The sequence below is a fragment of the Allohoeflea poritis genome, assembly GCF_027889715.1.
Taxonomy (GTDB): Bacteria; Pseudomonadota; Alphaproteobacteria; order Rhizobiales; family Rhizobiaceae; genus Hoeflea_A; species Hoeflea_A poritis.
The window spans coordinates 1-56230 of sequence record NZ_JAPJZH010000021.1 but is presented as its reverse complement, the minus strand read 5'-3'; the positions used below and the strand labels follow the sequence as shown (position 1 = coordinate 56230).

The 56230-nt window shown below is 62.8% G+C and carries 51 protein-coding genes and 1 other RNA gene (1 of these 52 cut by a window edge); 18 read left to right on the top strand and 34 right to left on the bottom strand.

The genetic code is table 11. From position 1 onward, the window contains the following. The 4 genes in view from OOZ53_RS23395 to OOZ53_RS23380 are tightly spaced (at most 55 nt apart) and all read right to left on the bottom strand, a layout consistent with a single transcriptional unit that may run on beyond the window. Positions 1 to 1302, bottom strand: the 5' portion of a protein-coding gene (locus OOZ53_RS23395; protein WP_271092182.1) for an aldehyde dehydrogenase. Its footprint begins 183 nt before the window's first position; the window shows 1302 of its 1485 coding nt (coding positions 1-1302); its start codon is at positions 1300 to 1302; its stop codon lies beyond the left edge, outside the window. Then, complete coding sequence (locus OOZ53_RS23390; protein ID WP_271092181.1) at positions 1295 to 2785, bottom strand: tripartite tricarboxylate transporter permease; 1491 nt, start codon at positions 2783 to 2785, stop codon at positions 1295 to 1297. Before OOZ53_RS23390 ends, OOZ53_RS23395 begins: the two co-directional genes overlap by 8 nt. 9 nt (positions 2786 to 2794) lie before the next feature. Further along, a complete protein-coding gene (locus OOZ53_RS23385; protein ID WP_271092180.1) occupies positions 2795 to 3340 on the bottom strand; it encodes a tripartite tricarboxylate transporter TctB family protein in 546 nt (181 codons plus the stop codon). Between the two features lie 55 nt (positions 3341 to 3395). Beyond that, positions 3396 to 4331 (bottom strand): tripartite tricarboxylate transporter substrate binding protein, encoded by a 936-nt coding sequence (locus OOZ53_RS23380; protein WP_271092179.1) that lies wholly within the window; start codon positions 4329 to 4331, stop codon positions 3396 to 3398. A 140-nt stretch (positions 4332 to 4471) separates the two neighbouring features. On the opposite strand from OOZ53_RS23380, the gene OOZ53_RS23375 reads away from it, so the two are divergent. From OOZ53_RS23375 to OOZ53_RS23365, 3 genes are read left to right on the top strand one after another with little or no spacing between them, the layout of a single operon-like run. Continuing rightward, on the top strand, positions 4472 to 5251 hold the full coding sequence (locus tag OOZ53_RS23375; protein WP_271092178.1) for an IclR family transcriptional regulator: 780 nt from the start codon (positions 4472 to 4474) through the stop codon (positions 5249 to 5251). Then, positions 5248 to 5907: an HAD-IA family hydrolase gene (locus tag OOZ53_RS23370; RefSeq protein WP_271092177.1), complete on the top strand. Its 660-nt coding sequence runs from the start codon at positions 5248 to 5250 to the stop codon at positions 5905 to 5907. The genes OOZ53_RS23375 and OOZ53_RS23370 overlap by 4 nt, the downstream gene beginning before the upstream one ends. Beyond that, a complete protein-coding gene (locus tag OOZ53_RS23365; protein WP_271092176.1) occupies positions 5904 to 7259 on the top strand; it encodes an aminotransferase class III-fold pyridoxal phosphate-dependent enzyme in 1356 nt (451 codons plus the stop codon). Before OOZ53_RS23370 ends, OOZ53_RS23365 begins: the two co-directional genes overlap by 4 nt. Here OOZ53_RS23365 and OOZ53_RS23360 read toward each other — a convergent pair whose 3' ends face one another. The 5 genes from OOZ53_RS23360 to deoC form a co-directional block, all read right to left on the bottom strand. After that, positions 7260 to 8087, bottom strand: a complete 828-nt coding sequence (locus OOZ53_RS23360) for an aspartyl/asparaginyl beta-hydroxylase domain-containing protein (RefSeq protein ID WP_271092175.1) — start codon at positions 8085 to 8087, stop codon at positions 7260 to 7262. Positions 8088 to 8184: 97 nt separating this feature from the next. Then, entirely contained in the window at positions 8185 to 8739 is a 555-nt protein-coding gene (locus OOZ53_RS23355; protein ID WP_271092174.1) for a CAP domain-containing protein, read from the bottom strand. A 6-nt stretch (positions 8740 to 8745) separates the two neighbouring features. After that, positions 8746 to 9447 (bottom strand): GntR family transcriptional regulator, encoded by a 702-nt coding sequence (locus OOZ53_RS23350; RefSeq protein ID WP_271092172.1) that lies wholly within the window; start codon positions 9445 to 9447, stop codon positions 8746 to 8748. A gap of 1 nt (position 9448) precedes the next feature. Next, positions 9449 to 11833: an aldehyde dehydrogenase family protein gene (locus tag OOZ53_RS23345; RefSeq protein WP_271092171.1), complete on the bottom strand. Its 2385-nt coding sequence runs from the start codon at positions 11831 to 11833 to the stop codon at positions 9449 to 9451. Between the two features lie 15 nt (positions 11834 to 11848). Further along, positions 11849 to 12841, bottom strand: coding sequence for a deoxyribose-phosphate aldolase (gene deoC / locus OOZ53_RS23340; protein WP_271092210.1), 993 nt, complete (start codon positions 12839 to 12841; stop codon positions 11849 to 11851). A 238-nt stretch (positions 12842 to 13079) separates the two neighbouring features. On the opposite strand from deoC, the gene OOZ53_RS23335 reads away from it, so the two are divergent. Beyond that, the gene (locus OOZ53_RS23335) at positions 13080 to 14687 is read left to right on the top strand and encodes a SulP family inorganic anion transporter (RefSeq protein ID WP_425499225.1); all 1608 of its coding nucleotides are present in this window, start codon (positions 13080 to 13082) and stop codon (positions 14685 to 14687) included. Positions 14688 to 14776: 89 nt separating this feature from the next. On the opposite strand, the gene OOZ53_RS23330 is transcribed toward OOZ53_RS23335, so the two are convergent. Next, positions 14777 to 15526, bottom strand: coding sequence for an SDR family NAD(P)-dependent oxidoreductase (locus OOZ53_RS23330; RefSeq protein WP_271092170.1), 750 nt, complete (start codon positions 15524 to 15526; stop codon positions 14777 to 14779). Between the two features lie 126 nt (positions 15527 to 15652). On the opposite strand from OOZ53_RS23330, the gene hrpB reads away from it, so the two are divergent. The 3 genes from hrpB (at position 15653) to OOZ53_RS23315 (ending at position 20115) form a co-directional block, all read left to right on the top strand. Continuing rightward, complete coding sequence (hrpB, locus tag OOZ53_RS23325; protein ID WP_271092169.1) at positions 15653 to 18139, top strand: ATP-dependent helicase HrpB; 2487 nt, start codon at positions 15653 to 15655, stop codon at positions 18137 to 18139. 18 nt (positions 18140 to 18157) lie between these two features. Continuing rightward, a complete protein-coding gene (locus OOZ53_RS23320) occupies positions 18158 to 19471 on the top strand; it encodes an ActS/PrrB/RegB family redox-sensitive histidine kinase (protein WP_271092168.1) in 1314 nt (437 codons plus the stop codon). A gap of 74 nt (positions 19472 to 19545) precedes the next feature. After that, positions 19546 to 20115: an ActR/PrrA/RegA family redox response regulator transcription factor gene (locus OOZ53_RS23315; protein ID WP_271092167.1), complete on the top strand. Its 570-nt coding sequence runs from the start codon at positions 19546 to 19548 to the stop codon at positions 20113 to 20115. A gap of 21 nt (positions 20116 to 20136) precedes the next feature. Here the strand turns inward: OOZ53_RS23315 and OOZ53_RS23310 are convergent, their stop codons facing one another. Beyond that, the gene (locus OOZ53_RS23310; protein WP_271092166.1) at positions 20137 to 20631 is read right to left on the bottom strand and encodes an MmcB family DNA repair protein; all 495 of its coding nucleotides are present in this window, start codon (positions 20629 to 20631) and stop codon (positions 20137 to 20139) included. 238 nt (positions 20632 to 20869) lie between these two features. Between OOZ53_RS23310 and OOZ53_RS23305 the strand changes: the two genes are divergently transcribed. Next, a complete protein-coding gene (locus tag OOZ53_RS23305; protein ID WP_271092165.1) occupies positions 20870 to 21514 on the top strand; it encodes a L,D-transpeptidase in 645 nt (214 codons plus the stop codon). Between the two features lie 69 nt (positions 21515 to 21583). On the opposite strand, the gene OOZ53_RS23300 is transcribed toward OOZ53_RS23305, so the two are convergent. The 10 genes from OOZ53_RS23300 to OOZ53_RS23255 form a co-directional block, all read right to left on the bottom strand. Further along, positions 21584 to 22381, bottom strand: coding sequence for an FAD binding domain-containing protein (locus OOZ53_RS23300; RefSeq protein ID WP_271092164.1), 798 nt, complete (start codon positions 22379 to 22381; stop codon positions 21584 to 21586). Between the two features lie 24 nt (positions 22382 to 22405). After that, the gene (locus OOZ53_RS23295) at positions 22406 to 24748 is read right to left on the bottom strand and encodes a xanthine dehydrogenase family protein molybdopterin-binding subunit (RefSeq protein ID WP_271092163.1); all 2343 of its coding nucleotides are present in this window, start codon (positions 24746 to 24748) and stop codon (positions 22406 to 22408) included. 110 nt (positions 24749 to 24858) lie between these two features. Further along, positions 24859 to 25347, bottom strand: a complete 489-nt coding sequence (locus OOZ53_RS23290; protein ID WP_271092162.1) for a (2Fe-2S)-binding protein — start codon at positions 25345 to 25347, stop codon at positions 24859 to 24861. A 258-nt stretch (positions 25348 to 25605) separates the two neighbouring features. Further along, a complete protein-coding gene (locus tag OOZ53_RS23285; protein WP_271092160.1) occupies positions 25606 to 26352 on the bottom strand; it encodes an SDR family oxidoreductase in 747 nt (248 codons plus the stop codon). A gap of 31 nt (positions 26353 to 26383) precedes the next feature. Then, positions 26384 to 27847, bottom strand: a complete 1464-nt coding sequence (locus tag OOZ53_RS23280; RefSeq protein WP_271092159.1) for an aldehyde dehydrogenase family protein — start codon at positions 27845 to 27847, stop codon at positions 26384 to 26386. Next, a complete protein-coding gene (locus tag OOZ53_RS23275) occupies positions 27844 to 29490 on the bottom strand; it encodes an ABC transporter ATP-binding protein (protein ID WP_271092158.1) in 1647 nt (548 codons plus the stop codon). The genes OOZ53_RS23280 and OOZ53_RS23275 overlap by 4 nt, the downstream gene beginning before the upstream one ends. After that, positions 29490 to 30287, bottom strand: coding sequence for an ABC transporter permease (locus tag OOZ53_RS23270; RefSeq protein WP_425499227.1), 798 nt, complete (start codon positions 30285 to 30287; stop codon positions 29490 to 29492). The genes OOZ53_RS23275 and OOZ53_RS23270 overlap by 1 nt, the downstream gene beginning before the upstream one ends. A gap of 68 nt (positions 30288 to 30355) precedes the next feature. Then, on the bottom strand, positions 30356 to 31306 hold the full coding sequence (locus OOZ53_RS23265; protein ID WP_271092157.1) for an ABC transporter permease: 951 nt from the start codon (positions 31304 to 31306) through the stop codon (positions 30356 to 30358). Between the two features lie 60 nt (positions 31307 to 31366). Continuing rightward, the gene (locus OOZ53_RS23260) at positions 31367 to 32857 is read right to left on the bottom strand and encodes an ABC transporter substrate-binding protein (protein WP_271092156.1); all 1491 of its coding nucleotides are present in this window, start codon (positions 32855 to 32857) and stop codon (positions 31367 to 31369) included. Positions 32858 to 32922: 65 nt separating this feature from the next. Then, the gene (locus OOZ53_RS23255; RefSeq protein WP_271092155.1) at positions 32923 to 34212 is read right to left on the bottom strand and encodes an acetylornithine deacetylase/succinyl-diaminopimelate desuccinylase family protein; all 1290 of its coding nucleotides are present in this window, start codon (positions 34210 to 34212) and stop codon (positions 32923 to 32925) included. 94 nt (positions 34213 to 34306) lie between these two features. Between OOZ53_RS23255 and OOZ53_RS23250 the strand changes: the two genes are divergently transcribed. Then, on the top strand, positions 34307 to 34885 hold the full coding sequence (locus OOZ53_RS23250; protein ID WP_271092154.1) for a LuxR C-terminal-related transcriptional regulator: 579 nt from the start codon (positions 34307 to 34309) through the stop codon (positions 34883 to 34885). A gap of 6 nt (positions 34886 to 34891) precedes the next feature. On the opposite strand, the gene OOZ53_RS23245 is transcribed toward OOZ53_RS23250, so the two are convergent. The 4 genes from OOZ53_RS23245 to OOZ53_RS23230 all read right to left on the bottom strand — a co-directional run bounded on the left by OOZ53_RS23245 (position 34892) and on the right by OOZ53_RS23230 (position 38612). Beyond that, positions 34892 to 35794, bottom strand: coding sequence for an alpha/beta hydrolase family protein (locus tag OOZ53_RS23245; RefSeq protein WP_271092153.1), 903 nt, complete (start codon positions 35792 to 35794; stop codon positions 34892 to 34894). A gap of 82 nt (positions 35795 to 35876) precedes the next feature. Further along, on the bottom strand, positions 35877 to 36749 hold the full coding sequence (locus OOZ53_RS23240) for an SDR family NAD(P)-dependent oxidoreductase (protein ID WP_271092152.1): 873 nt from the start codon (positions 36747 to 36749) through the stop codon (positions 35877 to 35879). A gap of 12 nt (positions 36750 to 36761) precedes the next feature. Continuing rightward, entirely contained in the window at positions 36762 to 37916 is a 1155-nt protein-coding gene (gene queG / locus OOZ53_RS23235; RefSeq protein WP_271092151.1) for a tRNA epoxyqueuosine(34) reductase QueG, read from the bottom strand. Positions 37917 to 37919: 3 nt separating this feature from the next. Further along, entirely contained in the window at positions 37920 to 38612 is a 693-nt protein-coding gene (locus tag OOZ53_RS23230) for a glutathione S-transferase family protein (RefSeq protein ID WP_271092150.1), read from the bottom strand. Between the two features lie 182 nt (positions 38613 to 38794). Between OOZ53_RS23230 and OOZ53_RS23225 the strand changes: the two genes are divergently transcribed. Together OOZ53_RS23225 and OOZ53_RS23220 are read left to right on the top strand one after the other, a co-directional pair. Continuing rightward, complete coding sequence (locus OOZ53_RS23225) at positions 38795 to 39601, top strand: undecaprenyl-diphosphate phosphatase (RefSeq protein ID WP_271092149.1); 807 nt, start codon at positions 38795 to 38797, stop codon at positions 39599 to 39601. A gap of 9 nt (positions 39602 to 39610) precedes the next feature. After that, a complete protein-coding gene (locus OOZ53_RS23220) occupies positions 39611 to 41608 on the top strand; it encodes a hydantoinase/oxoprolinase family protein (RefSeq protein ID WP_271092148.1) in 1998 nt (665 codons plus the stop codon). Between the two features lie 12 nt (positions 41609 to 41620). Here OOZ53_RS23220 and OOZ53_RS23215 read toward each other — a convergent pair whose 3' ends face one another. Then, positions 41621 to 42193, bottom strand: coding sequence for a L,D-transpeptidase (locus tag OOZ53_RS23215; protein ID WP_425499224.1), 573 nt, complete (start codon positions 42191 to 42193; stop codon positions 41621 to 41623). Positions 42194 to 42258: 65 nt separating this feature from the next. Then, on the bottom strand, positions 42259 to 42510 hold the full coding sequence (locus OOZ53_RS23210; protein WP_271092147.1) for a hypothetical protein: 252 nt from the start codon (positions 42508 to 42510) through the stop codon (positions 42259 to 42261). Positions 42511 to 42852: 342 nt separating this feature from the next. On the opposite strand from OOZ53_RS23210, the gene OOZ53_RS23205 reads away from it, so the two are divergent. Both OOZ53_RS23205 and OOZ53_RS23200 read left to right on the top strand, forming a co-directional pair. After that, a complete protein-coding gene (locus tag OOZ53_RS23205; protein WP_271092146.1) occupies positions 42853 to 45021 on the top strand; it encodes a malate synthase G in 2169 nt (722 codons plus the stop codon). Positions 45022 to 45102: 81 nt separating this feature from the next. Further along, positions 45103 to 45582, top strand: coding sequence for a hypothetical protein (locus OOZ53_RS23200; RefSeq protein WP_271092145.1), 480 nt, complete (start codon positions 45103 to 45105; stop codon positions 45580 to 45582). A gap of 74 nt (positions 45583 to 45656) precedes the next feature. Here the strand turns inward: OOZ53_RS23200 and OOZ53_RS23195 are convergent, their stop codons facing one another. From OOZ53_RS23195 to OOZ53_RS23185, 3 genes are all read right to left on the bottom strand, one after another. Beyond that, positions 45657 to 46202, bottom strand: a complete 546-nt coding sequence (locus OOZ53_RS23195) for a DUF1697 domain-containing protein (protein ID WP_271092144.1) — start codon at positions 46200 to 46202, stop codon at positions 45657 to 45659. Between the two features lie 286 nt (positions 46203 to 46488). After that, a complete protein-coding gene (locus tag OOZ53_RS23190) occupies positions 46489 to 47211 on the bottom strand; it encodes an ABC transporter permease (RefSeq protein ID WP_271092143.1) in 723 nt (240 codons plus the stop codon). A gap of 99 nt (positions 47212 to 47310) precedes the next feature. After that, complete coding sequence (locus tag OOZ53_RS23185) at positions 47311 to 47589, bottom strand: metal-sensing transcriptional repressor (RefSeq protein ID WP_271092142.1); 279 nt, start codon at positions 47587 to 47589, stop codon at positions 47311 to 47313. 66 nt (positions 47590 to 47655) lie between these two features. Here OOZ53_RS23185 and OOZ53_RS23180 point away from each other — a divergent pair, with 66 nt between their 5' ends. Further along, complete coding sequence (locus tag OOZ53_RS23180) at positions 47656 to 48357, top strand: HupE/UreJ family protein (protein ID WP_271092141.1); 702 nt, start codon at positions 47656 to 47658, stop codon at positions 48355 to 48357. 10 nt (positions 48358 to 48367) lie between these two features. Then, the gene (locus OOZ53_RS23175; protein ID WP_271092140.1) at positions 48368 to 49153 is read left to right on the top strand and encodes a hypothetical protein; all 786 of its coding nucleotides are present in this window, start codon (positions 48368 to 48370) and stop codon (positions 49151 to 49153) included. A gap of 80 nt (positions 49154 to 49233) precedes the next feature. Here the strand turns inward: OOZ53_RS23175 and OOZ53_RS23170 are convergent, their stop codons facing one another. From OOZ53_RS23170 to ffs, 4 genes are all read right to left on the bottom strand, one after another. Then, positions 49234 to 51114, bottom strand: a complete 1881-nt coding sequence (locus tag OOZ53_RS23170) for an acyl-CoA synthetase (RefSeq protein ID WP_271092139.1) — start codon at positions 51112 to 51114, stop codon at positions 49234 to 49236. Positions 51115 to 51211: 97 nt separating this feature from the next. Beyond that, positions 51212 to 51535: a YbaB/EbfC family nucleoid-associated protein gene (locus OOZ53_RS23165; protein ID WP_271092138.1), complete on the bottom strand. Its 324-nt coding sequence runs from the start codon at positions 51533 to 51535 to the stop codon at positions 51212 to 51214. 42 nt (positions 51536 to 51577) lie between these two features. Then, positions 51578 to 53413, bottom strand: coding sequence for a DNA polymerase III subunit gamma/tau (locus OOZ53_RS23160; protein WP_271092137.1), 1836 nt, complete (start codon positions 53411 to 53413; stop codon positions 51578 to 51580). A gap of 83 nt (positions 53414 to 53496) precedes the next feature. Next, positions 53497 to 53594, bottom strand: an RNA gene (gene ffs / locus OOZ53_RS23155) — signal recognition particle sRNA small type. Positions 53595 to 53757: 163 nt separating this feature from the next. Between ffs and OOZ53_RS23150 the strand changes: the two genes are divergently transcribed. From OOZ53_RS23150 to nudC, 3 genes are all read left to right on the top strand, one after another. Further along, the gene (locus tag OOZ53_RS23150) at positions 53758 to 54648 is read left to right on the top strand and encodes an AEC family transporter (RefSeq protein ID WP_271092136.1); all 891 of its coding nucleotides are present in this window, start codon (positions 53758 to 53760) and stop codon (positions 54646 to 54648) included. A gap of 131 nt (positions 54649 to 54779) precedes the next feature. Then, positions 54780 to 55184, top strand: a complete 405-nt coding sequence (locus OOZ53_RS23145) for an HIT domain-containing protein (RefSeq protein WP_271092135.1) — start codon at positions 54780 to 54782, stop codon at positions 55182 to 55184. 12 nt (positions 55185 to 55196) lie between these two features. After that, positions 55197 to 56156, top strand: a complete 960-nt coding sequence (gene nudC, locus OOZ53_RS23140) for an NAD(+) diphosphatase (protein ID WP_271092134.1) — start codon at positions 55197 to 55199, stop codon at positions 56154 to 56156. The last annotated feature ends 74 nt before the right edge of the window (positions 56157 to 56230 follow it).

The window sequence follows — 56230 nt, the reverse complement described above, 5'->3', positions numbered from 1 at the left end:
GTCGGACGTCCAGACCGCGCCGGCAAGTCCGAAATTGCTGTCATTGGCGATGGCAATGGCTTCGTCCTCGCTGTCAAAGGGGATCACGGCCAGCACCGGGCCGAACACTTCCTCCTGGGCGACCGTATCGCGCGGGCCGACGCCCGTCAGCACGGTCGGCTGCATGTAATAGCCGCCTGTGTCCTCGAGGATCCTGTTGCCTCCGGTCACGCGCTCGGCGCCCTCCTTCTCAGCCGTGGCGACGAATGCGAGATCACCTTCGAGCTGGGCGAGGCTGTTGACGGCGCCGATATCGCTGCCAAGGTCGAGCGGATCGCCGACCCGGAAGGCCTCGGCGCGCTTTGCCAGCGCGGCAACGAAATCGTCATGGATCTCGCGCTGGACCAGCAGGCGCGAGCCGGCGACGCAGACCTGACCCGAATTGCGGAAGATGCCGGATGCCGAGACGCCGGCCGCCCGGTCGAGGTCCGGCGCATCTGCAAAGACGATGTTGGGGGACTTGCCGCCGAGCTCCAGATAGCAACGTTTCAGGTTGGAACGCGCCGCATATTCAAGCAGACGACGGCCCGTCGCTCCCGAACCGGTGAAAGCCAGCACGTCGACATCCATCGACAGGGCCAACGCCTCGCCGACGACCGAACCCTTGCCGGTGACGACATTGAAGACGCCGTCCGGCAGGCCGGCCTCCGATGCGAGTTCGGCCAGCCGCAGCAGCGACAATGACGCGGTTTCCGCGGGCTTCAGGACGATGCTGTTGCCGGCGGCCAGGGCCGGAGCGATCTTCCAGGCGCCGATCATCAGCGGGAAATTCCAGGGCACGATCGCGCCGACGACGCCGACCGGCTCCTTGTGAACCAGCGCCAGGATGTTTTCATCTGTCGGCGCGATCTCGCCATAGACCTTGTCGATGGCCTCGGCGTAGTAGCGGAATGTGCCGGCGGCCGAGCCGCTTTCGGCCTTGAAGGCCATGTTGATTTCCGTGCCGTTGTCGCGCACGCCGAGTACCGACAGGGCCAGCGCCTCGCGTTCGATCAGGTCGGCGAGCCGGTGCAGCACCTTCTTGCGGCCGGCCGGGGCAAGCCGCGACCAGCGGCCATCGTCGAAGGCGGTACGCGCTGAAGCGATCGCCCGCGTCATGTCATCGGCGGATGCGCGCTCGATGGTCGTCAGCACGGACCCGTCGATCGGGCTCAGCACCTCGAGCACGCCGCCGCTGCCGGATTGCCACTGACCGTCAATGAACAGTTTTCGCGCCGCTACGGGTTCGCTTCGCAGGGTATCGATACGCTGCTGGTCAAGCATTTTGGTTTGTCTCCGTTTTGCGGCTCTTCAGCTGTGTCCTGATGTGCATGACGATGATGATGACGATGGCGCAGAACAGGATGAAGGCGATCGGCCGGTCGATAAAGTCCAGCGGCGTCTTCACCCGCGCCATGGAGGCCCTGAGCTTCACCTCCATGATGCGCCCGAGCACCATGCCGAGGATGATCGGAACGATCGGCAGTTGCAGCCGCTTCAAGACAAAGCCGATAAAGCCGAAAACGGCGGCGATGGCGCAATCCCAGACGCTGTTACGCAGGGAGTAGACGCCGACAAAGGCAAGCGTCAGGATCATGACGCCAAGGAACCGGGTCGGAATGCGGATCACCTGCAACAGCGTGTTGGTGGAGAACAGCAGGAAGATCAACACCATCACATTGAGGATCAGCAGCGCCAGATAGAGCGCCATGACGAAGTCCATCTGGTTCTGGAAGAGCTGCGGGCCGGGCACGACATTGTGCACGTAGAACACCGACAGCATCATCGCGGTCAGCGCCTCGCCCGGCACGCCAAGCGCCAGCAGCGGGATCATCGCCGCGCCCGGCACCGCGTTGTTGGCGGCCTCGGACGCAATCAGACCCTCTGGCGCGCCGTCGCCGAATTTTTCCGGCGTCTTGGAGCGGCGCTGCGCGAAAGTATAGGACAGGAACTGCGCCATGAACTCGCCGACACCGGGGATCATGCCCATCACGACGCCGAAACCGGAGGACGCCGAGGCGGTCCCGGGAAATTTGAACAATTCGCCCAGTCCCTGGAAAAGCCCGCCGCTGACCGGCGCGGCCTTGGGGCTGTCGTCGCGCGCGACAAGCAGGACAAAGGCCTGGCTGAGCGCGAACAGCCCGAGGACAACGACAATGAGGTCGATGCCCGAGGCGAGGAAATTCAGCTCGAAGGTGAAGCGACGCGTGAGCGTCGCCGTATGCAGACCGATGGTGTTGATGAAGATGCCGAAGAACACCAGGAAGGCGGCGATGACCGTCTGTCCGCGGTGCACGACGACGGCAAGCACAAGACCCAGAAGCGCCGCCAGGAAGATCTCGCGCGAGCCGAAATGCGGCGCGATGGCAGCAAGCAGCGGCGACAGGACGATAAGGCACAGGACCGAGAATATGCCGCCGAAGAAGGATGCCGAATAGGCAAGGCTGAGAGCGCGCCGTCCCTCGCCGCGCCTGGTCATCGGATAGCCGTCATAGGTGGTGAGCGCGTTGACGGCCGTGCCGGGCGTGTTGATCAGGATCGCCGGTATCGAGCCGCCATACATGGACGAGCCATATATGCCGAGAAGAACCGTCAAGCCGACGATCGGATCGAAGGAGAAGGTGGCAGGAAGCAGGATGGCGATCGCCACCGCCGCGCCGACGCCGGGGATGGCGCCGATGATGACGCCGCCGACCGAGCCGATCAGCAGCGCTGCAACGACATCCCAGCGGGCCAAGATCGATAATCCGTCAAACAGAACGTCCATGGCCGCCGCTCACAGATAGAGGATCATGAAATTGCGCAGCCCGTCCGGCAGGGCTTCGTAGACCGCACCGCCCGGGACGCGGACCTGAAGCAACCCCTTGAAGAGCATGACGATGGCTGCGCCCATCAAGGCCGCCGACAACAGCGCGCGCGCCGAGCGGTAGCCCATGCGCCGCGCCAGCAGCGGACAGAAGATCACGGAAGTCGGCAGATAGCCGACGACCGGCACGATGAAGACATAGGCCATGAACCAGAGCGGATATTCGATGCAGCGGACCCACACCAGCAATTCACGCCGGTCCCATGCGGCAAAGCGGTGCGCGGAAAGGGACTGTACGAGATAGAGGGCGGCGCAGACCGTCATGCCGATCAGGCTCAAGCCCGGCCAGAACGCCGGCTCGTTGAGAAGGCCCTTGTTGCCCTTCCACTGGGTCTGATCGCCGATCAGGGCGAGCAGACCGGCCGACAGCACCAGTATCGCAAAGGCAAAATACCGGTCGCCGCCCAGCCGCTCGGAGGCGGCGATCTCGTCGACATCGGGCGTCCTGTCCGTCATGGCCATCGCTCCCCCGGCAGATGGCGGCCGCTGCCCGCGCAGCGACCACGCAAGCCTAGTTGGCAATCATCTTTTCGATGGCGGCCGTGGTGGCGATGTCCTTCTGGATCTGCGCGGCCGATTCATCGGCGCCGAGCCAGTAGATCTGCGCACCGGTGTTCCTGGCGACTTCCTGGGCGCGGTCCGACATCACGGTCTCGCTGGCGACGGCAATGATCTTGTCGCGCACGTCCTGCGGCGTGTCCTTGTGAACGAACAGGCCGTTCCACAGCGATATGGCAAGGCTCGGATCGAGTTCGCCGACGGTCGGCGTGTCGGGGGTCTTGGCGATGCGCTCGCCGGTGATCGAGGCGATCACATTGACATCCTCAAGGCACGGCAGGATGAGCTGCAGCGTGGTGTTGATCACGTCGACATCGCCCGATGCCAGCGTGTTGCAGTCGAGCGCGTCAAAGGCCGCCTCGGATCCCCACTCGAAACCCATCTGCTTTGCCATGGCAAAGGACACCTGCGTGGGAATGAGGAATGAGCCGAAATGGCCAAGCACCTTGTCGTCGGTTCCCTTCAGGTCTTCGACCGTGTCGATGCCGCTGTTCTTGGCCGATGCCATGACGAACGGATAGGTGACAAAAATGCCGAGCGGCTCGAACGGGTCCGGATTGAGCTCGGGAATGCCGACCTGCGGGCCGACAACGGGAATGCCCACGACAAAGGAGCCGATGGTGTATCCATCCGGCGGCGCGACGGCCACTTCGGCGGCGCCCGGGAACGGTCCGCCGTCGGACGGCTTGTTGATGACGGCTGCCGCGACACCGTATTTTGCCTGAAAATCCTCGGCAATCATCCGCGTGATGACGTCTTCAAGATCGCCCGGCGGGAACGGCACGACAAAGGAAACCGGTTTTTCCGGATATTCGGCCGTTGCCGCCGTCATTCCGAGGCTTGTGGCCGCCATTGCCGCAATCGCGGCGGTCGAAATCAGTCTGCGCATATCATCCTCCCTGGAAAAGCATCCTATTTTTCATCTATCGGTTTAATATTTGAACCGCTGGTTTATTTTTAGCTTGAATTGAATCCGCTTATCTGTCAAGAAAAAACACATGCACGACGAGGAGGAGCATTCGGTGAACGATGGGAACAGTCGATAAAGCGCTGTCTTTGCTGGACTTTTTCTCAGAGTCGCGACCCGAGATCGGGTTGAGCGAGCTGGCCCGCATGGCCGGCTACGACAAGGCAACCGTGCTCAGACTGATGACGGCATTGGCGGATCGCGGCTTTGTCGAGCAGAATGTGAAAACCCGCGATTTCCGCCTCGGACCCGCGCTGTTGAGGCTGGCCCATATCAGGGAAGCCAGCCTTCCGCAGCGCGCTTCGGCCCAGCCGATCCTCGAACGCATGTCAGCCGAAAGCGGCGAGACCGTGCATCTGCTGCTGCTTGGCAAAAATCACCTCGAGACCATCGACTTCATCGAGGCAAGCGCGCACGCCATGCGCGTTTACATGGATGCGGGCGAACGCATACCGCTGCATGCATCGGCCTCCGGGCTCGCCTGCCTCGCCCACATGCCGGTCGAGGAGGCCCGAACCGCGCTGTCCGGCGCGTTGCGCAGCTACACCGATCACACAATCACCGACGCCTCCAGGATTCTTTCGCACCTCGACAATGTCCGGAAAACCGGCATCGCGGAAATCGACCAAGCTTTCGAGGACGGCGTTTACGGTATGGCGGGGCCGATTTTCGCCTCGGATGGCAGCGTCACAGGCGCCGTCGGCATCGCAACGCCCTCCTCGCGCGTTACCGACGCGTTCCGCAGCAAAGCCCACAAGATCATCCGGAAAGCGGCAAGCGACATTACCAGAGCCTGGGGTGGTGTAGCGCCCGAAGCCGGAAACGAGGAGACGGCAGCATGAGAAAAGCGCTTGTGCTCGATTTCGGCGGCGTCGTCACACGCACCCTGTTCGAAACCCACGCGCTGACGGAAAAGGCGCTTGGCCTTGCCGCCGGGACGCTGACATGGCGCGGGCCGTTCGACCCGGACGGCGACCCGCTCTGGCAATCGATGCAGGCCGATGAGATCACCGAGCGGCAATACTGGCAGCAGCGCACGCGCGAAGTCGCGGAACTCGCCGGCAAAGACTGGACGGAAATGGCACAGTTCGTCATTGCCGCGCGCGGCGCCGATCCGATGCCGGTCATCCGCCCCGAAGCAATTTCCGCCATCGACCGCGCCCGTGATGCAGGCGTTGCGCTCGCCATCCTTTCGAACGAGCTCGATTTGTTCTATGGCGCCGAATTCCGGAACAAATTGCCGTTTCTGCGGACGTTCGACGTCATTCATGACGCGACCTACACGCATATCCTCAAACCCGACCGCAGAGCCTACGAGGCCTGCATCGACGCGCTGAACATCGCCGCGGCAGATTGTGTCTTTGTCGACGACCAGGCGCGCAACATTGCCGGCGCGAAAGCCGTCGGCATGCAAACCGTCCATTTCGACGTATCGAAGCCCGCAGCCGGCTATGCGCAGGCGCTCGGCCTGCTCGAGATCACAGGAGAAATCGCATGAAGGATTCGAATTTCCTGAAGGAAAACAACGCCAAGTTCCTGTGGCATCCGATGGGCCATCCCGGACAGCTGAGGGTCAAGACACCGCAGATCATCACCGGCGCATCGGGCGTGCGCATCACCGATATTGACGGGCACGAGACCGTTGACGCGGTCGGCGGCCTGTGGAACGTCAATCTCGGCTATTCGTGCGACCCGGTCAAACAGGCGATCTCGGGCCAACTGGATGCCCTGCCCTATTATTCGGCCTTTGCCGGGACCTCCAACAACGCCGCCATCGAGCTTTCCTGGGAATTGCAGGAATGGTTCGGCGCCGACGGGCTTGGCCGCGCCTTCTTCACCTCGGGCGGTTCCGATTCGGTCGAAACGGCCCTGCGCCTTGCGCGCCAGTACCACAAGGTCCGGGGCGAACCGGGCCGTACCAAGTTTCTGTCCCTGAAAAAGGGCTATCACGGCACCCATATGGGCGGGGCCTCGGTAAACGGCAATGCGCGTTTCCGCACGGCCTATGAGCCGATGCTGCCGGGCTGCTACCACATCCCCGCGCCCTACACCTACCGCAACCCGTTCAACGAGAGTGATCCGGCACGGCTCGCGCAATTGTGCGCGCAGGCGCTGGAGGACGAGATCGCCTTCCAGGGCGCCGAAACCATAGCCGCCTTCATCATGGAACCGGTGCTGGGTGCCGGCGGCATCATTCCGCCGCATGAAAGTTTCATGCCGATGGTGCGGGAGATCTGCACGCGTAACGGTATCGTGCTCATCGCTGACGAGGTGATTACCGGCTTCGGCCGCACCGGGCACTGGTCAGGCTCGCGCCACTGGGGCGTCAAGCCGGACATGATGTGCCTGGCAAAGGCCATCACCAACGGCTATTTCCCCTTCGGCGCGGCGATGATTTCCGAGACCATCGCAGAGGCCTTCGAGGCCGACACGACCGGCACCGGCAATATCGGCCACGGCTATACCTATTCGGCCCACCCGGTCGGTGCGGCCGCGGCCATCGCCTGCCTTGCCGAGACGAAACGGCTCAACGTCGCCGAAAACGCGGCCGCGCGCGGCGAGCAGATGTTCGCCGGTGTCCACAAACTGATGGACAAGCACGCGCTCATCGGCGACGTGCGGGGCGGCCACGGTCTGATGACGGCAGTCGAACTTGTCTCGGATCGCGCCACAAAGGCGCCCGCCGACAAGGCCGTTGCGTCAACCGTCGCGGAAGTCGCCTACGAAAACGGCGTCATGGTGCGCGTGTCGGGCCACAATATCCTGATGTCGCCGCCGCTGATCATCAGCGAGGAAGACGTGGACCGTATCCTTGCCGGACTGGACGCGGGTCTAGCGGCTGCCGTATAGCTATTTCAGGAACGACCAGTTCTTGTAGAAGATGCCGTTGAAGTTGATGAAGATGGTCTGCAGGATCCGCATGATGGCGTTCTGCAGCCCCGGGAAACTCGACGGGCGCAGCACATCGACAAAGACGCAGTAGCGCTCCTGGTCTTCCTGGTTGACCGAGCAGTGTTCCAGCGTGTCGTCGAAAATGAACAACGGATCGTCGTGCCAGAAGTGCTTCTTGCCGTCCACCTCGATATAGACATTGTCGCTTTCGAAGGGCGTCAGGTTGTAGAGAACCCGGATGGTCAGGCGCAGCGGTCCGAAGTGCCGTGACGTCGCCTCCTTCTCGCTGAAGGCGGAAACGCCGATGGTCTTCACGTAGGTGAAGTCCTCGTTGAACGCGGCGACGGAGTCGTTCGTGTTCTTGTCATACCATTTGTAGAACAGCATTCCGCGTTTCTTTTCGCCCATCTTCTCCTTGACGTCGGCAATGATCTCCTGCCTGTTGTCGTCGAAGGTTTTTAGGACGCTCTCGATCTCAGCCCGCTCTTCCCCGGGAAAATCCTCGAGGCGGTAGACGTATTTGTTGCGGAATGAGATCAGGTCAAAGAACAGGTTGACCGGCGAAAGCAGCCAGGTCGGGATTCCATTGCCGGTGAAATAGAGCTTGGCGATCGGCTTTGTGATCCGGCGGTGCCGGCCGACATCGAGAAGCCCGCAAACCAGGAAAACGATCGTCAACACCGGAAGCAGATAAAGCAGGATCGCCAGCGGGACCACGATCCTCAGAATACGGGTCGCGCGCTTGCGCATGGGAATTACGTCTTCTTCTTCGGAAATCTCTTGCATGAAATGGCCGCTCGTCGGTTATTGACGCAATCCGTCTATCGGATTGTCGGAAGGGTGTCACGCCCCCTTCGGAGCCGAGTGCACATTTGTGATTTTTCTAAAGAACCGGCCTGCCGTCTTCCACGGGCCTTGCCAGAATAAGAACCCAGAAATTGCGGTACTTGCCGTCCGGCCGCTGCGACCGCGCGATGCCGATGCGCGTGACGTGCTTGTTCAAGAGGTTCTTGTCATGGTCGGCGGATCCCTTCCAGCCGACCATCGCCTCCTCGAATGTCCGGTATCCGGCGCCGAGATTTTCCGCGCCCGCATAGGTCGGATAACCGCCGCGGTCGAGCCGTCCCGACAGTCCCCTCGCGCTATGGAGACGTGTATTCATGCTGTCGTTGCGGGCGATGATACGCGCCATCTCCTGCGAAAGGGCGTCGAGCTGCGGATCGAGCGTGACCTGCGGCAGCCCGTTGCTTGCCCGATAGGCATTGATCTGCGAGAGCGCCGCGCCGCGATTGACCGGAACGTCCGTTACCTGTGCGCTCCTGTCGCCTGTGATGCTGCAGGCGGACAGGACCGTCAGCAGCAGGCCGGCGGCGACGAAGGCCGCAACGCGCAGGGCCGCCATCGCCCTTGATGTCGGGGTCGCATTCAATGATCTCATCGGTCCCTACGAGGCCGCCGCGCTGCCGGTATCCGAAGCGAGCCAGTCGCTCAGATCGTGTACCGCCGCCTCGATATCGGCGACAATACCGGAACGGGCGGAAGCCGCATCTCCCTTCTCCAGTGCCTGGACGATGTCATGATGGATAATCATCGCGTTGTCCAGATGCGCCCGGTCGCCTGCGGTGAGGCGAAAATAGGGGCCCATGCGCAGCCAAAGGCTTTCGATAAAGGACAAAAGGATGCCATCCGAGGCGCACCGGTAGATACGGCTGTGGAAGGCCCAGTTGGCGGCAAGATAGCCATCGGTGTCGCCGGACCGGATGCTTTCCGTCATCTGCGCGCATATATCCTCGAGCGCGCCGATATCGGCCTGTCCCAACGCCGGTTGCGCACGCTCGACTGCCAGCCCTTCAAGGGCAATGCGCGTGGCGCTGATCTCGTTCAGCGTTTCGGTATCGAGGCGCGGAATTTCCAGCGCGCGGTTGTGTCCGACGACAAGCGCGTTTTCCACCTCGAGCCGGCGCAGGGCGTCGCGCACCGGCATGACGGACACACCGACCGCCTCGGCGACCGAACGTGTGCTCAGCGCCTGTCCTGGCTGGAAAAAGCCCGACATGATGCGGTCGCGCAGCTGCCGGTAGATCTGCTCCTGCAGCGTGGCGCGCTCGACGGTTTCCAGACCGCTGGAATCGGCCGGCCAATCCATCCTATTCGCCATAGGGAATCCAGATATTCTTGACCTGGACGGCGTTGCGCAGGAACAGGCGGCCTTCCGCGACCTTCGGATCGTACCAGTTGGTGGCAAGCCCGTTATCGACAAAGGTACGCTTCATGTTGCCGACCGAACGGGCCTCGGCCATTTCCGATATCTCCCGATCGCCGAAAGCCCAGACCGCATCGACGTCGTCATGATCGGCGAGCGTCCTGGCCAGCTCCTTTGTGTAGCCAGTCACGATGTTGAGCACGCCGGCGGGCACGTCTGAGGTTTCCAGCACCTGATAGAAATCGGCGGCGATGAGGCCATAGCGCTCGCTGGGAATGGCAACGACCCGGTTGCCCATGGCCATCAGCGGCGCAACGAGGCTGACGAAGCTCAGGAGCGGCGCCTCGTCCGGACAGATGACACCGGCAACGCCGATCGGCTCGTTCATGGCGAGCGCCACGCCCCGCAAGGGCGGACTGTGCACGGCGCCGTCGAACTTGTCGGCCCAGGCAGCGTAAGTGAAGAGCCGGCCGATCGCCGTTTCAACCTCCCGCTCGGCGTCGGTCTTCTTCACACCCGTCATGGCCGACAGGCGCGCGACGAACTCGTCCGTACGGGCCGCAAGATTCTCGCCGAGATAATAGAGGATCTGGGCGCGCAGATGCGTTGAGGCGGTTGCCCAACCGGCGGCCTTGCGCGCCGCCTGCACGGCATTGCGGATATCCTTGCGGTTGCCCTCGCCCATCTCGCCGATCACCTTGCCTTTCGGCGAGATGACGGTCAGCGAATAGTTGCCGTCGGGCCGCACCTGCTTGCCGCCGATATAGAGCTTGGCGGTGCGGTCGACAGCCATCGGCTCGAAACTGTCCGTCGCTTCGACCACCGGCACCGGGGGAACGGGCTTCCTCGGCTTGCGCGCCGACCACGCATTGGGTTTCAGGTATTCATAGGCGCCCTCAAGACCGCCCTCGCGGCCATAGCCGGATTCGCGGTATCCGCCGAAGCCGACGCCGGCATCGAAGAGGTTGGTTGCGTTGACCCAGACAACGCCGGCCTTGAGCTGCGGCGCGATGTCGAGGGCAAGGCTGATGTTTTCGCTCCAGACGCTGGCGGCCAGCCCGTAGCGGGTATTGTTGGCAAGCGCCACCGCCTCATCGGGCGTGCGGAAGGACATGGCGACCATGACAGGCCCGAAAATCTCTTCGGTCGCCACCGTCGATGCCGGCTCGACGCCGGTCAGCAGTGTCGGCGGATAGAAGCATCCGTTCTCGGGCGTTTGAATGTCGGGCACATAGGCCTCCGCCCCTTCCTCGACACCCTTGCCGACAAGGGCACTGATCCGCTCCAGCTGGCTCTGCTCGATGATTGCGCCCATGTCGATCGCCTTGTCGAGCGGATGTCCGACACGCAGCGCATTCATGCGCTCCTTCAGCCGGGCAATGAAGCGGTCGTGGATGCCCTCATGAACGAGAAGGCGCGAGCCGGCACAACAGACCTGGCCCTGGTTGAACCAGATGGCGTCGACAACGCCCTCGACGGCGCTTTCCATGTCGGCGTCGTCAAAGACGATGAAGGGCGACTTGCCGCCGAGTTCAAGCGTCAGCGACTTGCCGCTTCCGGCGGTCTCGGCGCGGATGATGCGGCCGACCTCGGTCGAGCCGGTGAAGGCGATCTTGCCGACGCCGTCATGCTTGACCAGGGCCGCGCCGGTCGCGCCGTCGCCGGTCACCACATTGAGAACGCCTGCCGGAAGACCGGAACGGGCGGCAAGCTCGGCGAACAGCAGCGCCGTCAGAGGCGTTGCTTCGGCGGGCTTCAAGACAACGGTGTTGCCCAGCGCCAGGGCCGGCGCCACCTTCCAGGCGAGCATCAGCAGCGGGAAATTCCACGGGATGATCTGGCCGACGACGCCGATGGGCTTGTAGTCGGCCAGTTCCGTGTCCTGCAGTTCGGCCCAGCCGGCATGATGATAGAAGTGACGGGCGACCAGCGGAATGTCGAGATCGCGCGTTTCACGGATCGGCTTGCCGTTGTCCAGCGCCTCCAGCACCGCAAAGAGTCGGGCATGGCGCTGCACCATGCGCGCCAGCGCATAGATGTGGCGGGCACGGCCCTTGCCGCCCAGCCCTTCCCAGGAGGCTTGCGCCTTCGTTGCGACAGCGACAGCGTCATCGACATCTTCGGCCGATCCCTGCGCGATCTTCGCCAGTTCGTCGCCGGTCGCCGGCTCGCGGGTGGACAGGGTCTTGCCATCCTTCGAGGGGCGGAAAGCCCCGTCGATGAAATGGCCGAAGGATGCGTCATGGCCCTTCAGCCAGTCGCGGACATTGCTGTCGGCCTCCGGTGCCAGGCCGTAGTCGAGGGATTCGAAATAGTTTGCAACAGACATAGCGCTTGCCTCGTATCAGGCCATCGGGTGGCGGTTGAAGGCCGAGTAGCGGCCGGTCACATGGTGCTCAAGCTGGCGCTCGATATCGGCAAGCAGCGAGGACGCGCCAAAGCGCAACAGATCCGGTTCGAGCCAGCGCCGCCCCAGCTCCTCCTTCATCAGCACCTGGTAGGCGAGCACATCCTTGGCTGTGGAGATGCCGCCGGCCGGCTTGAAGCCAACGAGATGGCCGGTGCGCTCCTGGTAGTGCCGGATCATGCGCAGCATGACGAGGCTGACGGGAAGGGTCGCGTTGGCGGTTTCCTTGCCGGTCGAGGTCTTGATGAAATCGGCGCCGGCCATCATGCAGACCATCGAGGCGCGCGCGACATTGCGCAGCGTGCGCAGATCGCCGGTGGCAAGGATCGCCTTGACATGAGCTTCGCCGCAGGCGGCGCGATAGTCGCGCATCTCGTCGTAAAGCGCCTGCCAGTTGCCGGTCAGGACATGCTCGCGCGTGACGACGATGTCGATCTCGTGCGCACCGTCGGCGACCGATGCCTCGATCTCGCGCAGCTTGGTGTCGTGGGGCGAAAGACCGGCGGGAAAGCCGGTGGAAACCGCGGCGACCGGAATGAAGGTGCCATCGAGCGCGGCGACGGCTTCGGCGACGAAACGGTGATAGACGCAGACGGCGCCGGTGGTGATGTTGCGGTCGGCAACGCCCAGCGCCTCCAGCAGATCCGGCCTGACCGGCTGCCTTGCCTTGGCGCAAAGCCGGCGCACGCGCGCGGCCGTGTCGTCGCCGTTCAGCGTGGTGAGATCGATGCAGGTGATCGCCTTTAAAAGCCAGCCGGCCTGCGCGTCCTTCTTGACGGAGCGGCGCCCGCCGAGCGTCGAGGTACGCCGCTCGACCGCCGAACGGTTGACCTGGATCTCGTTGATCCAGTCGAGTTCCAGCGCGTGGCCGGCATTGCGGGCAATCGCGTTGCCGTGGAGACCGGGGGCCGAGGTTCCGGTATCGCCCATGGGGATGATTTCAGACATGGGAGAGGTGTTATGTGTGATCACACTTGGAGTCAAGAGGTTCTTTGTATGCATATTTCGGGTGCGGAGCCGGCTGGCGGGACCGGAATTCTCTAAATCGTTTCAAGCGCGCAGCGCAGAGCAGCCATGCACAGCCGATTTTGGGCTGGCCATTCTTATTGTGCAGTGCAATAAGGAGCGCGATACTCGCCCATGCAATCATAAAAACGGACCCGATCCTTTGTTCAAACCCGCTTACGCGGCGCTCAGCCAGGCGCTGCCCCTCGTCCGCTCGCCCTGTGAATTCCGCGTGCCGATGACGCCCGACCGCATCCGCATCGAGACCCTGTCGGGCCTGACCGTCGCCCTGGCGCTGGTGCCGGAAGCCGTCGCATTCGCCTTTGTCGCCGGCGTCCACCCGCTGACCGGGCTGTACGCCGCCTTTATCGTCTGCCTGATCACGTCGCTGTTCGGCGGCCGCCCCGGCATGATCTCGGGCGCTACCGGCGCGCTCGCCGTGGTCATGGTGTCACTGGTGGCGACGCATGGCGTCGAATATCTGTTCGCGGCCGTGGTGCTGATGGGCATCCTTCAGATCGGGGCGGGTATTTTCCATCTCGGCAAGTTCATACGGCTGGTGCCGCATCCGGTCATGCTGGGCTTCGTCAACGGTCTTGCCATCGTCATCTTCCTGGCCCAGTTCGAGCAGTTCAAGGTGACGGGCCCGGACGGGATCAAGCAATGGATCGGCGGCCTGCCGCTCATCTATATGCTCGGCCTCGTCGCCCTGACCATGGCGGTCATTCATTTCGTTCCGAAAATAACGAAGATCGTGCCGGCGCCGCTTGCCGCCATTCTCGTTGTCGCGGGCCTCGTCATCGCCTTCGACATTCCGGTGCCGCGGGTCGGCGATATGGCATCGATCAGCGGCAGCCTGCCGTCCTTTTCCATTCCCGCCGTTCCGATGACCTTCGAGACGCTGAAGATCATCTTTCCCTATGCGGTGATCTTCGCCGCCATCGGCCTCATCGAGAGCCTGCTGACATTCAACCTCGTCGGCGAGAAGACCGGCACGCGCGGCGGCGCGTCTCAGGAATGCTTGGCGCAGGGCGGCGCCAATGTGGTGACCGGTTTCTTCGGCGGCATGGGCGGCTGCGCCATGATCGGTCAGTCGATGATCAATGTCGGATCGGGCGCGCGCACGCGGCTCTCCGGCGTAACCGCCGCGCTGCTGCTGCTCAGCTTCATCCTGTTCGCCTCGTCGCTGATCGAGCAGATCCCGCTCGCAGCCCTTATCGGCGTGATGTTCATGGTGGTCATCGGCACCTTTGCCTGGAAGAGCTTCACCATCATCGCCCGGGTGCCGCGCACCGACGCTGCCGTGATCGTGCTGGTCACCATCATCACCGTGCTGACGGATCTGGCGATCGCCGTCGTCGCCGGCGTGATCATTTCGGCTCTCGCCTATGCCTGGAACAATGCGACGCGCATCCGCGCCAAGACCGAAGAGAGCGGCGACACGAAGACCTACCGCATTGAAGGTCCGCTGTTCTTCGGTTCGGCCACCGGGTTTCTCGAGCTGTTCGATCCGAGATCGGACCCGGAGCGCGTCATCGTCGATTTCATGGATTCGCGTGTCGTAGACCAGTCGGCTCTGCAGGCCATCGACGCGCTGGCGGCGCGTTACCAGGAGCATGGCATCCGGCTGGAGCTGAAGCACCTTTCGCGCGACTGTCACATGCTGCTCGCCCGCGCCGGCCAGTTGATGGTCGATTCGGACGACGATCCCGATTACGGCGTTGCTGTCCACTATGGCGTGCGCATCGGCCGTTTCGGCGGAGCGCATTGAAAGCTTTCGCCGGGCGCTATCTTTCCTGAAGCGCCAGGCGGATTCCGAGGGCACAGAAGATCGCGCCAACAAATCCTGGGATCAAACACCTAAACGTGCTGGCCGCCATTGATGTGTATTTCGCTGCCCGACACGTAGGACGAGGCGTCGGCGCACAGAAAATAGATGGTTTCCGCGACTTCCTCGGTGGATCCCAGCCGGCGCAACGGGATGTTCTCGACGATCTTCTCCGTCCCCGGCGACAGGATCGCCGTCTCGATCTCTCCCGGCGCAATCGCATTGACGCGGATGCCGTGCGGGCCGAAATCGGCGGCCATCTCACGCGTCAACGATGCCAGCGCCGCCTTCGATGTCGCATAGGCGGTGCCGGCGAAGGGGTGGACCCGGGATCCGGCGATGGACGTGACATTGACGACCGAGCCCTTAGCCGCCGCGAGTTCCTTGAACAGGCCGCGCGCCAGCAGGATGGGCGCGAAGAAATTCACCTGGAAGACATCGCGCCAGATGTGCATCGGCGTTTCCACGGAGTTGAGACGGGCGCCTTCGGCCGTTTTCGGCGAAATGCCGGCATTGTTGACCAGCGCATGCAACTGGCCGCCTTCCTTGTCCAGCCGGTGGCGGATCTCGGCGACCGCGCTGCCGACATCCTCGGGATCGGACAGGTCGATCTTGATGTGATCTTCCGGGCCTGCCGGCCAGGGACAGTTCTCCGCAAAATCCTGCCGCGAGCAGGTGATCACGCGCCAGCCGTCGGCGGAAAACCGCTTGACGGTTGCATGGCCGATGCCGCGGCTTGCACCGGTCAAAACCAAAGTCTTGCGGCTGGGCTGATCGCTCATGTCAGTTCTCCGGGAGGCAATGCCATTGATCCCCTATGTAACGCACAAGGCCCGCGATAGCGAGGGCCGGATCGGAAATCGGCTCCCCTGATTGCCGGTCCGCAGCGCTCCTGTTAGAGCAAGTCCATGAAGTGGAACCTGCCAGACCTTCCCGTCAGCGAAGCCGTGCCGGCCTTGATGGAGGCGCTTGAGAAGCACGTATCCGCCGTGCTTGCCGCGCCGCCCGGAGCCGGCAAGACAACGCTGGTTCCGCTGCATCTTCTGTCGGCACCCTGGCGCGGCGACGGCAAGATCATCGTGCTGGAGCCACGGCGCCTGGCGGCACGGGCAAGCGCGCGCCAGATGGCACGGCTGATCGGCGAAGAGGTGGGCGGCACGGTCGGCTACAGGACGCGGCTGGACACAAGGGTTTCAGGCAAAACGCGCATCGAGGTCCTGACAGAGGGCATCTTTACCCGGATGATCCTCGCCGCGCCGGACCTGCCGGGCGTGGCGGCCGTGCTGTTCGACGAATTCCACGAGCGATCGCTCGATGCCGATTTCGGCCTTGCGCTGGCCCTCGATGTCCAGTCGGCCTTGCGCGAGGAGCTGCGCATTCTCGTCATGTCGGCAACATTGGACGTGACGCGCGTGTCGGCGCTGATGGACGATGCGCCCGTCATCGAAAGCACCGGCCGCGCCTATCCGGTGGATGTCCGCTACCAGGAACGCCGCCCCGGCGAGCGGACCGAAGAGGCGGTGCGGCGTATCATCGTGGAAGCGCTGGAAAATGAAAGCGGCTCGATCCTCGCCTTTCTGCCCGGTCAGCGGGAAATCCGCCGCACGGCGGAACTGCTTGAAGAAACAGGTACGGCCAAGGCGATCATCGCGCCGCTCTTCGGTGATCTCAGCGGCAGGGAACAGGACGCGGCGATCCGCCCGCCGGAGCCGGGCACGCGCAAGGTCGTGCTGTCGACGGCGATTGCGGAGACCTCGATCACCATCGACGGGGTGCGTATCGTCATCGACAGCGGCCAGCAGCGCCTGCCGGTTTTCGAACCTTCCACCGGCATCACCAGGCTCGAGACGGTCCGGGTTTCCCGCGCCTCCGCCGATCAGCGCGCCGGTCGCGCAGGACGCACGGAGCCGGGTGTCGCCGTCCGGCTGTGGCGGGCAGAGCAGACAACGGCCCTGCCTGCCTTCACACCGCCGCAGATCCTTGCGAGCGACCTCGGCAATCTCCTGCTTGATTGCGCCGCCTGGGGCGTGGCGGATCCGGCAAGCCTGCGCTTCATCGACCCGCCGCCGGCGCCGGCTGTCAACGAGGCACGCACGCTGTTGCAGTCGCTGGGCGCGCTGGATACGGACGGCCGGCTGACAAAAGGCGGTGAGACCATGCGCGGGCTGGGCCTTCCCGTGCGCTCGGCGGCGATTGTCGTTGCCGCGGCCGAGAAGAACATGGCGGCGGAGGCGGCCGAGCTTGCGGTGCTGATGAGCGAACAGGGGCTGGGCGGACCATCGATCGATCTCGATGAACGCTGGCAACGGTTTCGCGGCGACCGCAGCAAGCGGGCGCAAAGTGCTCGGGCATTGGCGCGGCGGATTGCCGGAACAGCGGGCGCAACGAATTCAGGAAAAGCGGCACAGGGTCCGCCTCCGGCGGTCGGGCCGCTGCTTCTGGCAGGATTCGCCGATCGCGTGGCGCGTTCACGCGGCTCATCGGACGGCAAGACGCGATTCGGCCTCGCAAATGGCCGCGGCGCGTTTGTCGATGACCACGTCAATCTCGCGCGCGAAGCATTTGTCGTTATTCCGGATCTCACCGGCCAGGCGGCCTCGCAACGCATTCTCTCGGCCGCACGGATCGACGCCGAGACGATTGAATCGGCGCTCGGCAAACAGATTGTCGAAACCGACGAGGTTTCCTTCGACCGCAAGACGCGCGGCGTCAAGGCACGGCGGCGGCGACGCCTGGGCGAACTTGTGCTCGAAGAGCGGCCGTTGCCCGATGCCTCGCAAGAGGCCGTGTGCGACGCACTCGTCTCGGGGCTGCGCCTGGCCGGCATCGACGCCCTGCCCTGGACTGCCGCAGCAAGGCAATTGCGCGACCGGCTCGCCTGGCTGCGCCGCCATGTCGGAGATCCCTGGCCGGATGTCTCGGACAACGCGTTGCTTGCTTCAGCGGACGTCTGGTTTGCGCCCTTCGTGACCGGCGTCACAAGCTTTTCCCGGATCGAACCCGCAAGCGTGACGAATGGCCTGACGGCGCTGGTCCCTTTCGAACTGCACCGGGAGCTCGACCGTCTGGCCCCGACCCATTTCGAAACGCCCGCCGGTTCGAAACTGCCGATCCGCTATGACGGGGAAGAACCGGTTCTGGCCGTGCGCGTGCAGGAGCTTTTCGGCGTGACGCAACATCCGTCACTGGCCGGCGGCAGGGTGCCGCTCCTGCTCGAACTTCTGTCCCCGGCACAGCGCCCGATCCAGACAACGCGCGACCTGCCCGGTTTCTGGAAAGGCTCCTGGGCGGATGTGCGCGCCGATATGCGGGGGCGCTATCCGAAGCACCCCTGGCCGCAGGACCCGGCATCTGCCGAGGCGACCCGACGTGTCAAACATCCACGCAAGCGATAAGATCGCAGCGAAGAAAACATGCAGGCCACCATGAGCTATACCGACTATCCGGCAGAGACCCGCCACGCCAGTCATTTGCGGATGCGCACACTCATCCGCCTGCGCACGCTGGCGATCATCGGTCAGAGCGTAACCGTTCTCGGCGTCGCATACGGCTTCGGGTTTCCACTGCCGGTCGCCTCGTGCTTCCTGCTGATTGCCTGCCTGGCGCTGCTCAACATCGCGCTGCGCATCAGATATCCCGCGACACATCGTCTCAGCCCGGCGACATCGACCCTCGTCCTCGGCCTCGACATCCTGCAGCTCTTCGGCCTGTTGTTCATCACCGGCGGCCTTGCCAATCCATTCTCGGTGCTGATCTGCGTTCCTGTCATCGTCGCTTCCGCCTCGCTGCCGGTGCGCAACATCGTCGTGCTTGGGATCACGGCGGTGGCTGCTGTGACGGTGCTCGCCTTCTACCACCGGCCCTTGCCCTGGTATCCGGGCGAGAGCTTCGAAGCGCCGCTCGTGCTGATCGTCGGCAACTGGATTGCAATCGTGTCGACGGCCGCCTTCGCCGCGTTTTATGCCTACCGGGTCTCCGCCGAGGCCGAAGAGCTTGCCGACGCGCTGATGGCGACGGAGTTCACGCTGCAGCGCGAGCAGCACCTGTCGGCGCTCGACGGTCTTGCCGCCGCCGCCGCGCATGAGCTCGGCACCCCGCTGGCGACCATCACCGTCGTCGCCAGGGAGATGGAACGGGCGCTGGGCGACGACGAGCGCTTCGGCGAAGACGTGCAATTGCTGCGTTCGCAAAGCGAGCGCTGCCGGGACATCATGCGCCGGCTCGCGACGCTCTCCTCGTCCGATGAGGAACTTATGAGCCGGCTACCCCTGTCTTCACTCGTCGAAGAAGTGATCGCGCCGCACCGGGAATTCGGCGTCGAGATCAAGGTGGCGCGAAAGACCGGACCGGAGGGCGAGCCGGTCGGCCAGCGCAATGCGGGCATTATTCACGGCCTCGGGAATCTGCTGGAAAACGCCGTCGATTTTGCCAGATCCACAGTCGAGGTCGAAAGCGAATGCGATGCCGATCATGTGATTATCCGCATCTGCGACGACGGGCCGGGGTTTCCACAGGACGTTTTGTCGCGGATCGGCGATCCCTTTGTCAGCCAGCGTGGCCATTCGAACGAGCCGAGCGCCGGAGGGCTCGGCCTTGGCCTGTTCATCGCCAAGACGCTTCTGGAGCGGTCTGGGGCGACGCTGGAGTTCGCCAATCGCGAGAGCGGAAAAGGTGCGTCGGTGACGGTTTCCTGGCCGAGGCCGGCCATGGAGCGGACAGAGGGTTGATCCTCGGCGATATTGGCTTTTTTTGGCGAGGGCCTTATGTGGTAGCGTGATTTGAGTTGAGGAATCGCTCTGCCATGAATACGCAACCGGGAAATAACGACAATAACGAGCTGATCGGCGAAGAAGCGACGCTGCTGATCGTCGACGACGACGGGCCGTTCCTGCGCCGCATCGGCCGTGCCATGGAAAGCCGGGGATTTACCGTTGAACTCGCCGAATCCGTTGCCGCCGGCCGTGCCGTGATCAAATCCGATCCGCCCAAATATGCGGTCGTGGACTTGCGCCTGAGTGACGGCAACGGCCTGGAGCTGATCGAGGAGATCCGCGCAGCGCGCGAGGACACGCGCATCGTGATGCTGACCGGCTACGGCAATATCGCGACCGCGGTCAATGCCGTGAAACTCGGTGCCATAGACTATCTCGCCAAACCCGCCGACGCCGACGACGTGTTCGCGGCTCTGACCCGAAAACCGGGTGAAAAGGTCGAGCCGCCGGAAAATCCGATGTCGGCCGACCGGGTCCGCTGGGAACATATCCAGCGCGTCTACGAGATGTGCGACCGCAATGTCTCCGAAACCGCGCGCCGGCTCAACATGCACCGGCGCACGCTGCAGCGCATCCTGGCAAAACGGGCACCGCGGTAAGGTAGAAGAAGAGGCGTCGGCCTATCTGGCCTCGCCTTCGGTCTGCTGATAGGCCAACTGCTCGGCGATGAGCAGCCGGTCGGCGCCGATGCGCGCGAAGCGGAGCGTCAAGGCCTTGCGGGTCGCCGGCGCCAGCTTGTGCAGCGGCGCGTCGCGCACGATCTCCGCGCCATAGCCGTCCGACAGGATCATGCCGCAATCCTGCGGAAAGATGTCCAACGGAACGCCGGGATGGGTTGCAAAGAACAGCCGGTCGCAATGGCTGCGGTAATCCGGCCACTTGCTGTCCGCCCGCAGATCCTCGATCGAGGATTTGATTTCGACAATCCAGAACTCGCCTTTTTCCGAAAGGGCGATCAGATCGGCGCGCCTGCCGCTTGCCAGACCAAGCTCCGGCAACACGGAATGCTTCAGTTCGCCGAAGAGCCGCTGGACGCCGCGCCGCACGAGCAAGGCGCGCTCCGACTGACGACCGTCGACGAGACTCGGTTCCGGATGGGGTGACACGATCGGCATTGTCCAATACGCCTTGCGGATGTTCTTTTAATGTTCTGCGCGCAGGCTGACATGGCGGCGACGCCTTTTCAAGCCCGCAAAGCCGTTGCAGGAATGCCATATTCGCCCGGCAAGTGCACGCTCACGAAATATTTACATGCCACCAGACCTTGAATTGGCGAGTGTAATAAAAAATAAACCATAGTGTAAAAAATTGCGGCGTGGACATTCCGGCGATTCGGACCGCAGAGGGGCAAGCATGAAATTTCGCAGAACTTTATCTGGATTGGGTCTGGCCGCCGTGCTGGCGCTGTCGGGCTGCGTCAGCGGCGGGCCGGAAATATCGCGGCAGATATATACAAGTGAATATGGCGCGGTTAAGGACGGCGGCTACAATATCCCCGCCGTGCCGATCGACCGGGTTCCGAAAAAGTACCATCGCCAGATCGTTTCCTATTTCACCAAGGAAAAACCCGGGACCATCATCGTCAACACCAAGCAGCGGCACCTCTATTTCATCCTGCCCGGCAACAAGGCGGTGCGTTACGGCATCGGCGTCGGGCGTGCCGGTTTCGCCTGGGAAGGCGAGGCCTATGTCAAATGGAAGCAGCCCTGGCCGCGCTGGCATCCGCCGAAAGAGATGATCGCCCGCGAGCCGCGGCTGAAGAAATACGCCAATGGCGGGCAGGATCCGGGGCTGAGCAATCCGCTGGGTGCGCGGGCGCTGTACCTGTTCGACAAGAATGGCAAGGACACGCTGTACCGTCTGCACGGCTCGCCGGAATGGAAATCCATAGGCACGGCGGCCTCATCCGGCTGTATCCGGCTGATGAATCAGGATGTCATCGACCTTTACTCCCGCGTAAAGCCGGGCAAGGACGCCAAGGTTGTCGTAATCCAGTAGCAAGTGGCACTGATTGAACAAAAAACCGCCCGGTTCCTGCCGGGCGGTTTTTGTTTGCGGCTATCTTTTTCAGCCTGCGGCCTCAACCGCCCGCTTCGCCATGACCTTGACCAGATTCGCGCGATATTCGGACGAACCGTGGAGATCGGAAAGCATGTCCGACGGATCGACCGAAGCGCCGTCCAGCGCGCCGCCGGAGAAACTGGCGCTCAGCGCCGATTCCATGTTGGAGGCCCGGAACACACCGTCACTCCCGGCGCCCGTGACACCAACACGAACGCCGCCGCCACTCTTGGCGACGAAAACACCGGCCATCGCATAACGCGAAGCCGGGTTCGGGAACTTCTGATAGGCAGCTTTCTCGGGCGCGTCGAAGCTGACGGCCGTTATGATCTCGCCGTCGTTCAGCGCGGTCTCGAACATGCCGGTGAAGAAATCATCCGCACCGATCTGCCGGCTGTTGGTGTGAATGGTCGCATTGAGCGCCACCATGGCCGCCGGATAATCGGCCGCTGGATCGTTGTTGGCGATGGACCCGCCGATGGTGCCCATATTGCGCACATGCGGATCGCCGATATTCGACGCAAGGTCGGCAAGCGCCGGGCAGGCACTGCGGACCTCGGCCGAATTCGCGACATCCGCATGGGTGGTGCCGGCACCGATGGTGACCGTGCTTCCGGCAACCGAGATGCCCTTCAGATCGGCGATATGACGCAGATCGACGACATCGCTCGGCGCGGCAAGGCGCTGCTTCATCGTCGGGATGAGCGTCTGCCCGCCGGCAAGAAGCTTGCCGTCGTCGGCGCCGGAGATCAGGCTTGCGGCTTCTTCGACAGAGGAAGCACGATGGTAGGTCGTTTTGTACATGTCAGTGTCCTTTCCTCTTCGAACTCAACGATTGATCGCCGCCCACACCGTCTGCGGCGTCGCGGGCATGGTCAGGTCGTTGTTGCCGATGGCGTCCGTGATGGCGTTGATCACCGCCGGCGGTGAGCCGATCGCTCCGGCTTCGCCACAGCCCTTCATGCCCAACGGGTTGGACGGGCATTCCGTCTTGGTGGTCGAGACATCAATGGAGGGAATATCGTCGGCCCGCGGCATGGTGTAGTCCATGTAGCTGGCGGTCAGCAGCTGGCCCGATTCCGCATCGTAGGCGCAGCCCTCGAGCATTGCCTGGCCGATCCCCTGAACGACACCGCCATGGACCTGGCCTTCGACGATCATCGGGTTGATGATGGTGCCGAAATCGTCGGAAGCAACGAACTGGACGACCTCCGTCACGCCGGTGTCCGGATCGATTTCCACCTCGCAGATGTAGCAACCGGCCGGGAAAGTGAAGTTCGCCGGGTCGAAGAAGGCGGTTTCCTTGAGGCCCGGCTCCATGCCCTCCGGCAGATTGTGTGCCGTATAGGCTGCCAGCGCCATCTGGAACCAGGGAAGCGTCTTGTCGGTTCCGGCGACCTTCAGCTCGCCGCTGTCGATTTCAATATCGGCCTCGTCGGCCTCCATGAGATGGGCGGCGATCTTCTTGGCCTTGGCCTCGACCTTGTCGAGGGCCACGGAGATCGCCGACATGCCGACGGCACCGGAGCGGGAGCCGTAAGTCCCCATGCCCATCTGCACCTTGTCGGTATCGCCATGGACAATCGAGACGGTATCGATGCCAACGCCGAGCCGATCGGCGACCAGTTGCGCGAAGGTTGTCTCGTGGCCCTGACCGTGGCTGTGCGAGCCGGTCAGAACCTCGATCGTGCCGACCGCATTGACCCGGACCTCGGCCGATTCCCAAAGGCCGACACCGGCGCCCAGCGCGCCGACCGCCTGGGACGGCGCGATGCCGCAGGCCTCGATGTAGCAGCTCATGCCGATGCCGCGCAGCTTGCCGCGTCCCGCCGCTTCCGCCTTGCGGGCGGCAAAGCCGCTGTAATCGGCAGCCTGCATGGCCGCATCGAGCGAAGCGCCGAAATCGCCGGCATCATAGGCCATGATGACCGGGGTCTGATGCGGGAACTCGGTGACGAAGTTCTTGCGCCGCAGTTCCGCCGGGCTCACGCCCAGTTCGCGCGCCGCCGTCTCCATGACCCGCTCGATCAGGTAGCATGCCTCGGGCCGGCCGGCGCCGCGATAGGCATCGACCGGTGCGGTGTTGGTGTAGACCGTGCGCACGTTGGCGTGAATGTTGGCGATGTTGTACTGGCCCGAAAGCAACGTCGCGTAGAGATAGGTCGGAACCGACGAAGAGAACAGCGACATATAGGCGCCGAGATTGGCGATGGTGTCGACCTTCAGCGCGGTGATGCGGTTTTCCGAATCGAAGCCGATCTTGACGTTGGAGATATGGTCCCGCCCATGGGCGTCGCACAGGAAGGATTCGGTCCTGTCGGCGACCCATTTCACCGGAACGCCGGTGCGTCTGGACGCCCAGAGACAGACAACTTCTTCCGGATAGATGAAAATCTTGGACCCGAAGCCGCCGCCGACATCCGGCGCGATCACCCGAAGCTTGTTCTCCGGCGCGACATTGTAGAACGCGCTCATCACCAGCCGGGCGACATGCGGGTTCTGCGAGGTCGTCCAACAGGTGTAATGATCCTCCGCCTCGTCATAGAGGCCGAGCGCGGCGCGCGGCTCCATGGCGTTGGGGATCAGCCGGTTGTTGACAATGTCCATCTCGGTGACATGCGCCGCACTTGCCAGCGCCGCGTCGGTTGCCGTGGATTCACCGATCTCCCAGTCGTAGATCAGATTGTTCGCGGCCTCATCATGGATCTGCGGCGCGCCGTCCGCCATTGCCGCCTCGATGTCGGTCGCCGACGGCAGTTCCTCGTAATCGACCTGAACCGCTTCGGCGCCTTCGCGTGCCTGCGCCTTGGTGTCGGCCACGACGATCGCGACCGCATCGCCGACATAGCGGACCTTGTCGTCGGCCAACGGACGCCATGCACCCATATTCATGGGCGAGCCGTCCTTGGAGTGGATCATCCAGCCGCAGATCAGATTGCCGATCCCGTCTTCCGTAAGCTGCTTGCCATCGAGCACGTCGATGACGCCGGGCACGGCCAGCGCCGCGTCCTTGTTGATTCCCGTGATCTTCGCATGGGCATGCGGGCTGCGCACGAACATCGCATGCTTCATGCCCGGCACGACCATATCGTCGGTGTAACGGCCCTTGCCGGTGATGAAACGCTTGTCTTCCTTGCGCGCGATCCTTGCGCCAATTCCTTCAGCACCCATTGGTGATTCCTCCGTTCAGCGGGCGTTGCCGGACCCGACCGATGCGCTCCTCCGCGCAAACCCGGGAACACTGTCCCGAAAGCCGGCCGGCCGCTCCGCGTAAAATTGACCTATTCGGCTGCCTGCTGCGCGCCGCCCATCTCTTGAGCGGCGGCCAGGATTGCCTTGACGATGTTGTGGTAACCGGTGCAGCGGCAGATATTGCCTTCCAGTTCCTCGCGCACGGTCTTCTCGTCGAGCGACGCGCCGTGGCGATTGATCATCTCGGTTGCCGCCATGATCATGCCCGGCGTGCAGAAACCGCATTGCAGGCCATGATTTTCGTGAAAGGCTTTTTGAACAGGGTGCAATTCGCCGCCGGAAGCAAGGCCCTCGATCGTCTTGACGTCGGACCCATTGGCCTGAGCGGCAAGCATCGTGCAGGACTTCACCGCATCGCCGTCGACGTGAACGACGCATGCGCCGCACTGCGACGTGTCGCAGCCGACATGTGTGCCGGTCAGCCCCAGATTGTTGCGCAGAAACTCAACCAGCAGCGTTCGGTCCTCGGCCTCGCCGCTGACCGCGCGACCGTTAACAGTCATCGATATGCTTGCCATTTAACTCCTCCCAGATACGCTCTGACATTGGTACATATGCCAGCGGATTTTTAATTCCATTGATTGGGCCGCCATCGGTGAAATTTGGACGCCGGACCGGTACGCAATTTTGCGATACGGTCGGAAAATGCCGCCGCACCGTTTTTAATTCGTCTAATTCAATGGAGCCAGCACAGCTACAATGTGTCAAGCCTGAACAGGATAGCCGGTTCGAAAAAGTCGACCGGACAGTCGTCTATTCGACTAAAGCACAATCCGTCAGATGCAGCGCCCGCCATCCACTTCCATCGCGACACCCGTGACCATGGATGCTTCGTCCGAACACAGGTAGCAGGCGGCATTGCCCATGTCCTCGGGCGTCGAGAAGCGGCCGATCGGGATGGTCGACAGGAATTTGGCGCGCATCTCGGGCGTATCCTCGCCAAGGAAACTCTTCAGCAGCGGCGTTTCTCCGGCCACCGGGCAGATGGCGTTGACGCGGATACCGTGCGGCGCGAGCTCGACCGCCATGGTCTTCGATGCCGTGATCATCCAGCCCTTGGAGGCATTGTACCAGTTCAGGTTCGGCCGCGGGCTGACACCGGCCGTCGACGCGACGTTGAGGATCGCACCGCCGCCGCGCTGCTTCATCCCCGGAACGATGGACCGGGCCGTCAGGTAAACGGATTTCGCATTGACGGCGAGCACACGGTCGAATTCCTCTTCGGTGACCTCTTCCAGAGGCGTCGGAAGATGGGTGACGCCGGCATTGTTGACCAGAATGTCGACCTTGCCGAATGCCGTAAGCGCCGCGTCCGCCATGGCTTCGACGCTGATCGAATCCGAAACGTCGACCGTGTGGGCAATGGCAGCGTCGCCCGTCGAGGCGGCGAATTCGGCGGCGGCGTCCGCATTGATGTCGGCCACCATGACACGGGCGCCCTCGGCAACAAATTTGCTGACGATACCGGCTCCGAACCCGGATGCGCCACCGGTGACGATGGCCGCTTTGCCTTCCAATCTCATTGCTCTTACCTCCGAAATTCCATTCGCGATATCAGCCGTGATGCGCGGCAACGGTTTTCAGAACCGAGAAGCCGTATAGCGCCTCGAAGCCCTTCTCCCGGCCGTGACCGGATTTCCCGATGCCGCCGAAAGGCAGTTCTACACCGCCGCCGGCGCCGTAATTGTTGATGAAAACCTGTCCGGTATGGATGGCCTTGGCAAGGCGCATCTGACGGCCCCCGTCGCGGGTCCAGACGCCTGCAACCAGGCCGTAATCGGTGCCGTTGGCAATGGCGACGGCCTCCTCTTCGTCCTCGAAGGGGATGACGACCTGAACCGGTCCGAAAATCTCGTCCTGCGCCAGGGCGTGGCCGGACGAAACGCCGGCTATAAGCGCCGGCGCGACATAGTGGCCGCCGGCAGGCGCATCCGGAACAATGTTGCCGCTCGCCGCGATTGCCAGATCATCCCGACGGGCAAGATCCAGAAAGCCGGAAACGATCTCCTTCTGGCGGGCGGAGATCAGCGGCCCGACATCGAGATCGTCGGCGGCCGGTCCGACGCGCAGATTGCCGTAGCGCTCAGCCATGCGGCCGACGACCTCCTCATGGACATTGCGGTGCACGAGGATACGTGAAGAGGCCGAACAGGTCTGGCCGGCGTTCTGGATGCCGGCATTGACGAGGAACGGCAGCGCCTTGTCGATATCGGCATCATCGAAGACGAGCTGGGGCGACTTGCCGCCAAGTTCCAGCGTGACGGGAACCACATTCGCGGCAGCGGCGGCCTGAACCAGCGATCCGACACCGACCGATCCGGTAAAGGAAATGTGGTTTATGCCCGGATGTGCGGACAGCGCCGCCCCGGCCTCTTCGCCGAGCCCCGGAACGACGTTGAGCGCGCCTTCCGGCAGGCCCGATTCCCGTGCGATATTCGCGAAGGCGAGCGCCGTCAGACACGCCTCCTCAGCCGGTTTCAGCACGGCGGCATTGCCCATGGCAAGCGCCCCGCCGACCGAGCGGCCGATGATCTGCATGGGATAGTTCCACGGCACGATATGTCCGGTAACGCCATGCGGCTCGCGCAACGTATAGACCGTATAGCCGTCGAGATAGGGGATCGTCTGGCCGTGAACCTTGTCGGCCGCGCCGCCATAGAACTCCAGGTAACGCGCCAACGCAACCGCATCATTGCGGGCCTGTGTCAGCGGCTTGCCGACATCGGCGGCCTCCAGTTCTGCAAGCAGATCGACATTGTCCAGAACCGCCTGGCCCATCCGGGTCAGAACGCGGCCGCGCTCAAGCGCTGTGAGCGCGCCCCAGGCGCCCTGCAAGGCCGAGCGGGCCGCGGCAACCGCGGCATCGATATCGGCGGCCTCGCCGCGTGCGATCTGCCCGACGGTTTCTCCGGTTGAGGGATTTTCCAGCGCCAGCGTGCGCCCGCCGGACGGGGCGATCCATTCGCCATTGATGAATATCTTCGCCGGATCGAAACCCAGCCTGTCGCCCAGATTCATGATGAAGCTCCCAAACCGCTTGCCGCCGCGCGCGCCTCGCGGGCCTTCAGCGCCTCGTCGAGAACCGGTGTCGCCGCCAGCAGTTCCTTCGTGTAGGGATGCCGCGGATTGCGGAAAACGTCCTCAGTGAGGCCTTCTTCGACCACCTTGCCGGATTTCATGACCAGAACCCGGTCGGTGATGGCGCGCACCACCGAAAGATCGTGCGATATGAACAGATACGAAATGGCCAGCCGGTCCGAAAGATCGGCGAGGAGATCGAGAATCTGCGCCCGTATCGAGACATCCAGCGCAGAAACCGCCTCGTCAAGCACGATCAGCGACGGTTCGATGATCAGCGCCCGGGCGATGGCGATGCGCTGGCGCTGCCCGCCGGAAAATTCGTGGATATATTTGTGCGCATCGGACGGCTGCAGGCCGACATTGACCAGCGCCTCGTTGATGCGCCTGTGCCGCTCTTCGCGATCGGGCTGTTCGTCGAGCAGGAAGAACGGTTCGGCGATCAGCCGGTCGACGCGATGACGCGGGTTGAACGAGCTGTAGGGATCCTGGAAAACAACCTGCACGCGGCGGCGCATGTCACGGTCCGGGCCGTGGCCATGGGTCGAGAAAACGCCGCCATCCAGTTTGATTTCCCCGGACTGAACCGGGTCCAGGGCCAGGATGGCGCGGGTCAGTGTCGATTTTCCACAGCCGCTTTCGCCGACCAGCCCGACATTCTCGCCCCGCCCTATGGCCAGCGATACGTGGTCGACGGCACGGAAATGACCCGGCGCGGAAAAGAGCGAGCGGCGCGGCAACGGGTAGTCGCGCACGACACCGGAGACCTCGATCACCGGCTTGCCGCGGCCCGGCACATTGACCGGGTTGCGCGAGGGCACATGGTTCGACGCCTCGAACAGCGATCGCGTATAGGGGTGCTTCATTTCGCGGAACAATGTCACCGTATCGCCGGCTTCGACGACCTCACCGTCCTTCATGATGGCGATGTGATCGGCCATGTCGGCAACGACCGCGAGATCATGGGTGATCAGGATCATCCCCATCCCATCCTCGTCGACGAGCTTTTTCAGAAGCTTGAGGATCTGCGCCTGCGTGGTCACGTCCAGCGCGGTCGTCGGCTCGTCGGCGATCAGCAGTTTGGGCCGCAACGCGATGGCCATGGCAATGACCACGCGCTGGCGCTGGCCGCCGGACAGGTCGTGCGGATAGCGGTCGAGCGGAAAACGGTCCTCCGGCAGGCCGACGCGGTTCAGCGCCTCGCGGGCAATGCGTCGCGCCTCGCGCCGCGACTTGCCCGAATGCACGAGGATCGTCTCGGCCACCTGGTCACCGATCGTCTGCACCGGGTTTAGCGCCGTCATCGGCTCCTGGAAAACCATGCCGATCTCGTTGCCGCGCAGGGCGCACATGTCTTTCTCGCTGAAGGTCTCGAGCGCCTTTCCGCCGAGGCGAACCGCGCCGTTCCATTCGGTGCCGACCGGAAGCAACTGCATGATCGCCATGGCGGTCATGGATTTTCCCGATCCCGATTCGCCGACGACGCCCAGGACCTCGCCCGCATCGACGCCGAGGCCGACGTCGCGTAGGATCGGCGTTCCCTTGATCGACACGTTCAGCTTTTCAATCTCCAGCAAGGCCATCAGCGCGCCCGCCTGAGCTTCGGATCGAAAATGTCGCGCAGCCCGTCGCCCATCAGGTTGAGCCCGAGAACGGTGAAAACGATGGCAAGGCCCGGAAAGATCGCCAGATGCGGTGCGATATAGATCATCGTCTGGGCCTCGGACAGCATGCGCCCCCAGCTCGGCAGCGGCGGCTGCGTGCCGAGACCCACATAGGCAAGGCCCGCCTCGGCGAGGATGCCAAGGGAGAACTGGATCGTACCCTGGACGATCAGGAGATTGGTGATGTTCGGCAGGATGTGCTCGGCGGAAATAAGCGTGCGGCCCTTTCCGGCAACCCTTGCGGCAAGCACATAGTCGCGCTGCCAGAGCGACAGAGCCGCGCCGCGCGACAGCCGCGCGAACACCGGGATGTTGAAAATGCCGATGGCGATGATCGCATTGACCGCGCTCGGCCCGAAAACGGCGGTGATCATGATCGCCATCAGGAGCGCCGGGAAGGCGAAGACAAGATCGTTGGCGCGCATGACGATCTCGTCGAGCAGCGTGCCGTGCCTGGCCGCCGCGAGCAGGCCCAGCGGCACACCAATCACGATGCCGATGCCGACGGCGATGAGGGCGACGGCGATGGAGACCCGCGCGCCGATCATGACCATGGAAAAGATGTCGCGGCCGAAAGCGTCGGTCCCGAACCAGTGTGTGGCGGACGGTGTCTTCAGCTTGTTGGCAATCTCAAGCTGGGTCACGTCATAGGGCGTCCAGACAAAGGAGAGCAGCGCGGCGAACAGGAAGACAAGCGTCAGAACCAGGCCGATCATGAAGCTCGGCGTGCGCAGGGCCGCAAGCACCACGCCCATGCGCAGGGACGGCTCGACATTCATATCGGTCATGCCCGCGCCCTCCGCAATCTCGGATCGACGATCGCGTAGGTCACGTCGACGATGAAGGTGACGAGGATGACCGCGAAGACGAGAAGGAAGATGACGCTCTTGACGACGATGAGGTCGCGCTGGGTGATGCTCTGGAAAACCAGCCGGCCGAGGCCGGGCAGGAAGAACACGTTTTCGATGATAATGGCGCCGGCCAGCAGGAAGGAAAACTGCAGGCCGATGATGGTCAGGACCGGAATGAGCGCGTTGCGCAGCGCATGGCGCCAGAGCGCCTGACGCCGGGTCAGCCCCTTGGCCCTCGCGGTGCGAACAAAATCCTCGCCCAGCGTGTCGAGCAGCGAGGAGCGCATGACCCGCGCCAGGATGGAGGCCTGTGGCAGGGCAAGCGCGATGGCCGGCAGAGTCAGCGCCTTCATGCAGGCGAAGAACCCGGCCTCCCAGCCGGGGAAGCCGCCGGCGGAGAACCAGCGCAGCGTGATCGAGAACAGCAGCACCAGCAGCATGGCGAACCAGAAATTCGGAACCGCGACGCCAAGCTGGGTGACACCCATGATCGAGACGTCCGTCGGTGAATTGCGCCTCGCGGCCGCAATCACGCCGACCGGAAACGCGATCGCGGTCGAAAGCATCAGGGCGTAGACAGACAGCGGCATCGACACCCAGAAACGGTCGGCTATGAGCTCGCTGACAGGGACCTTGTAGGTGTAGCTGATGCCGAACTCGCCCTGTACGAGGCCGGTGATCCACTGCCAGTAACGCATCGGCGCGGGCGCGTTCAGCCCAAGGCTGTCGCGAAGCGCCGCGACGGTTTCAGGAGATGCGTTCAGCCCCAGCATGAAGGAGGCCGGATCGCCCGGAACCACCTCGATTACGAAAAAGATGACCAGGCTCGCAGCCATGAGACTGATGGTCAGCGAGACCAGCCTTTTGATCATATAGGGGAGCATGGAACCGGTTCGAAATCGTTGCCGCGGAAAGGGAGCCGCTTTGCGGCTCCCTCAGCTTTATCAGTCTTCCCAGTAGACTGCGGTCATGTCGGCTGCCTGGGTCGGAGCATTTTCCCAGACTCCCTGCAGCTTGGCGTTGACGACGCCGGTGTTGGCAAGCTGGAAGAGATAGCCGTTGACATAGTCGTCGGCGATCTTCTTCTGGGCCTGCTTGACCAGCCGGTCACGCTCTTCCGGGTCGGCCGTGTTGTTGAGATCCTCGATGATCTTCTGGAATTCCGGATTGTCATACTGGAAGTAATAGTCCGGACGGGCATAGATGCCGATATCGAACGGCTCGGTGTGGGAGACGATGGTCAGGCCGTAGTCCTTGCCCTTGAAGACCTGCTCCAGCCACTGCGCCCATTCCAGGTTGCTGATCTCGGTCTCGATGCCGATATCGCGCAGTTGCGAGGCGATGATCTCGCCGCCACGGCGCGCATAGGATGGCGGCGGCAGCTTCAGCGTTGTCTTGAAACCGTCCGGATGGCCGGCCTCGGCAAGCAGCGCCTTGGCTTTTTCCGGGTCGTAGTTCGACTGTGCCGTCAGGTCGAGATAGGACGGGTGGTGCGGCGCGAAATGCGTGCCGATGGGCGTTCCGTAGCCGAACATGGCACCGTCGATGATCGCCTGCCGGTCGATGGCATGGGCGATCGCCTCACGCACCTTGGGATTGTCCAGCGGCGGCATCTTGTTGTTGGTCGACAGGATGGTTTCGCCTTCCGTGGAACCGGCAATCACCCGGAAGCGCGGGTCGGCAGCAAATTGCGGCAGGTTCTCCGGCGCCGGGAACGGCATGAAGGCATCGACATCGCCGGCCATGACGGCGGCAAAGGCCGCGTTCGGGTCGGAGATGAACTTGAATGTCACCTTTTCGAGTTTCGCCGGCTCGCCCCAGTAGTCCGCATTGCGCTCAAGCTCGACCCGGTCGCCCTGGACCCAGTCCTTGAAGACGAAGGCGCCGGTTCCGACCGGATTGGTCGCATTGTTGGCGATGGTTTCGGGCGCGACGATCACGGCATCGCCCCAGGCCAGGTTGAACAGCATGCTGCCGTTCGGCTTGGACAGCATCACCTTGACGGTGTGCGGATCGACCACCTCGACCGATTCGATGTCCGCGTAAAGCGCCTTCTGGGCGTTGGTCGATTCTTCCGCGCCGATACGCTCCAGCGAGAACTTCACGTCATCTGCGGTCATGTCCGTTCCGTCATGGAACTTCACGCCCTTGCGCAGGTTGAAGGTATAGACCTTGCCATCGTCGGAAATCGACCAGGATTCGGCAAGTCCGGGATTGATGCTGCCGTCCGGGCCGAAGCGGGTCAGGCCCTCGAAAATGTTCGAATATGTGACCGTGTCGATGGCACCGGCGGCGCCGGATGTCGGGTCGAGGTTCGGCGGCTCGAGCTGCGCGCCGACCGTTATGTCGGTTTTCGCCGCAAACGCGGCCGGCGAAAGCGCGGTCGAAACCGCGAGGGCCCCCGCGAAAGCCAGCGCCTTGAAAGCTGATGTCATCTTTTTTCCTCCAGTTACGGTTCCCTGTTATTCTCCGAGACCATAGCTTTTCGCGCTGCGGCATATCAAGCGCCGAGCAAGTCCTTCAGCGACAGTGCCATGACCTTGGCCGAATCGATCATATCGTCGACGCCGACATATTCATCGGGCTGGTGCGCCAGATCCAATATGCCGGGCCCGTAGGCGATGCAATCCTTCAGCCGGCCGATGCGATCGATATGCTTCTGATCGTAGGTTCCCGGTGAAACGACATATTCGGGGCTCTTGTCGAGCACCTTCTCGATTGATTTCGATACCGAGCGCACGACCGGCGCGTTCTCGTCGGTCATGGTCGGGCTGACATGCCACAGCTCCTTGAGGTCATAGGAAAACCCCTCGCGCTCGGCGCTGACCTTTTCAAGAAGGTCGACGACTTCCCGACGCACGTCCTCGGGATCTTCCTCGATGATGTAGCGCCGGTCGACGACCATGCGGCAGGAATCGGGAACGCAGGCGGAGGGAAAGCCGGTAAAATCCGGCTCTGGCTCTGCCTGCCCGCCATGCATCGAATTGATATTCATCGTCGATTGGCGCGCGCCCTCGGGAACGACCGGCATCGCGGTGCGTTTCTCGGCCAGCGCCGGATACAGGCTGGTTTCGAATTCCCGCAGCACCGCGCCCATGTGACGCACCGCGCAATCACCCAGGAACGGCATGGAACCGTGGGCGATGTGGCCTCTGGTCTCGATCTCCGCCCACCAGACGCCGCGGTGACCGAGGCAGACCCGGTCCTTGTTCAGCGGCTCGGGGATGATGACATGCTGGACGCGCTGCGGGTCGAAGAAGCCTTTCTCCGCCAGATAGGCCACGCCGCCATAGCCGCCGGTCTCCTCATCGGCCGTGCCGGAAATCTCGATGGCGCCGGCGAAATCCGGATGGGTATCGATGAAGACCTCGGCGGCGATGATGGAGGCCGCCAGACCGCCTTTCATGTCACAGGAGCCGCGCCCGTAGATCTTGCCGTCGATCAGTTCACCGCCGAAAGGGTCCGTGGTCCAGCCGTGCCCGACCTCGACCACATCGATATGGGAGTTGAAATGCACACAGGCGCCCGTCATCCGGCCTTCGCGGCGGGCAACCACATTCCAGCGCGGATATTTGTCGCTGTCCCCCGGGGTTCCGAAGGCACGGACCATCTCGATGTCGAAACGGCGGGCGCGCAGCCTGGCGGCGAGATATTCGCAAATCTCCAGATAGGCCTCGCCGGGCGGATTGAGCGTCGGAATGCGGATAAGGTCCTGCGTCAGCGCGATCAGTTCATCGCGACGCGCCGCGATTTCATCCGTAAATGCCACCGCAGTGCCCGTCTCGCTCATGGTACGGTACCCCTACGCAAACCCGTTGAATTTCATTACAAGAAACAGATATTTCCGGCATGGGCCGGTTGCCGCAATACCGTAGGACTACGAAGTGTCTTCAGGATCGAAACGCGATGAACCCGATTACCGCACCCTGTGCGATCTTGCGTTCGATAACGCGCCGATCGGTCTCGTGTTGACGGAAAACCGCATCATTCGTGCCTGCAACCGGACATTCGCCGATATTTTCGGATATGAAAAAGACGAGCTCATCGGCCAGTCCTTCCGCGTGCTCTATGCCTCCAACGAGGATTTCGAGCAGATCCGGGATATCGGCCTGCAGGCGCTGAAGATCGGCGGCCAGTATACCGACGAGCGCATCATGCCGCGCAAGGACGGCAGCCTTTTCTGGTGCCGTTTCCGGGCGCACAGCCTGACGCCGGACGAACCGCTGCAGCGGGCGATCCTGAGTTACGCCGATATCTCGGACCACAGGCCCTATCTGGAGCTTTCGGCGCGCGAACGGCAGATCGTCACGCACCTTTTGGGCGGCAAGACCAGCAAGGAGATCGCGCGCCTCATCGGCATTTCGCCGCGTACGGTGGAATATTACCGCTCACGGCTGTTGAAGAAATTCAACGCCAGCAACGTGACCGAGCTGCTGGCGCATCTGGGCAGTGCGCCGGTTTAGCCCGGGCTAGCGATTTTCCTCGAGCCATTTAAGGGTGGTCGGGATCATCTGCCCGTCGAGCGTTCCAGGACCTGAAAACGCGTCCCAGACATGATCGGTGTCGAAGACCACAAGCTGCTGTTTGCCGGGATGATAGTTCAGCAGGATCTGCCCGGCCGCCGGCTGCGGCACCACCAGCGTATCCCTGGTGCCGACAATGACCATCAGCGGGCCTTCATAGCCGGCGATGGCCGCCGCCGGGCTGGTGACGGGCATCTCCTGGTAGAAGGCGCCCTTGAGCGTCGTGTCGACACCCCAGGGCAGCTTGACCGTATGCGGCGTTTCCGGCGCGCCGGCGATGGCCTTCATCACCGTCTCGCTGCCGAGCAGACCCGAATAGGTGGCCATCGGATTGGTCACCGGGGCCCACAGGATCACCGATTTGACATCCGGCCGCTCGGCCGCGGCGTGCGCGGCGACAAGGCCGCCCTGGCTCCAGCCGAGGATTGAGATGTTGTCGTTGTCGATCTCCTGGCTGCTTTTCAGCCAGTCGATTGCCGCCACGGCATCGGCGATCTGGCCGGAGAAGGTGGTGTCCTCCCAGGCGCCCTGGCTTTCGCCAGACCCGCGAAAATCGATGCGCAGGCTGGCATAGCCATTTTCCGCCAGCTGCCGGGCCGTGCGGGCAAAGACGCCCTCATCGGTGTCCTTGACGGGCAGTTCGTCGCGCGAGCCGGTGAAACCGTGAAGCATGAGCACGACCGGTGCCGGTTCCGCCGCGTTGTCCGGCGTTTCCAGCGTTCCGACGACCGACTTTCCATCGACCCGGAACTGAACGTTCTTCTCGGCGGCGTTGACGCTGCCATCGGGGACGGCCAGCAGGAGCGCAGCACAAAAAACGATTGCCAGATATGTGAGCCTGCCCTTCATCGCGGATCCTCCCAAATCGATCATCTTTTTCGTCGGCTTTGCGGCGATGGTGGCACAATCCCACCGCCGGGCCAAGGGGCGCTTAAGCGGCCCAATTGCCATCGCGCCAGAGGGCTTCAAGCGCGCTTCTGTAGTCGCGATATCGGAATTGATAGCCGCTTTCCTTCAGCTTGCGGTTGGAGACGCGCTTGCATTCGCCGTAAAAGGACCGCGCCATCGGCGAAAGGTCGGCGGTATCGAAATCGATCTCCGGCGGCGGCTCGACGCCCATCAGCTCGCAGGCATAAAGAACCACATCCTGCGGCGGGGCCGGCAGATCGTCGGTCACGTTCCAGATTCCGCCGGTTTGCTCTGCGATCAGATGCGCACTCGCGCCGGCGATGTCTGAAACATGGATGCGGTTGAAGACCTGACCGGGCTTGACCAGACGCCGCGCCCGTCCACGGCCGATATTGACGAAGGCGTTGCGGCCCGGGCCGTAAATTCCGGACAGCCGCAATATGGCGACCGGAACCGCGCTCTTTTCTGACGCTTCGAGCCATGCGGTTTCGGCCTGCAGCCGATCGACCGAGCGCCGCGAAACCGGCTTGCATGCCGTTTCCTCGTCGACCCAGGCGCCATCGTGATCGCCGTAGACGCCGACGGTCGAAAGATAGCCCACCCATTGCAAGTTCGGCATCAGGCCCTTCAGGCCGGAACCGGAAATCCGCAACAGTGGATCGCCCTCCTCGTCCGGCGCGATGGACTGGACCAGATGCGTGACACGGGCGAGCGCTGCTGCGAGCTCGGGGGAAATCCTGTCGCCGTCGAAAAGGAATGGATCGAGACCGTTCCGTTCCAGCGCGGCAAATTTGTCCGCGCTGCGGCTGGTGCCGCCTGCCCATTCGGCCCGGCCGGCAAGTTCCCCGGCGATCGCCCGGCCGGAATAGCCGGCACCGAAAACAAAGAGACGCATACGCTCGATTTCCTATGTCGTTTCCAGGGCTCTATGCCACTCGTGGCGCACCGTGTCATCCGGTTCCTGCTTCGCCTGACCTGCCAGTGAAAGGAGTTCCTCGCGCTCCAGCAAGCGCGACAAGGCCCAGACCGCAGCGCCGCGCACTTGCGGGCTGGCATCGTTCAGGCGCTCGCGGCAATGGCCGGCCAGCGACGGATCGGCGGAATTGCCGCAGGCGATCAATACATTGCGCACGAAGCGGTCGCGGCCGATGCGCTTGACGGGCGAGCCGGAAAAGAGCGCCCGGAAGGCGGCATCGTCTAGGCAGGCAAGATCGGCAAGGGCCGGCTCCCTCAGTTCGTCGCGTGCCTTCAGTTTGGCTTCGTGCGCATCGCTGGCAAACTTGTTCCACGGGCACACGGCCAGGCAGTCATCGCAGCCATAGATCCGGTTGCCCATCGCGGGCCGGAATTCATGCGGGATCGGACCCTTGTGCTCGATGGTCAGGTAGGAGATGCAGCGGCGCGCGTCGAGCTGGTAGGGCGCGGGAAAGGCATCCGTCGGACAGATGTCGAGGCAGGCGCGGCAGGAGCCGCAATGATCGGTCTCCGGCGCATCGGACGGCAGCGGCTCGCTCGTGAAGATCGAACCCAGGAAAAGCCAGGAGCCGAACGCGCGGCTGACGAGGTTGCTGTGCTTGCCCTGCCAGCCGATGCCGGCCTGTTCGGCAAGCGGTTTTTCCATGACCGGCGCGGTGTCGACGAACACCTTGACGTCGGCGCCGGCGCGCGCGGCGAAGCGGCCGGCGACGCCCTTCAGCTTTCCCTTGATCAGGTCGTGATAGTCGCGGTTCTGCGCATAGACCGAGATCACCGCCCTGTCGCGCCGCGCAAGAGCCTCCAGCGGATCGCGGTCCGGCCCGTAATTCATGCCGAGCATCAGGATCGAGCGCGTTTGCGGCCAAAGAACCCTCGGGTCGCTCCGCCGGTCTCTCGTCTCCTGCATCCATTGCATGGTGCCGTGACGGCCGGCCTGCAGATAGGCGTCGAGGCCGGCGGGAGCGTAGTCCTCGATGGCATCGGGCGCGACAATTCGGGCAACGTCAAAGCCGGCGGCGCGCGCCTCCTCGACCAGAAAGGCCTTCAGCCTTTCGGACCGCTGCGGACTGTGCGGACGCGCCGGCATCGCTCAAAAGTCCAGATCCGCGTAGTGGGACACCGGCGTGATCCTGGAAATCCGGTCGGCGAGAATCGGGCGCATGGAGGGGCGCGACTTCATCCGCTGATACCAGTCCCTGGCGTTCGGCGTCTCGCTCCAACCGACCTCGCCGAGATAGTCGAGCGAGGACAGCGCGCCGGCCGCGGCAAAATCGGCGTAGCTCATCGTGTTTCCCGCCAGCCAGTCACGGCTGCCGGTCAACCAGTCCAGATAGCGCATGTGCTGACGGATGTTGGCGCGGGCCGTGCGCAGCGCCTTCGAATCCGGGGCGCCGCCACCGTTTTCCTTCGGCATCAGCAGCTTGAAGACCCGCTCACGCACCAAGTAGCGCGTCACGTCCTGCTCCATCTTGACCAGGAACCACTCGGTCAGGCGGCGCACCTCGGCGCGCCGGAACGGCTCGTCCGGAAGCAGCCTGCGGTCACGCTTGAAAACCCCGAAGACCTCGTCGATGAACTCGGCTATGACCGTCGCACCGCACACCGCCTGCAGCGAATCGTCGACATAAACGGGCAGGGTCGCCGCCGGATTCAGCGCAAGAAAGTCCGGGCGCTGCTCCCAGGGCCGCTCCTCGACCAGTTCGGCTTCAAGTTCATATTCGTAAAGCACCAGCCGCACGAAACGGGACGCTGCGGACATCGGATGGTGATAAAGCGTCGGCATACTGTCTTAAATCTTATCCACGAAGCTGATTCGGCAAAATTATCTGGATATAACGGGCGAAAAAGCTATAGAGCGCATCTTGTTCAAATGAAAGCGTTTGAACAAGATGGCCGCCGCCGGGTCGTATGGCGCCGATCCGGCATGGCTTCATCTTGAAAATCGGGACGCAGCAGGAATTCTTGATGGCTGAACAGACAATCACCGGCGCGTTGCTGCTTGGCCTTCTGGAAGGGCTGACGGAGTTTCTGCCCGTTTCGTCGACCGGTCATCTGCTGCTCGCCGGGCATTTCCTGGGTTTCGAATCGACCGGCAAGACCTTCGAGGTGCTGATCCAGCTCGGTGCGATCCTGGCGATCCTTTCGGTCTATTTCACGCGGCTGTGGCAGCTTCTGCTGGCCTTTCCGACCGACTGGCGCGCCCGGCGCTTCGTTTTCGCGATCCTGCTTGCCTTCCTGCCGGCGGCGGTGATCGGCGTCATCGCCTACAGTTTCATCAAGACGGTGCTGTTCGAAACGCCGCTGCTGATCTGCATCGTGCTCATCCTCGGCGGTTTCGTGCTGATGGCGGTCGACCGTATCAAGCGCCCGCCGCGCTATACCGATGTGATGGATTTTCCGCTGGCGCTGGCGTTGAAGATCGGCCTCATCCAGTGTCTTGCCATGATCCCCGGCACGTCGCGCTCGGGCGCAACAATCGCCGGCGCGCTGCTGCTTGGCACCGACAAGCGCTCCGCCGCCGAGTTCTCCTTCTTCCTTGCCATGCCGACCATGGCGGGCGCCTTCGCCTATGATCTCTACCAGAACTACAACCAGCTTTCGGCCAATGATGTGACGGTGATCGCGGTCGGTTTTGTCGCCGCCTTCATCACCGCGGTCATCGTGGTGCGCACGCTGCTCGATTTCGTTTCGCGCTACGGCTTCGCCCTTTTCGCCTGGTGGCGCATCGCTGTCGGCACGGCCGGGCTGATCGGCCTTTATTTCTGGCCTTAGGATAGAGCGATGTTTCTCGGGATCGACACCGGCGGCACCTATACGGATGCTGTCCTCTACAGCGAAGAGGACGGCGTTCTCGCCAAGGCCAAGGCGCTGACCAGCCGCCATGATCTGGCGGTCGGGATCGGCGAGGCGGTGTCGAAGGTCCTGACCGCCGCCGACAGGGCCGCGGCATCGGTCGAACTCGTCTGCCTGTCGACGACGCTTGCGACGAATGCGCTCGTGGAAGGCCAGGGCGGGCGGGTCGCGCTGATCATGATCGGCTTCAAGCAGGAAGACCTGCGGCGCGACGGGCTGTCCGAGGCATTGGGCGGCGACCCCGTCACCTTTCTGCCGGGCGGCCACAATGTGCATGGCAACGAGACGCCGCTCGATCTCGGTCCGCTCGAGGCCACGATCGACACGCTGAAGGAAGAGGTCGCCGCCTTTTCGGTCGCCGGCTATTTCGCCGTGCGCAATCCGGCGCACGAAATCGCCGTGCGCGACTTCATCCGCGAGCGCACCGGCCTTCCGGTCACCTGCAGCCACGAATTGTCGTCCAGGCTCGGCGGTCCGCGTCGGGCGTTGACGACGCTGCTCAATGCCCGGCTCGTCGCCATGATCGACCGGTTGATCGAAGCGACGGAAGGTCATCTGGACACGAGCGGCATCAAGGCGCCCCTGATGGTGGTGCGGGGCGACGGCGCCCTGATTTCGGCCGGACTGGCGCGCCAGCGGCCGATCGAGACCATCCTGTCCGGCCCGGCGGCCAGCCTTGTCGGGGCGCGCCACCTGACCGGCATGAGCGATGCGGTGGTTTCCGACATCGGCGGCACGACGACGGATGTGGCCATCCTTGAGGACGGGCAGCCGCGGCTTGACCCGGACGGCGCTGTTGTCGGCGGCTTCCGCACCATGGTGCAGGCGGTGGCCATGCACACATTCGGCCTTGGCGGCGATTCGGAGGTGCATGTCAGCGAGACCGGTCTGGAGACACGGCTGGAACTCGGCCCACGCCGGCTAATGCCGCTCAGCCTTGCCGCCCATATCGATCCCGAACCGGTGATCGCCGCCCTGCAGCGGCAGCTCGATGCCGGATATGCCGGTCGTCTCGACGGGCGGTTCGCTTGCCGCACGGGCGTTCCGGAACGGTTCGCGACCGGGCTGCAGGCCCAGGAACTGGGACTGTTCGAACGGATCACGGCAGGCCTTGCGCCGCTCGACAGGATCCTGACATCGGCATCGCAGAAGGCGACGCTCGACCGGCTGGTAATGCGCGGCCTCGTCCATGTGGCCGGCTTCACGCCGTCCGATGCCATGCATGTGCTCGATCGCCAGGACAATTGGAACGGCGAGGCCGCCGGTCTCGGTGCTCAACTTCTGGCGCGGCGCAAGAGCGGCGCCGGCAAACCCATTGCCGAAGATGCCGAGACGCTGGCGCAGATGACCGTCGACCGCCTGACACGGCAGTCCTGCGAGATGATCCTGTCGGCCTGTCTGGCGGATGAGGGCGAGGCGCAGATCGACGCGGCACGGTCGCGGTCGGTCGCGCGGGCGCTCGAACGTGTCCATGGCATCGTGCGCTTCCACCTGACGCTTGACCGGCCGCTTGTCGGCCTCGGCGCCTCGGCGGGCAGTTATTATCCCGACATCGCCGCGATGCTTGCGAGCGACAGCGCCATTCCGGACGATGCCGACGTCGCCAACGCCATCGGCGCGGTCGTCGGCCATGTGCGCTCGACGGTCACCGTTTTCGTGACGGCGCCGCAGGAAGATGTGTTCGCCGTCAACGGCGCCGGGCTGAGCGAGCGCTTCCGCAATGAGGAGGAGGCGATGAACCGGGCACGCGAAATCGCCGGGATCGCAGCCCGCGACGAGGCCCTCGCCGCCGGCGCTGAAGATACTCACGTGACCCTGCGGGAAACCGTCAAGGCGCCGGAGATCGAAGGCATTCGCAGCCTGGTCGAGGCGCGGGTGGTTGCGACCGCCGACGGGCGACCGCGCATTGTCCGTGAAAACGGCTAGAGAAAATCCGCCTCAGATCACCACGACCTTGGTGCCGAGCGGCACGCGCTCGTAGAGATCGATGACATGGTCATTGACCATGCGGATGCAGCCGTTCGACACCGAGCGGCCGATCGTATCGGGCTGGGTGGTGCCGTGGATGCGGTAATAGGTGTCGCGGCCGCCCCGGTAAAGATAGAGCGCCCTGGCGCCGAGCGGATTGTTGGGACCGCCCGGAACGCCCTTGGCGTAGCGGGCATATTTTCTCGGCTCACGGCGGATCATATTGTCCGTCGGCCGCCAGCTCGGCCATTTAGCCTTGCGCTCGATGGAGGCCACGCCCTTGAACCGAAGCCCTGCCTTGCCGACGCCGACGCCGTAGCGGCGCGCCCTGAAAGGCGAGACGACGAGATAGAGGAAGTGGTTGCGCGGATCGACGACGATGGTGCCGGCCTCGTATCCGGTAAAGCGCACCATCTGCGGCTTGTGGCGCGGATCGACCTTGAAATTCTTGTATTTCTTGGTGTGGTGGGCGGCGGCGGTGCCGGCTTTCTGGGCGACCATAAAGGCCGATGCCGCAAGCAAAAGATTTCGTCTGCTGATCATGGATCTCATTCCGTTTCAATGACATTGCAAATGGTGGAGCGGCGTGTTCGCTCCGATTGGCGAGGTCATGAAATGGGCGGGCGCAGAAGCTTGTGACTGCCGGGCGGCGCCACCGGATGCGTTTCGCTCATCGAATAGATGGCGATCGGCTTGACGAAGCTGATATCCGCCTGGGCCGGCAGAAATGTGCAGTCGGACTGGCAGGACCCGGCGCGTTTCATGCGCTTCATCAGCGTATAGTAGCAACACATGTCCCTGGGCGCGGTCAGGATGACCGGTTCGCCGGCGTCATCGGTTTGCGCGACAACAGATACCATCGTGGATGCTGCGGACGCGGGTGCCAATACTGTGGCCGATTGGGCCACGGCAAACGCGCACAGTATAAGAACAACAACAAAACCCCTCATGGGGCAAATCTAACGTATAAATCCCAACAATTCCATTGCCGACCGGTCACGCAAGCGTGAGCGTCCTGTGAGCGACACAGCCTGACGGTGCCAATCCATTCAGGAAAGGCCTTCACGTGGATGTCGGCAATTGCCTACTGATTTTTTCCGATTTGGAATAAATCTTTCTCATCTTCGTTAAATTGACAACAAATCGCCGGATATGGGATGCAGGCGCAACTTAAGTAAGCCGGGCATCTCAAGGAGCACGCAATGGCATCGGTTACCGAACACGGCCTGTCAATCGATCGGGGTCTGCACCAGTTTCTGACGGAAGAGGCGCTGCCGGGCAGCGGGGTCGACGCCGATGCCTTCTTCAAAGGGCTTTCCGACCTCATCCATGATCTCGGCCCGCGCAACCGCGAACTGCTTGCGGTGCGCGACGCCATGCAGGAACAGATCGATGCCTGGTACCGGGAAAACGGCGCGCCGACGGATCTCGAGGCCTACAAGGCTTTCCTGCGGGAGATCGGTTATCTGCAACCCGAGGGCGGCGCGTTCAGCATCGAGACGGACAATGTCGATCCGGAAATCGCCAGCATTGCCGGCCCGCAGCTGGTCGTTCCGGTGATGAATGCGCGCTACGCGCTCAACGCCGCCAATGCCCGCTGGGGCTCGCTCTACGATGCGCTCTACGGCACCGATGCGATCCCCGAGGATGGCGGTGCGGGACGCGAAAGCAGCTACAACGCCGTGCGCGGCGGCAAGGTCATCGCCTGGGCGCGTGCCTTCCTGGACGACTCGGCGCCCATCGACGGCTACTGGGCCGAGGTCAGCGCACTGGCGATCGACAATGGCGAACTGGTCATCGCGCTGCAGGACGGCAGCAGGCGCGGCCTGAAGAACCCGGCACAGTTCGCCGGCTACAAGGGTGATCCGCAATCGCCGTCGGCGGTGCTCCTGAAAAAGAACGGTCTGCATCTGGAGATCGTCATCGACCCGGAAAGCGCCGTCGGCAAGGACGATGCGGCGGGCATCTCGGACATCGTCCTGGAATCGGCGCTGACGACGATCGTCGACTGCGAGGATTCGGTCGCGGCGGTGGATGCCGAGGACAAGACGATCGTCTACCGCAACTGGCTCGGCCTGATGAAGGGCGATCTGACCGAGGAGGTCTCCAAGGGCCGCGGTTCCTTCACCCGGCGTCTCAATGCCGACCGGGAATACCTGGATCCCGCCGGCGAGACATTCGCGCTGCCCGGGCGGGCCTTGATGCTGGTGCGCAATGTCGGCCACCTGATGACCAATCCGGCGGTCCTCGACCGCGACGGCAACGAGGCGCCGGAAGGGCTGATGGATGCGATGATCACCGGCCTGATCGCGCTGCACGATATCGGCCCCAACGGTCGCCGCAACAATTCCCGCGACGGCTCGATGTATGTGGTCAAGCCGAAGATGCACGGCCCCGAGGAGGTCGGCTTCGCATCGGAAATCTTCGCACGCGTCGAGGACGCGCTCGGCATGGCGCGCAACACCATGAAGATGGGCATCATGGACGAGGAGCGCCGCACCACGGTCAATCTGAAAGAGTGCATCCGCGCGGCCAGGGACCGCGTCGTCTTCATCAATACCGGTTTCCTCGACCGCACCGGCGACGAGATCCACACCTCGATGGAAGCCGGTCCGATGATCCGCAAGGGCGACATGAAGCAGGCGCCGTGGATCGCCGCCTATGAGGACTGGAATGTCGATATCGGCCTTGAATGCGGGCTTTCCGGCCATGCGCAGATCGGCAAGGGCATGTGGGCAATGCCCGACATGATGGCGGCCATGCTGGAGCAGAAGATCGGCCACCCGAAGGCCGGCGCCAACACGGCCTGGGTCCCCTCGCCGACCGCCGCCACGCTACATGCGACGCATTATCACAAGGTCAATGTCGCCGAGGTGCAGGCCAATCTCAAATCACGGACCCGCGCGAAGCTCGACGACATCCTGTCGGTACCGGTCACCGAGCGTCCCAACTGGACGCCGGAGGATATCCAGCGCGAACTGGACAACAATGCGCAAGGCATCCTCGGCTATGTGGTGCGCTGGGTCGGCCAGGGCGTCGGCTGCTCCAAGGTGCCCGACATCAACAATATCGGCCTGATGGAGGACCGGGCGACGCTGCGCATCTCGGCGCAGCACATGGCCAACTGGATGCATAACGGCATCGTTTCCGAGGACCAGATCGTCGAGACCATGAAGCGCATGGCGGCGGTTGTCGACAAGCAGAACGAAGGCGATCCGGCCTACCGCAACATGGCCGGCAATTTCGATGGTTCAATCGAATTCCAGGCCGCGCTCGAACTGGTTCTGAAAGGCCGCGAACAGCCGAGCGGCTATACCGAGCCGATCCTGCACCGGCGGCGCCAGGAAATGAAGGCGGCGCTGGGCGGGTGACTTGCGAGTAGCAGATAGATCGTGGCCAAAAGCTTGTTTGACCGAGGTATGCACCTCCGAGCATTGGGGCGAATTGACCCAATGAAACAATTCCTGGCAGCGTTGATGACCTGGATTTTGATTCCAACGTCCGCATCAGCGCTTGATCTTGACGACCTGCTCCTGGGCTTCGAATTGGGCAGCACCGTGGAGCAAGCTGAACGGCACGCGCGCTCCCAGGACTGGAAGATCGAACCGTTGTCGCCACACTTGCCGAGAGAATGGAAAGTTGTCGGTGCTGAGGCCGGCCTATTCGTATGCGAGGGGCGCGTCTTGGCGGTTCGACGCCAACTCGAAGGGGGCCTTGATGAATTTGCCGCCATGGTTCAGAGAATGCCGGCTTATCTGGGCAAGCCAACGACACAAGTCGCGACATTTATGGCAGGCGTCACCCGTATTTCAACTGTCGATACACGGTTTGAGGAGATGGATGATATTGGAGCGTCGATCCAGCTTAGCAGCACTGACGGAAAGATCGGATTGAACACAAATGTATGGTTGAGTGTCGAATGCTCCGACTAATCTGACCATTGGAACCCATAGTCCGGGGTAGGCGCTTTTTGCGAGAATGATGACCTTTTGGAAAAGACCGGCGATCAGTCGCTCGTCCTGTCAACGAGTTTTTTCACCGTGTTCCAGTTTCGCGCCGTTCCACTGCGCCCCAGCATTTTTTCAAGGCGCGCGGGTGTTGCCCTGGAACGGGCAACGCCGTTCACATAGTCGATGTAAGCTTCCCGACCGAAGCACTTTATGATTTCGGGGCCGTCATAGACTTCAAGCGCCTTGATTTGGTCTGCGGTTGGTGCCGCGTCCATAAAGAGAATGAGCAAATGGTTCGGACGCATTTCCGCCGCGCTCGCAAAGGGATTGTCAGTCATGACGCTCCGCAGTTCTTTTGGGCGGCGTAAAAACACTTCGTTATCAAGGCCATACCGGGCAAGGATCCCCGTCAGAAGTTCCATCAGCTCCGGCCGTTGCCCGTCAGAGCTGAACAGCAGGTTTCCCGTCGCCAGGACCGTTTCGACGTTTTTCAGCCCGGCTGCGGCGCACGCGTCCCTGAGTTGAGACATCGACATCACCTTGTGCGTTGCCGGCCCGATTGCGCGGATCAGTCCAACCCAGTTTTGTTCGCCAGTGGCCATCGGGTGATCCTATTCGCATTTTGCACCGCTGCTAAGTTGCCCTAGATCCACTCTGACAGCATTTCCGCGAATTGCAGCGTCGCAGAATCAGGGGATTCCATCCGCTATGGCGCGCATCAGGCACCGGCGTAGTTGCTGATCGGTGTGATCGTGAGACCACGGGGATAGGACATGAGTATGCATCGTCAGTGTTCTTCCGAAACCGAACAGTGAGGGGCTGAAACTTCGACAATCGGATCACGAGCGGTATTGCGGGTCAAGAACACGCCCGGATGGCCGGGTGCGCTCACAATATGCGCCAGGCGGCGACCAAGAGTATTATTCCGGTTGCCACCTGCAGCGATACGGTGACGATCCGTATCGTTTTCCCGTTGTTTTCCAAAAATCTGGAAAGGCCCTTGCGCGAAAGATTGGCCGCCAGCGCGACCGAAACCAGCACCATCGCCACGCCAACCAGCATGACAAGAGCAAAAGCCAATCCGGCCTCCGTCACGCCGCGCGAGACGGCAAAAACCATGACAAAGAAGGACAGCGGGCACGGGATCAGACCCGCGAAGAAGGCAAACGCCACGCTGCGCCCGGCGAGATGGGCATGAGCCTGCGGCCGCAGCGAAGACACAATCATCCAGATGCCAACAAGCGCAAGCAGCCCGCGGCTGAGGGTCTCCAGAACCGGGGTCTGGCTTGAAGCTCCGAAAGTCACCGACACCAATGGCAATGACAGGAGCACGATCAGCACGGACATCAGAATATGCACCGAAGACAGGATCAGACCGGTTCCGGCGGCGCGCCATGCGCTTGCCGGCGTGGCCATTGTGTAGGCCGCCAGCAATGTCTTCGAGTGACCCGGCATCAGCGCATGCACGATGCCGAAGACAACGCCCATCGGCAGGAAGACCGCCAATTCGGACCAATCGCCGGTCTCGGCATAAAGCTTGATGCGCTCGCCGAAGGCCAGATAGATTTCCCGCTGTGTCTCGACCGTCAGATTGAACAGCCAGGCAATCATCGAAGGCGCTCGACTCTCGCATATTCAGGGATGATCTGTCCTCCGTTCCTGAAAGTCGCACAGGACATGACAAATAAACCGTGTGGCTACATATCCCGCCTAGAGATATTTGGCGATCTTCTTGAGTTCGTCGATCCCGCGCCGCTTTTCCGCGTCGAGCGGCCCCACGACATCATCCAGACAGTGATCGAGGTGGTCCTCGATCAGCGTGGTCTTGGCATTGGCGACGGCACTTTCCACGGCCTGTAGCTGTTGGGCGAGCGCCAGGCAATCTTCTCCGCTTTCGATCATGGATATGACTTTTTCCAGATGTCCCCTTGCGCGCTTCAGGCGATTGACGATGGCGGGATGGCTTTGGTGTCGATGCGGCGTTTTCATGACTTGATCCTATCCTCCTCCATAGGATAAAAGTCAAGCGATTCATGTCTGGGAGCAAACGAACCAATGCCCATGTTGAGAGTCGGAACGCTGGCCGGTTTATCAGTTCTGGTGCTGCTGTTGGCAGGCAGCCGCGATGCGTTTGCGCACGCCGTCGCCGAGGGAGACAAGGGCTACATCCTTGAGATCACCGGCGTCCATATCCTGCCGTTCATCTATCTCGGTGCGAAGCACATGGTCACCGGATACGATCACATTCTGTTCCTGCTGGGCGTGATCTTCTTTCTCTACAGAACCAGGGACATAGGTCTCTATGTCAGCCTGTTCGCCATCGGCCACTCGACGACCATGCTGCTTGGCGTCTATTTCAACATCGGCATCAACAGCTATATCATCGACGCCATCATCGGGTTGTCCGTGGTCTACAAGGCGCTCGACAATATGGGCGCATACCAGCGCTGGTTCGGGTTCCAGCCGAACACCAAGGCCGCGACCTTTATCTTCGGGCTGTTCCACGGCTTCGGACTTTCGACCAAGATCATCGAATACGAGATCTCTCCGGACGGGCTGGTTCCCAACCTTCTGGCCTTCAATGTCGGCGTGGAAATCGGGCAGTTGCTGGCGCTGTCCGCAATCCTGATCGTCATGAGTTTCTGGCGCAAGACGATCGGCTTCTGGCGCCACGCCTATAGCGCCAACGCCGTGATCATGTGCCTCGGCTTCGTGCTCATGGGCTACCAGATCACCGGCTATTTCGTGAATTCGTAAGGAAAACACCGTGTACAACACCGACCTGCCGACACGCGCTGAACTGCCCTCTTCCGCCCGTTTGTGGCGCTCGACCATCATTGCCTTTGTGGCCGCGATTGCGATCCTGATCACCATTGTCCTGCCATCGGAATACGGCATCGATCCGACGCGTATCGGCCGAATACTTGGACTGACCGAAATGGGTGCGATCAAGATGCAGCTATCGGCGGAAGCCGAAGCTGATCGCCGGTCGGCAACGCAAGCCCGGGTGCCGGTTCCCGACACTCAGGCCGTTCCGGCACCACAGGGGGGCAATGCCGAGATCGAAATGCGGCTCTCGGCAATCGAGCAGCGCATCGACGAGATTGCCCTGTTGCTCTACAGCGGTGTGCAGGCGCCGGTGGGCCAATCTGCTCCCGAACAACAGGCCGAGCAGACACAGGAGCAATCCGCGCTTGCCGTTCCAGCTTCACGCCCCGAAGAAACGGCACCGGTCAACGCATGGGCCGACGAGGTCTCATTCACCTTGCAGCCCGGCGAAGGGATCGAGCTCAAGCTCGTGATGCAGGAAGGCGCTGTCGCCGAATTCGAGTGGACAGCCAACGGTGCGGTTCTGAACTACGACACCCACGGGGATGGCGGCGGCAACAAGATCTCCTATGAAAAAGGCAGGGGTGTTGCCGAACAGACCGGATCGATCACCGCCGCGTTTGCGGGCAATCATGGCTGGTTCTGGAGGAACCGCACCGACCAGCCGGTGACACTGACCCTGCGGACCCGTGGCGACTATTCGGAACTCAAGCGAACCGTCTGATGGACGCCTGCATCGATTGGGCGGCATAGGCGCCGATACAGCGGGCTTCGTGGCAGCAGCAAAGAGGAATCAAAAGCAGCTCAGGCCTGCTGAGCAATGTCAACCGGGACCGGCAACGGCTCGAGCCTTGCCGCAACGGCATCTTTCATTTCGGCATTCACCCCGGCCGGCAGCGCCACCGCCGCGGACAGTTTGCCATTAGCAGACAGGATCACTTCCACCGCGGCACCTTTCACACCCGCCTCCGCCAGCATATCCCGCACAATGTTCTCCACCGCCATGCGGCGCAGTTCCGGCTTGAAGATCTTGCCGACATTGGTCATCGGCATGGTGGGGATAATGGACACCGATTTCGGGCGCGCGGGCGGTTCGTCGACGCGGGTGCTTGTCCAGTCAAGCAACTCTTCCTGGGTGACCTCCACGCCCGGCATCAGAACCGCGAAGGCGACGGGCAGTTCGCCGGCATAGGCGTCGGGCGCGCCGACGGCGGCACAGAGCTGCACGGCCGGGTGCGAGCCGAGCGCATCCTCGATCACCTTGGGATCGATATTGTGGCCGCTGCGGATGATGAGATCCTTGGACCGGCCTGTAAGGTTCAGCCGGCCTTCATCGTCCATCCAGCCGACATCGCCGGTCGCAAGCCAGCCATCAGCGGTGAACGCTTTCTTCGTCGCCTCGGGATCGAGGAAGCCGGGAAACACGTTCGGCGCCTTGAAGAGGATCATGCCGTGCCGGCCGGGCGACAGATCGCGGTCGGACGGGCCGCCATCGGCATCGAGCGCGACGATGCGGGTCCGCGCGTAGGGAATTGGAAAGCCGACACAGCCGGCGGGCGCGTGCACGCCGGGCGGGCGGATGGAGCTGATGCCGGCCATCTCGGTCATGCCGAGCGCTTCGTGCACATGCAGCCCGTAGAGCGTCTCGAAGCGCTCGGCGAGCTCCGGCGGCAGGATGGCGGCGCCGGTACGGCAGTAGCGGATCGAGGCGATGTCGGCATCGCCCACAGGCACATTGGCGAGCGCCGCCAGCACCGTCGGCACCGCCGAGAGCGATGTCGAACGGTATTTTTCGACGAGGCGCCAGTAATTGGCCCGCACTTGCTGGCTGCGGAACAGCGCGGTCGTCGGAATGATCGTCTCGACGCCGGCCGACAGCGCGGTGAGCGCGCCCGGCAAGACGCCGGCGACATGAAACAGCGGATAGCCGTTGATGCTGACGTCCTGCGGCGTCAGCCCCATAAGCTGGACGCTGGCCCAGGCGGTGAAGACCTGATTGGCGTGGCTGTGCATGGCGAGCTTCGGCGCGCCGGTGGTGCCGCCGGTGTGGAAATAGGCCGCAATGTCGTCCGGGGCGATCTGCCGGCCGCTGACAAGACGGTCCGCCGGCTGGCCTTCCAGCAGCGCCTGGAAATCGCCATCCCCGCCATGATGCGGCGGCACAGCCTCGTCATGCGGCGCGACCCGCAGCACTTTCAGCCCGTTCACCGCATCGCGCAGCGCCATCGCCTTCGACCAGTAGCCGGCATCCTCCTCCGCACCATAGGCGATCAATATCTTCGCATCGGCGGCGCGCAGCAATTCGGTCAGCTTGTCGAGCGACAGCAACGGGTTGAGCGGCTGGACGATGCCGGCCGCCTCGCCGCCCCACAGCACAAGGTGATATTCGAGGCAACCCGGCAGGAGCGCCGCCACCGCATCGCCCGGCCCGACGCCAAGAGCGTGCAGAAGGTTGGCGGTTCTGGTGATGTCCTCGAAAAGCCGGCAGTAGCTCCAGCGGATCGGTGCGTCGTGCGGATCGCCGGTGCGCAGGAAGGTCAGCGCGATCTTGTCTTCGAAGGCGCGCGCCGACTCGGCAAAGATTTCATAGGTGCTTCGAACCGTCACCGCTTCAGCAAGCGGTGTTTCCTCAAGCCGTCTTATGTCGGCGATGGAGCGGATCGGGGCAATGGGCGCAAAGGGCATGGGGTCCTGTCCGGGTGGTCCGGCAGCGACCCGCCGGGATAAATCGGGAGCCCATATTTGTTCAATTGCGGACGCTTGGCAATGCGCCCGATGCTGCTCAGAACGGCAGTTTCATGCCCGGCGGGATCGGCAGGCCGGCCGTCAGTTCCTGAGTCTTTGCCTGAACGGCGGCCTCGACCTTCGACTTGGCGTCATTGTGGGCGGCGACGATCAGATCCTCGAGGATTTCGGCCTCGTCCTCCTTGATCAGCGAGGGATCGACGGACATGGACAGCATGTTGCCCTTGCCGTTGAGCTTTACGGTGACAAGGCCGCCGCCGGAGGTGCCTTCAAGCTCAAGCTGCTCGATCTCCTCCTGCAGGCCGGCCATCTTCTCCTGCATTTCCTTGACCTTGCCCATCATGCCCATGAGGTCACGCATCTTGTGTCTCCATTGCTTGCGCCTGGCGGCGTCTGCTTTCGCTTAATTGTCGTTGTCTTCCGGCAGGATGTCGCCGTCCTCGCTCTGCTGCGCGGCGGGCGGCTCCATATCCTCGTCCCTGATGCGCACATCGGTGATCCTGGCACCGGGAAACTGGTTGAGGATTGCGGCGACATCGGGGTCCTGGCTGGCATCGCTGACGAGTTCCTCGCGCTGCGCCTTTTCCATTTCCTCGATCGTATGGCCGCCGCGTTCGCGGCTGATGGCAATGATCCAGCGCATGCCGGTCCATTGCTTCAGCTTGCCGTCCAGCTCGCCGACCAGCGATTTCGGGGCATCCTCGGCAAGGCCGATCTCCAGCCGCCCGGCCTCGATCTTAACCGGGCGCAGATATTTGCGGATCATCGCCTTCAGCTTGGCGTCGCGGTGCTCACCGGCAAGATCGGCAAGATCGGCAATACTGTTGATGATCGGCTGCGGGCGCGCCGGCTCGGCGGCTGCCGAAATCTGCTGTTCTGGCGCACCGCCCTCGACCGGGCGCAGCATGGCGACCGGGCCGGACCCTGACGGGCGGGGTGCCGGGCTGCTATTATCGAAAGATGTGGCGGATGATTGCGGCGCGTCACCGATTGCCGGTGATCCGCCGTTTGACTGGCCGTCAGCCGGTCCGCCGGCGTTGCGCGCCAGCGCTTCATTGAACTGTTTCACCGCGTCGCCCGGCGACGGCAGGTTGGCGGCGTGCGTAAGGCGGATCAGCACCATCTCACAGGCGGCAACCGGCCGGCTGGACTGTTCGGTCTCCGGGATGCCCTTCAGCAGCATCTGCCACAGCCGCGACAGGACGGGGACCGATAATTCGCCGGCGAATTCGCCGCCGCGGGTGCGTTCGACTTCGCTCAGCGACGGATCCGAGGCCGCGTCCGCAACGAATTTCAGCCGCGTCACCAGATGGGTGAAGTCGGCGAGATCGGTTAGGATCACCGTGGGATTGGCGCCGCCGTCATAGAGTCCGCGGAATGTCGACAGGGCAGCAGTGATGTCGCCCTTGGCCACCTCATGGAAGAGTTCGACGATGCGGCTGCGGTCAGCGACACCCAGCATGTCGCGCACCGCCGCCGCCTCGACCTTGCCGCCGCCATGGGCGATGGCCTGGTCCATGAGCGAGAGACCGTCACGCGCCGAACCCTCGGCGGCGCGAGCGATCATCGCCAGCGCCTCGTCGTCGATGGCGACGTCTTCCTTCCCGGCAATGGAGCGGAAATGCGCGATCAGATCGGCGGCTTCGATGCGGCGCAGGTCAAAGCGCTGACAACGGGACAGGACCGTCACGGGAACCTTGCGGATCTCGGTGGTGGCGAAGATGAACTTGACGTGTGCGGGCGGTTCCTCAAGCGTCTTCAACAGGCCGTTGAAGGCCTGGGTCGACAGCATGTGAACCTCGTCGATGATGTAGACCTTGTAGCGGGCCGTCACCGGCCGATAGCGCACCTGCTCGATAATCTCGCGGATATCGTCGATCCCGGTGTGGGAAGCGGCGTCCATCTCGATGACATCGACATGGCTGCCGGCCATGATCGCATCGCAGTGCTCGCCGGGCGTCGCGAGATCGATGGTCGGCTTGTCAATGTCATCGGTGCGGTAGTTGAGCGCGCGCGCCAGGATGCGCGCCGTGGTCGTCTTGCCGACGCCGCGCACACCGGTCAGCATATAGGCCTGCGCGATGCGTCCGGTTTCGAAGGCGTTGGTCAGCGTGCGCACCATCGGCTCCTGGCCGATGAGATCGCCGAAATCGCGCGGTCGGTACTTGCGGGCGAGAACCCGGTAGCCGTTTTCGTCTGAAGTCTTGCCGTCGTTCATCTGGGTATTTGGTCCCGGCATTGCATGCGTTGCCTGGCGGAGTGTCGCCCCGGCGGCACGGCCGCGTCAATAGCGCGGCGTTCCTCCGGTCGACGGCAATGAGGGTGGGAGGCTGGCACGGTGACCCGTGCCGTGGCTCGTTAGGGCTGCTTCCTTCCGGACCTGACCCGGTTGGCGAGTGGCTCGTCCACCACCAACCTCCCGCGCTCCATATCGTCAATCGGCGCGGCAAAAGCAAGAGCCCGCCGGAAAAAACCGCACGGACGTGTCTGAGCGGTCAAGGTTCCTGTTGATGCGCATCATTTCCGTTTCATCGACCGTCGCCGACGACTAAGGTCGATGCAAACGGAGGAAAGGCCCGCCCGGTGGAAGCGCTGTTTGTCAATGTCCTGAACGTCATCGTTCCGGTGCTGATCTGCGCCGGCGCAGGATACGGTCTGGCGCTTTTCAAGGCGCCCTTCGACAACCGCACCATCATGACGGTGATCACCAATGTGGGCTATCCGACGCTGATCATATCGCATTTGTCTGCGGGCCATATCGAACTCGACCGCTTTCTCATGATGGCGTTTGCCGCTGCCTGTTCCGTCGCCTGCTTCGGCCTGATCGGCTTCGGATTTCTCAAGTTTATGGGCCTGCCGGCCCGAGCGTTCCTGTCGCCGATGATGCACAACAATGTCGGCAATATCGGGCTTCCCGTGGCGCTGCTCGCCTTCGGCAATGAGGGGCTCGCCTATGCGATGGGTTTCGTGGTGGTTGTCCTGATCAGCATATTCACCGTGGGCATGTGGGTCCCGTCCGGCAAGTTCTCGCTGCGCGATCTTGCTAAATCGCCGATTATCTACGCCGTCATCATCGCGCTTGTTCTGCTGGGGACCGGAACGCAACTGCCGAAGCCGATCGGCGGCGCTTTCAACATCCTCGGCGGCCTGTCGATCCCGCTGATGCTGCTGACCCTCGGTCACACGCTGGCAACGCTCAGGCCCGAGACGATGTGGCGGGCCGTCTATCTCAGCCTCTTTCACATCGCCATGGCGGCACTTGTCGCATTCGGACTTATCCAGGCCTTCGGCTTCACCGGCACCGAACGCGGCGTCCTGATCCTGAGCTGCCTGATGCCGGCGGCGGCGTCCACCTATCTGTTCGTCGAGCGCCACATGCCGGAGATCGCCCATGAAGTGGCCGGCTTTATCCTCATCTCGACCTTGCTGACGATCATCGTGGTGCCGCTGGCGCTGACGCTGTGGATCAACTAGGGCGATCGGTCTTGATTGAAGCCTGAACAGACCGGTCGCAGTTTCAGTCGCGGTCAGCACGGACATCAAATGTGGGCCAAGCTGCAAAAAAGCTGCTAATCTTTCCCAAAGCAGTGATGGGAAGCAAGGGCATGTGTGGTTTCAGGCTCAATGCGCGGCTGGAAGCGGACAGCCGCCTCGTATCCATTTTGGGGCTTTGCCAGCTGCGGTTGATGAACGACAGCCGCTGGCCCTGGTTCCTGCTCGTTCCGCAGCGCGCGGAGGCCGAGGAAATCTATCACCTGACACCGCTGGACCAGACACTTCTGACTTTCGAAGCGGGCGAAACGGCGCGGGCGCTGAAACGGGTCACGGAATGCGACAAGATCAATATCGGCGCACTGGGCAACCAGGTCCGGCAGTTGCATCTGCACGTCATTGCCCGCAGCAGCGGCGATACCGGCTGGCCGGGGCCGGTCTGGGGGGTTGGAAAAGCCGAGCCTTATGATACCAATAGCGCAAATGCGCTGATTGAGGCGATCATCAAGGAAATTTAGGAAACCGCACAATTGACGATTTTCGACGCGCCCGGCGACGGCGGGGAGCCGAGCAGCCAGGTCGCCTTTGCAGGAAACAGCCTCGACCGCAGATCCGAACACCGCGAAGACGATTGCCTGGAACAGGCACTCGCATTGCCCAATGCGCGGCTGTTCGCCATTGGAGACGGCCGGGCCTTTCTGAAAAAGGCGGGAGACGGTTTCAATGCACTGCACAGTCTCGACGAGCTGCGGCAATTCGATCCGGATATGGACAATGCGGTGCTCCTCGGCTTTGCGGAGGGCGATGCGCCGCGCATCGCGGCCCATGTGCGGCTCGACCCGGAAGCGTTGCCGGAAACCATCAAGGCGATAGACAACCGGTCGATCTACATTCAGGGCCTCGTTCGCGGTGACGAACTCGGCCAGCTGGCGCAGGCGGCGAGCCTCGTCGCCTGGGCCCGGTCGCACGCCCATTGCGGGCGCTGCGGCGGCGCCACCGTGTCAAAGGCCGGCGGTTACCGCAGGGAATGCACCAATTGCGGCCAGCTGCATTTTCCGCGCACCGATCCCGTCGTCATCATGCTGGCGGTGGATACGCGGAACGACCGCTGCCTGCTCGGCCGCAGCCCGCATTTTCCGCCGGGCATGTATTCGTGCCTTGCCGGGTTCCTGGAACCGGGGGAAACCATCGAGGACGCCGTGCGGCGCGAGACCCATGAGGAGTCCGGCATCCAAATCGGCCGCGTGCTCTACCATGCCAGCCAGCCCTGGCCGATGCCGCACACGCTGATGATCGGCTGCTATGGAGAAGCGATCTCCACCGATATCCAGATCGACGCACGCGAGATCGAGGACTGCCGCTGGTTCAACCGCGAGGAAGCGGCAGCTCTGATCAGTCGGCAGACCGGCGCCGAAGATTTCAATTCGCCGCCGCCGGGGGCCATCGCCCATCACCTCATCAGCGACTGGCTGAAACTGTCGACCCCTTAGGCTGAATCGACATTCATCGCATCCATAGGATTGCGGCGGCGATATGTATGAAGCTGAGGAAATGGCTTGCGCGT

Excerpts from the sequence above, each read along its gene's own strand:
- OOZ53_RS23260 (WP_271092156.1), bottom strand. The coding sequence starts at position 32,857 with ATGACATCAGCTTTCAAGGCGCTGGCTTTCGCGGGGGCCCTCGCGGTT.
- OOZ53_RS23180 (WP_271092141.1), top strand. The coding sequence starts at position 47,656 with ATGCCCATGTTGAGAGTCGGAACGCTGGCCGGTTTATCAGTTCTGGTG.
- OOZ53_RS23210 (WP_271092147.1), bottom strand. The coding sequence starts at position 42,510 with ATGGTATCTGTTGTCGCGCAAACCGATGACGCCGGCGAACCGGTCATC.
- OOZ53_RS23290 (WP_271092162.1), bottom strand. The coding sequence starts at position 25,347 with ATGGCAAGCATATCGATGACTGTTAACGGTCGCGCGGTCAGCGGCGAG.
- OOZ53_RS23270 (WP_425499227.1), bottom strand. The coding sequence starts at position 30,287 with ATGATCGGCCTGGTTCTGACGCTTGTCTTCCTGTTCGCCGCGCTGCTC.
- OOZ53_RS23190 (WP_271092143.1), bottom strand. The coding sequence starts at position 47,211 with ATGATTGCCTGGCTGTTCAATCTGACGGTCGAGACACAGCGGGAAATC.
- OOZ53_RS23300 (WP_271092164.1), bottom strand. The coding sequence starts at position 22,381 with ATGTACAAAACGACCTACCATCGTGCTTCCTCTGTCGAAGAAGCCGCA.
- OOZ53_RS23145 (WP_271092135.1), top strand. The coding sequence starts at position 54,780 with ATGTGTGGTTTCAGGCTCAATGCGCGGCTGGAAGCGGACAGCCGCCTC.
- OOZ53_RS23285 (WP_271092160.1), bottom strand. The coding sequence starts at position 26,352 with ATGAGATTGGAAGGCAAAGCGGCCATCGTCACCGGTGGCGCATCCGGG.
- OOZ53_RS23280 (WP_271092159.1), bottom strand. The coding sequence starts at position 27,847 with ATGAATCTGGGCGACAGGCTGGGTTTCGATCCGGCGAAGATATTCATC.
- OOZ53_RS23275 (WP_271092158.1), bottom strand. The coding sequence starts at position 29,490 with ATGGCCTTGCTGGAGATTGAAAAGCTGAACGTGTCGATCAAGGGAACG.
- OOZ53_RS23310 (WP_271092166.1), bottom strand. The coding sequence starts at position 20,631 with ATGCCGATCGTGTCACCCCATCCGGAACCGAGTCTCGTCGACGGTCGT.
- OOZ53_RS23360 (WP_271092175.1), bottom strand. The coding sequence starts at position 8,087 with ATGCAAGAGATTTCCGAAGAAGAAGACGTAATTCCCATGCGCAAGCGC.
- OOZ53_RS23215 (WP_425499224.1), bottom strand. The coding sequence starts at position 42,193 with ATGATCAGCAGACGAAATCTTTTGCTTGCGGCATCGGCCTTTATGGTC.
- OOZ53_RS23375 (WP_271092178.1), top strand. The coding sequence starts at position 4,472 with ATGGGAACAGTCGATAAAGCGCTGTCTTTGCTGGACTTTTTCTCAGAG.
- OOZ53_RS23320 (WP_271092168.1), top strand. The coding sequence starts at position 18,158 with ATGCAGGCCACCATGAGCTATACCGACTATCCGGCAGAGACCCGCCAC.
- OOZ53_RS23350 (WP_271092172.1), bottom strand. The coding sequence starts at position 9,447 with ATGGATTGGCCGGCCGATTCCAGCGGTCTGGAAACCGTCGAGCGCGCC.
- OOZ53_RS23380 (WP_271092179.1), bottom strand. The coding sequence starts at position 4,331 with ATGCGCAGACTGATTTCGACCGCCGCGATTGCGGCAATGGCGGCCACA.
- queG (WP_271092151.1), bottom strand. The coding sequence starts at position 37,916 with ATGCCGGCGCGTCCGCACAGTCCGCAGCGGTCCGAAAGGCTGAAGGCC.
- OOZ53_RS23245 (WP_271092153.1), bottom strand. The coding sequence starts at position 35,794 with ATGAAGGGCAGGCTCACATATCTGGCAATCGTTTTTTGTGCTGCGCTC.
- OOZ53_RS23385 (WP_271092180.1), bottom strand. The coding sequence starts at position 3,340 with ATGACGGACAGGACGCCCGATGTCGACGAGATCGCCGCCTCCGAGCGG.
- OOZ53_RS23345 (WP_271092171.1), bottom strand. The coding sequence starts at position 11,833 with ATGTCTGTTGCAAACTATTTCGAATCCCTCGACTACGGCCTGGCACCG.
- OOZ53_RS23225 (WP_271092149.1), top strand. The coding sequence starts at position 38,795 with ATGGCTGAACAGACAATCACCGGCGCGTTGCTGCTTGGCCTTCTGGAA.
- OOZ53_RS23240 (WP_271092152.1), bottom strand. The coding sequence starts at position 36,749 with ATGCGTCTCTTTGTTTTCGGTGCCGGCTATTCCGGCCGGGCGATCGCC.
- OOZ53_RS23200 (WP_271092145.1), top strand. The coding sequence starts at position 45,103 with ATGAAACAATTCCTGGCAGCGTTGATGACCTGGATTTTGATTCCAACG.
- OOZ53_RS23205 (WP_271092146.1), top strand. The coding sequence starts at position 42,853 with ATGGCATCGGTTACCGAACACGGCCTGTCAATCGATCGGGGTCTGCAC.
- OOZ53_RS23355 (WP_271092174.1), bottom strand. The coding sequence starts at position 8,739 with ATGAGATCATTGAATGCGACCCCGACATCAAGGGCGATGGCGGCCCTG.
- OOZ53_RS23220 (WP_271092148.1), top strand. The coding sequence starts at position 39,611 with ATGTTTCTCGGGATCGACACCGGCGGCACCTATACGGATGCTGTCCTC.
- deoC (WP_271092210.1), bottom strand. The coding sequence starts at position 12,841 with ATGGGCGATACCGGAACCTCGGCCCCCGGTCTCCACGGCAACGCGATT.
- OOZ53_RS23230 (WP_271092150.1), bottom strand. The coding sequence starts at position 38,612 with ATGCCGACGCTTTATCACCATCCGATGTCCGCAGCGTCCCGTTTCGTG.
- OOZ53_RS23160 (WP_271092137.1), bottom strand. The coding sequence starts at position 53,413 with ATGCCGGGACCAAATACCCAGATGAACGACGGCAAGACTTCAGACGAA.
- OOZ53_RS23165 (WP_271092138.1), bottom strand. The coding sequence starts at position 51,535 with ATGCGTGACCTCATGGGCATGATGGGCAAGGTCAAGGAAATGCAGGAG.
- OOZ53_RS23330 (WP_271092170.1), bottom strand. The coding sequence starts at position 15,526 with ATGAGCGATCAGCCCAGCCGCAAGACTTTGGTTTTGACCGGTGCAAGC.
- hrpB (WP_271092169.1), top strand. The coding sequence starts at position 15,653 with ATGAAGTGGAACCTGCCAGACCTTCCCGTCAGCGAAGCCGTGCCGGCC.
- OOZ53_RS23195 (WP_271092144.1), bottom strand. The coding sequence starts at position 46,202 with ATGGCCACTGGCGAACAAAACTGGGTTGGACTGATCCGCGCAATCGGG.
- OOZ53_RS23305 (WP_271092165.1), top strand. The coding sequence starts at position 20,870 with ATGAAATTTCGCAGAACTTTATCTGGATTGGGTCTGGCCGCCGTGCTG.
- OOZ53_RS23390 (WP_271092181.1), bottom strand. The coding sequence starts at position 2,785 with ATGGACGTTCTGTTTGACGGATTATCGATCTTGGCCCGCTGGGATGTC.
- OOZ53_RS23185 (WP_271092142.1), bottom strand. The coding sequence starts at position 47,589 with ATGAAAACGCCGCATCGACACCAAAGCCATCCCGCCATCGTCAATCGC.
- OOZ53_RS23370 (WP_271092177.1), top strand. The coding sequence starts at position 5,248 with ATGAGAAAAGCGCTTGTGCTCGATTTCGGCGGCGTCGTCACACGCACC.
- OOZ53_RS23170 (WP_271092139.1), bottom strand. The coding sequence starts at position 51,114 with ATGCCCTTTGCGCCCATTGCCCCGATCCGCTCCATCGCCGACATAAGA.
- OOZ53_RS23365 (WP_271092176.1), top strand. The coding sequence starts at position 5,904 with ATGAAGGATTCGAATTTCCTGAAGGAAAACAACGCCAAGTTCCTGTGG.
- OOZ53_RS23265 (WP_271092157.1), bottom strand. The coding sequence starts at position 31,306 with ATGCTCCCCTATATGATCAAAAGGCTGGTCTCGCTGACCATCAGTCTC.
- OOZ53_RS23295 (WP_271092163.1), bottom strand. The coding sequence starts at position 24,748 with ATGGGTGCTGAAGGAATTGGCGCAAGGATCGCGCGCAAGGAAGACAAG.
- OOZ53_RS23315 (WP_271092167.1), top strand. The coding sequence starts at position 19,546 with ATGAATACGCAACCGGGAAATAACGACAATAACGAGCTGATCGGCGAA.
- OOZ53_RS23255 (WP_271092155.1), bottom strand. The coding sequence starts at position 34,212 with ATGAGCGAGACGGGCACTGCGGTGGCATTTACGGATGAAATCGCGGCG.